Annotated in this window: 32 protein-coding genes; 11 read left to right on the top strand and 21 right to left on the bottom strand. The window is 70.2% G+C overall.

Features of this window, described 5'->3' with window-relative positions; translation table 11 throughout:
• Positions 1 to 55 precede the first annotated feature (55 nt).
• A complete protein-coding gene (locus ACFQ7F_RS28145; RefSeq protein ID WP_365862628.1) occupies positions 56 to 409 on the bottom strand; it encodes a hypothetical protein in 354 nt (117 codons plus the stop codon).
• A gap of 318 nt (positions 410 to 727) precedes the next feature.
• Here ACFQ7F_RS28145 and ACFQ7F_RS28140 point away from each other — a divergent pair, with 318 nt between their 5' ends.
• Positions 728 to 1,774 carry an NlpC/P60 family protein gene (locus ACFQ7F_RS28140; RefSeq protein ID WP_383275838.1) on the top strand — a complete coding sequence of 349 codons (1,047 nt, stop codon included), beginning with the start codon at positions 728 to 730 and terminating at the stop codon, positions 1,772 to 1,774.
• Between the two features lie 76 nt (positions 1,775 to 1,850).
• Entirely contained in the window at positions 1,851 to 2,489 is a 639-nt protein-coding gene (locus ACFQ7F_RS28135) for a hypothetical protein (protein ID WP_383275835.1), read from the top strand.
• Between the two features lie 42 nt (positions 2,490 to 2,531).
• On the opposite strand, the gene ACFQ7F_RS28130 is transcribed toward ACFQ7F_RS28135, so the two are convergent.
• Positions 2,532 to 3,314, bottom strand: a complete 783-nt coding sequence (locus ACFQ7F_RS28130; RefSeq protein ID WP_383275832.1) for a LuxR C-terminal-related transcriptional regulator — start codon at positions 3,312 to 3,314, stop codon at positions 2,532 to 2,534.
• Complete coding sequence (locus ACFQ7F_RS28125) at positions 3,311 to 4,600, bottom strand: PspC domain-containing protein (RefSeq protein ID WP_383275829.1); 1,290 nt, start codon at positions 4,598 to 4,600, stop codon at positions 3,311 to 3,313. Before ACFQ7F_RS28125 ends, ACFQ7F_RS28130 begins: the two co-directional genes overlap by 4 nt.
• A gap of 184 nt (positions 4,601 to 4,784) precedes the next feature.
• Between ACFQ7F_RS28125 and ACFQ7F_RS28120 the strand changes: the two genes are divergently transcribed.
• Together ACFQ7F_RS28120 and ACFQ7F_RS28115 are read left to right on the top strand one after the other, a co-directional pair.
• Positions 4,785 to 6,122, top strand: coding sequence for a PspC domain-containing protein (locus ACFQ7F_RS28120; RefSeq protein ID WP_383275826.1), 1,338 nt, complete (start codon positions 4,785 to 4,787; stop codon positions 6,120 to 6,122).
• Entirely contained in the window at positions 6,109 to 6,396 is a 288-nt protein-coding gene (locus tag ACFQ7F_RS28115; protein WP_383275823.1) for a hypothetical protein, read from the top strand. The genes ACFQ7F_RS28120 and ACFQ7F_RS28115 overlap by 14 nt, the downstream gene beginning before the upstream one ends.
• A 59-nt stretch (positions 6,397 to 6,455) precedes the next feature.
• Here the strand turns inward: ACFQ7F_RS28115 and ACFQ7F_RS28110 are convergent, their stop codons facing one another.
• The 3 genes from ACFQ7F_RS28110 to ACFQ7F_RS28100 form a co-directional block, all read right to left on the bottom strand.
• Positions 6,456 to 6,980, bottom strand: a complete 525-nt coding sequence (locus tag ACFQ7F_RS28110) for a DoxX family protein (RefSeq protein WP_383275820.1) — start codon at positions 6,978 to 6,980, stop codon at positions 6,456 to 6,458.
• Between the two features lie 132 nt (positions 6,981 to 7,112).
• Positions 7,113 to 8,378 (bottom strand): hypothetical protein, encoded by a 1,266-nt coding sequence (locus ACFQ7F_RS28105; protein WP_383275844.1) that lies wholly within the window; start codon positions 8,376 to 8,378, stop codon positions 7,113 to 7,115.
• Between the two features lie 190 nt (positions 8,379 to 8,568).
• Entirely contained in the window at positions 8,569 to 9,354 is a 786-nt protein-coding gene (locus tag ACFQ7F_RS28100; RefSeq protein WP_383275817.1) for a class II aldolase/adducin family protein, read from the bottom strand.
• A gap of 172 nt (positions 9,355 to 9,526) precedes the next feature.
• Between ACFQ7F_RS28100 and ACFQ7F_RS28095 the strand changes: the two genes are divergently transcribed.
• On the top strand, positions 9,527 to 10,006 hold the full coding sequence (locus tag ACFQ7F_RS28095; protein WP_383275814.1) for a pyridoxamine 5'-phosphate oxidase family protein: 480 nt from the start codon (positions 9,527 to 9,529) through the stop codon (positions 10,004 to 10,006).
• Positions 10,007 to 10,080: 74 nt separating this feature from the next.
• On the opposite strand, the gene guaA is transcribed toward ACFQ7F_RS28095, so the two are convergent.
• Positions 10,081 to 11,667 carry a glutamine-hydrolyzing GMP synthase gene (gene guaA, locus ACFQ7F_RS28090; RefSeq protein WP_383275811.1) on the bottom strand — a complete coding sequence of 529 codons (1,587 nt, stop codon included), beginning with the start codon at positions 11,665 to 11,667 and terminating at the stop codon, positions 10,081 to 10,083.
• Between the two features lie 497 nt (positions 11,668 to 12,164).
• On the opposite strand from guaA, the gene ACFQ7F_RS28085 reads away from it, so the two are divergent.
• Entirely contained in the window at positions 12,165 to 12,452 is a 288-nt protein-coding gene (locus ACFQ7F_RS28085; RefSeq protein ID WP_383275808.1) for a chorismate mutase, read from the top strand.
• A gap of 943 nt (positions 12,453 to 13,395) precedes the next feature.
• Here the strand turns inward: ACFQ7F_RS28085 and ACFQ7F_RS28080 are convergent.
• The gene (locus tag ACFQ7F_RS28080) at positions 13,396 to 13,869 is read right to left on the bottom strand and encodes a hypothetical protein (RefSeq protein WP_383275805.1); all 474 of its coding nucleotides are present in this window, start codon (positions 13,867 to 13,869) and stop codon (positions 13,396 to 13,398) included.
• 156 nt (positions 13,870 to 14,025) lie between these two features.
• Between ACFQ7F_RS28080 and ACFQ7F_RS28075 the strand changes: the two genes are divergently transcribed.
• Positions 14,026 to 15,132 (top strand): LAETG motif-containing sortase-dependent surface protein, encoded by a 1,107-nt coding sequence (locus ACFQ7F_RS28075; RefSeq protein WP_383275802.1) that lies wholly within the window; start codon positions 14,026 to 14,028, stop codon positions 15,130 to 15,132.
• 103 nt (positions 15,133 to 15,235) lie between these two features.
• Here ACFQ7F_RS28075 and ACFQ7F_RS28070 read toward each other — a convergent pair whose 3' ends face one another.
• The 7 genes from ACFQ7F_RS28070 to ACFQ7F_RS28040 form a co-directional block, all read right to left on the bottom strand.
• Positions 15,236 to 17,074 (bottom strand): GMC family oxidoreductase N-terminal domain-containing protein, encoded by a 1,839-nt coding sequence (locus ACFQ7F_RS28070; RefSeq protein ID WP_383275799.1) that lies wholly within the window; start codon positions 17,072 to 17,074, stop codon positions 15,236 to 15,238.
• 39 nt (positions 17,075 to 17,113) lie between these two features.
• Complete coding sequence (locus ACFQ7F_RS28065; RefSeq protein WP_383275796.1) at positions 17,114 to 18,730, bottom strand: succinic semialdehyde dehydrogenase; 1,617 nt, start codon at positions 18,728 to 18,730, stop codon at positions 17,114 to 17,116.
• Between the two features lie 152 nt (positions 18,731 to 18,882).
• Positions 18,883 to 20,586: a serine/threonine-protein kinase gene (locus ACFQ7F_RS28060; protein WP_383275793.1), complete on the bottom strand. Its 1,704-nt coding sequence runs from the start codon at positions 20,584 to 20,586 to the stop codon at positions 18,883 to 18,885.
• Between the two features lie 166 nt (positions 20,587 to 20,752).
• On the bottom strand, positions 20,753 to 22,396 hold the full coding sequence (locus ACFQ7F_RS28055) for a protein kinase (RefSeq protein ID WP_383275790.1): 1,644 nt from the start codon (positions 22,394 to 22,396) through the stop codon (positions 20,753 to 20,755).
• A gap of 103 nt (positions 22,397 to 22,499) precedes the next feature.
• Entirely contained in the window at positions 22,500 to 24,290 is a 1,791-nt protein-coding gene (locus tag ACFQ7F_RS28050) for a serine/threonine-protein kinase (RefSeq protein ID WP_383275841.1), read from the bottom strand.
• A 268-nt stretch (positions 24,291 to 24,558) separates the two neighbouring features.
• Positions 24,559 to 27,354 carry a protein kinase gene (locus ACFQ7F_RS28045; protein WP_383275787.1) on the bottom strand — a complete coding sequence of 932 codons (2,796 nt, stop codon included), beginning with the start codon at positions 27,352 to 27,354 and terminating at the stop codon, positions 24,559 to 24,561.
• A gap of 288 nt (positions 27,355 to 27,642) precedes the next feature.
• Positions 27,643 to 29,781, bottom strand: a complete 2,139-nt coding sequence (locus ACFQ7F_RS28040; protein WP_383275784.1) for a serine/threonine-protein kinase — start codon at positions 29,779 to 29,781, stop codon at positions 27,643 to 27,645.
• A 136-nt stretch (positions 29,782 to 29,917) separates the two neighbouring features.
• Here ACFQ7F_RS28040 and ACFQ7F_RS28035 point away from each other — a divergent pair, with 136 nt between their 5' ends.
• Positions 29,918 to 30,043 (top strand): hypothetical protein, encoded by a 126-nt coding sequence (locus tag ACFQ7F_RS28035; RefSeq protein WP_383275781.1) that lies wholly within the window; start codon positions 29,918 to 29,920, stop codon positions 30,041 to 30,043.
• Between the two features lie 247 nt (positions 30,044 to 30,290).
• Here the strand turns inward: ACFQ7F_RS28035 and ACFQ7F_RS28030 are convergent, their stop codons facing one another.
• Positions 30,291 to 31,997 carry a glycerol-3-phosphate dehydrogenase/oxidase gene (locus tag ACFQ7F_RS28030; RefSeq protein WP_383275778.1) on the bottom strand — a complete coding sequence of 569 codons (1,707 nt, stop codon included), beginning with the start codon at positions 31,995 to 31,997 and terminating at the stop codon, positions 30,291 to 30,293.
• 228 nt (positions 31,998 to 32,225) lie between these two features.
• On the opposite strand from ACFQ7F_RS28030, the gene ACFQ7F_RS28025 reads away from it, so the two are divergent.
• On the top strand, positions 32,226 to 33,479 hold the full coding sequence (locus ACFQ7F_RS28025; protein ID WP_383275775.1) for a nucleotide sugar dehydrogenase: 1,254 nt from the start codon (positions 32,226 to 32,228) through the stop codon (positions 33,477 to 33,479).
• A gap of 78 nt (positions 33,480 to 33,557) precedes the next feature.
• Here the strand turns inward: ACFQ7F_RS28025 and ACFQ7F_RS28020 are convergent, their stop codons facing one another.
• The 4 genes from ACFQ7F_RS28020 to ACFQ7F_RS28005 all read right to left on the bottom strand — a co-directional run bounded on the left by ACFQ7F_RS28020 (position 33,558) and on the right by ACFQ7F_RS28005 (position 37,954).
• Positions 33,558 to 34,682: a GuaB3 family IMP dehydrogenase-related protein gene (locus tag ACFQ7F_RS28020; RefSeq protein ID WP_383275772.1), complete on the bottom strand. Its 1,125-nt coding sequence runs from the start codon at positions 34,680 to 34,682 to the stop codon at positions 33,558 to 33,560.
• Positions 34,683 to 34,831: 149 nt separating this feature from the next.
• Positions 34,832 to 36,337 carry an IMP dehydrogenase gene (guaB, locus tag ACFQ7F_RS28015; RefSeq protein ID WP_383275769.1) on the bottom strand — a complete coding sequence of 502 codons (1,506 nt, stop codon included), beginning with the start codon at positions 36,335 to 36,337 and terminating at the stop codon, positions 34,832 to 34,834.
• Between the two features lie 163 nt (positions 36,338 to 36,500).
• A complete protein-coding gene (locus ACFQ7F_RS28010; protein ID WP_383275766.1) occupies positions 36,501 to 37,076 on the bottom strand; it encodes a sigma-70 family RNA polymerase sigma factor in 576 nt (191 codons plus the stop codon).
• Positions 37,077 to 37,342: 266 nt separating this feature from the next.
• Entirely contained in the window at positions 37,343 to 37,954 is a 612-nt protein-coding gene (locus tag ACFQ7F_RS28005) for a response regulator transcription factor (protein ID WP_003948568.1), read from the bottom strand.
• Positions 37,955 to 38,334: 380 nt separating this feature from the next.
• On the opposite strand from ACFQ7F_RS28005, the gene ACFQ7F_RS28000 reads away from it, so the two are divergent.
• Positions 38,335 to 38,652, top strand: a complete 318-nt coding sequence (locus ACFQ7F_RS28000; protein WP_383275763.1) for a WhiB family transcriptional regulator — start codon at positions 38,335 to 38,337, stop codon at positions 38,650 to 38,652.
• 58 nt (positions 38,653 to 38,710) lie between these two features.
• Here ACFQ7F_RS28000 and ACFQ7F_RS27995 read toward each other — a convergent pair whose 3' ends face one another.
• On the bottom strand, positions 38,711 to 39,607 hold the full coding sequence (locus ACFQ7F_RS27995; RefSeq protein ID WP_383275760.1) for a LysR family transcriptional regulator: 897 nt from the start codon (positions 39,605 to 39,607) through the stop codon (positions 38,711 to 38,713).
• A 139-nt stretch (positions 39,608 to 39,746) separates the two neighbouring features.
• On the opposite strand from ACFQ7F_RS27995, the gene ACFQ7F_RS27990 reads away from it, so the two are divergent.
• Entirely contained in the window at positions 39,747 to 40,520 is a 774-nt protein-coding gene (locus ACFQ7F_RS27990; protein ID WP_383275757.1) for an SDR family NAD(P)-dependent oxidoreductase, read from the top strand.
• Positions 40,521 to 40,540: the final 20 nt, after the last annotated feature.

Raw genomic sequence — 40,540 nt, 5'->3', positions numbered from 1 at the left:
CGCGTGTGGAGGGCCGTTCTCATGTGCCCGTAATCTGCGGTCAGGTCAGGTCAGGTCAGGTCCACAGCACCGCGATGAAGATGTTCGCGACGGTCAGAAGACCGACGGCGCCGAACATCCCCTTGTCCACCTTCTCCTCGTCACGCTTCACGTAGACCAGCGCGAGGATCACGATCAGCACGGCCATCTTGATGCCGATCTTGAGGTTGTTGACCGGGTTGTCGTCCGCCTGGTTGAGACCCACCAGGACGACGCCCGTGACGAGCATCGTCAGCGCGCCGTGCAGCATCGCCGGGTTGAAGCGGGCCGTGCCCTGGCCCATCTGCTTCATCTGAGTGAGGAAGCCGCCCAGGAGAGAAGCGATGCCGATGATGTGCAGGCCGACGAAGAGATGGGTGAGAACGTCCATGAGTCCGGAGCCTAGCCGGGGCCTTATCACCACTCAGTAGCCAGGTGGGCCACAAGCGCCGCATCGGTCACACACCTACGGGAAGGGCGCCCGCCCCGGCAGATCGCACAGTCACATTCGGTCACCGGCGGCGCACTTCAGCCAGTTGCGCACAATCCGTCACCAAGCCGTGACGGTCAGGTTTAGCGTCCTTCGTCAGGTGACCGGCTCCCCACCGCCGCCCGGATCGGGGGCGGCAGTCGGACACCACCGCCGAGAATCCGGCGGCGGTCCGCTCCCCCTGTGCGGGCCGCCGCCGGAACCTTAAGGAGCCTCTACGTGGCAGCGCACCGCAAGCCCAAAAAGCGCTCGCTCAGTGGCCATACGGCCCGCACCGCCGCCACCATCGCCCTCGCCGGGGCCGCCACGGTCACCGCCTTCGACGGCACAGGACACGCGGATCCGCGGCTCACCCCGGCCGCAGTGAAGTCCAAGGTCGACGCGCTCTACCGCGAGGCGGAGATCGCCACCGAGAAGTACAACGGCGCCAAGGAGAAGGCCGAGAGCGCCGAGAAGTCCCTGGATGAGCTGCGTGACGAAGCGGCCCGCAAGACGGAGAAGCTCAACTCGGCGCGCGCGGGTCTCGGTTCGATCGCCGCAGCGCAGTACCGCACCGGTGGCATCGACCCGGCCGTCCAGCTCGCGCTCTCCTCCGACCCCGACCAGTACCTCGAGCGTGCCGCGCTCGCCGACCGCGCGGACAGCCGCCAGGCCGCGGCCGTCACCGGCGTGCAGAAGCAGCTCCAGGAGATAGACCAGCTGCGCACCGAGGCCGACGACACACTCGTGGACCTCAGGTCCCGCCAAGCGGAGCTGAAGAAGAACAAGAAGACCGTCACCGGAAAGCTCGACGCGGCCAAGCGGCTCCTGTCGCAGCTCACCGCCGAGCAGCGCGCGAAGCTCACGGGCGACGGCGACAGGGCCTCCCGCGCAGCGGGCCGTGACGGCTCCCTGAACGGCTCGGCCAAGGCCCCCAACTCCCGCGCCTCAGCGGCTGTCTCGTACGCCTACAAGGCGCTCGGCAGCCCGTACGTATGGGGCGCCACCGGCCCCAACGCCTTCGACTGCTCGGGTCTCACCCAGGCCGCCTACCGGTCTGCGGGGGTCGCCCTGCCGCGCACGACGTACGCGCAGATCAACGAGGGCCAACGGATCCCGCGCTCTCAACTCCGGCCCGGAGACCTGGTCTTCTTCTACCAGGGCATCAGCCATGTCGGGATCTACGTGGGCAACGGCCAGATGATCCACGCCCCGAATCCGAGCGCACCGGTGCGCCTGGCGCCGATCAGCCAGATGCCGTTCGCGGGGGCCGCTCGGGTGGCGTGAGGGGCCATGTGGGCGGGGGCGAGGACCGCGCGGGTGGCCTGTAGGGCCTCGCGGACCCGCAGGTACTGTCAGGGCCATGCCCCGCCGTACGCTGCCGCCGCCTCCGCCACCCGCCTATCTGCGCACCTGGCCGGACCGCAACGCGCTGCTGCACGACCGCGGCACGGCGCTCGAAGAGCTGCGCAGGCGGAGCCTTGGGATACACCGGATCCTGCTGCTCTGGCTGTTCGCGCTCGGCTGCGTCATCGGCTGGGCGCTCCTGACGGTGCCGCTGGAGATGATCGAGGACCACGATCCGACGGCCTTCGTCCTGGGCCCGCTCTGCGCGGTCCTGGGCCTCGGGGCTCTCACTCCCTCGGTGATCGGCGTCGTCGTCGGTATACGCAGCGACCGCAAGGCCCGCGAACTCACCGAAAGCTGGCTGGCGCTGGACAGCCACCCGCCATCCGACGCCGCTCTCCGCTCCCCCGGCCTCAGCCTCTGCTGGCTCCTCTCGTCCTTCCTCGTCTGCGCGGTCGGCCTGTGGGCGTCCTTCGCGGCCGCCGCCTACGCCGAACCCGGACGAGACTCGTACAGCGACGTCGTGCTCGGCATGGGCACGGGCCTCATCCTGTGGCTGACGGGTCTCATCGGCATCACCAAGGCAGTGGGCCACTACCGCTGGGCGATACGGAAGTTGGGCCCCGCCTCCGCCACGAACGGCGCGCACCACTGAACCAAGGCCTGACCGTCCACGAAGGCAGGACCGGCCCGACCGTCAGACCAGCCGCCGCGCGGTGGCCCACCGCGTCAGCTCGTGCCGGTTGGACAGCTGGAGCTTCCGCAGCACCGCCGACACATGCGACTCCACCGTCTTCACGGAGATGAAGAGCTGCTTGGCGATCTCCTTGTACGCGTACCCGCGCGCGATGAGCCGCAGCACCTCGCGCTCGCGCTGGGTGAGGCGGTCCAGGTCCTCGTCCACCGGCGGCGCGTCGGTCGACGCGAAGGCGTCGAGGACGAAACCGGCGAGACGCGGCGAGAAGACCGCGTCGCCGTCCTGCACACGGAAGATGGAGTCGACCAGGTCGGTGCCGGTGATCGTCTTGGTGACATAGCCGCGGGCACCGCCGCGGATGACCCCGATGACGTCCTCCGCGGCGTCCGAGACGGAGAGCGCGAGGAACCGCACAGGGCTCTCGGCATCGGACATCAACGGAGCGCAGCGGCGCAGCACTTCGACACCGCCGCCGCCCGGAAGGTGCACGTCGAGGAGCACGACCTCGGGGCGCGTCGTCGTGATGACCGTGACCGCCTGGTCGACGTCCGCGGCCTCGCCGACGACCTCGACACCGGTGGTCGCGGTCCTGCCGATCTCCGCCTGGACGCCCGTGCGGAACATCCGGTGGTCGTCGACGAGGACGACGCGCGCTCGGCGCCCCTCCTGGTCACCACCGACGGCGGCACCGGCAGCACCGGCAGCACCGACCGCATCGGCCGACGGCTCGGCCGCACCCTCTGATCCGCCCCTGGGCCCCACGGGCTCACTCGCGTCGCTCATGTCGTCGCCGTCCTCTCCATCTCCAGCTCGACTTCCGTGCCGCCCCCCGGCACCGCGCGCAGCCGCGCCGTGCCGCCGTTGCGCTGCATACGGCCGATGATCGATTCTCGTACGCCCATGCGGTCGTCCGGCACGGAATCCAGATCGAAGCCGGGGCCACGGTCCCGGACGGACACGAACACCGTCTGCCCCTCGACTTCGGCGAAGACCTGCACCGCACCGCCATCGCCACCGTACTTGGCGGCGTTCACCATTGCTTCCCGCGCGGCCTGCGTCTGCGCCGTCAGCCGGTCGTCGAGCGGGCAGTCACCGACTATGACGACCTCGATGGGGACGCCGTGCTTGTCCTCCACCTCCGCGGCGTCGCGCCGGACCGCTTCGGCGAGGGTGTCGGGCTCATCCGCCTCGTCCTTGCCCGTGCCCTCGGGCTTGTAGAGCCATTGGCGCAGGTCACGCTCCTGGGCGCGGGCCAGGCGGCGCACCTCTGAGGCGTTCTCGGCGTTGCGCTGGATCAGGGTCAGGGTGTGCAGGACCGAGTCGTGCACATGGGCGGCGACCTCCGCCCGCTCCTGGGCACGGATACGCATCAACCGCTCCTCGGAGAGGTCCTGCATCATGCGCACGAGATAGGGGCCGGCGAGCAGCGCGACGCCGACGAGCACGGCGAGCGCGGCCTGCAGCACGGAGCTGAGGTGCGAGGTGGAGCCCTGCAGCACCACGATGCCGGTGACACCGGCGCCCACGAGCAGCACTCCGGCACCCGCGCGGGCGATGGTCAGGGTGCGCCTGCGGCGGCCGACGGCCATCCAGCGGGCCCGGCGTGCGTTGTCGGCCTGCCGCCAGACCAGGGCGACACCGGCGCCGACGAGCAGGGTCGGCCAGAGATAGGCCTTGGTCGAGCTGCCCAGATCCACGTTGCCGACGAAGACCATGGCGACGACGACCATCGCGAGCAGCGCGACGAGCTGGCCCTTGTCCGGCTTGCGGGCCACGAGTCTGCGGCGCCCGTCGGGGGCCGTCTCGCTGGTGACAGCGGACGGCGGGCGCTGGGCGTCGACCCCGCCGACGCCCAGCGGCACGAAGAACCAGAACGCCGCATACAGCAGTGCGCCGAGCCCGTCCGCCATGAACAGGCCGGCGAAGATCAGCCGCACCCAGACGACGGGCAGCCCGAGATGACCGGCGAGGCCGCGTGCGACACCGCCGAGCCAACGGCCGTCACCGCTGCGATAGAGCTTTCGCAGCGGCCGCTCGTCTTCGATGGATACTGCTGCGGCTTCCGGCATGCCTCCGATATTCACACGCGTACGCGGGCGCGGGCATCAGGGTCGACCCCCGAGACGCCCCTGATCTCCACCCCGGACGGCGGGGGCGCGGCGGTCGGGGCAGGGACGTGTCAGGGGCGATCTCAGGGTTCGTCCAGGGTTGTCCCGGCTGCCGCGGCGGCCTCCGGCCCGTCACCATGGACACATGACAGACGAGCAGCCCGCCGGGACGGGCCCGCAGGCCGCGCCGCGCGATCCCCTCACCGCCACGGCGCAGGAGCCGGGTGGGCCGCTGTTCGTGCGGGCCTTCCGCCGCGACCGGCGGCACAAAAGGCTGGGCGGCGTGTGCGCGGGGCTCGGTCAGCACTGCGACATGGACCCGGTGATCTTCCGGATCGGGCTCGCGCTCCTCTCGATCACCAGCGGCCTCGGCCTGGTCTTCTACGGCTTCGCGTGGCTGTTCGTTCCCTACGAGGACGAGGAGGAGAACGAGGCACGCAGGCTTCTCTCCGGCCGGGTGGACGGCCAGGCACTGACGGCCGTGCTCTTCGCGCTCGTCGGCTGCGGCGTCTTCCTCTCCCTTCTGAACAACGGCGGGGCGCTCACCTTCGCCGCCGTCCTCGCGCTGCTCCTCGCAGGCGCGGGGTACTGGTCGCAGCAGCGCGGCACGACCACTCCCGACCCGGTGGCGGCCCAGGCCGTGGCGGACGCCCCGCCCGAGGCGAAGGCACCGCCGGTGGCGGGTGCCCCTTCGTGGTGGCGGGACCCGATCATCAAAGACGGCACGCACGACGGGATCTCGGGCTATTTCTGGGGGCCTGAGGGAGTGGCCGTCCAGTACCAGCCCGATCCCCCGCACGGGCCGATACGGCGGCGGGAGCCCGAGGCGGCCCCCCGGCCAAAGCCGCGCGGTCCGCGCTGGATCGGCGGCTTCGTCTTCCTGGGAGCGCTGCTCGCCGGCGGTCTCGGCACCGCCCTCACCTGGGAGGAGCAGTCGCTCAGCATCAGCCTGCAGACCGGCCTCGCCCTCGCGCTCGCCGTGTTCGGCATCGGCATCGCGCTCAGCGCCTTCCTCGGGCGCACCGGCGTGGGTTCGATCGTGCTCTCGGTGATCACGGCCGCGCTGCTCGCGGGCGCGGCCGTGCTGCCCAAGGACATCAGCACCAGTTGGGCGGAGACGGAGTGGCGACCGACCGCGGTGGAACAGGTCAAGCCCCAGTACGAACTGGGGACAGGCCTCGGCACACTCGACCTGACCCGCGCCGGCCCCGCCAAGGGCCGGACGGTGAGCACCAGTGCCGAATTGGGAGCGGGGCAGCTGAAGGTGATCCTGCCGAAGGACAGCACGGTGAAGCTGGACATCGAAGTGGGCGTCGGTGACATCCAGTTGCCGGACGACCCCAAGAGAGACGTGGACATCGCTCCGGGCAAGGGGAAGTCGGTGACGCTGACCCCGCCCGCGGGCAGCAAGGACGGCGGCACACTCGAGCTGCGCGTCGAGGTAGGCATCGGACAGGTGGAGGTGGCCCGTGCTACGTCATGAGTTCCATCCCGGCAAGCTGGTCCTTGGCCTGTTCCTGCTGATAGCGGCCATCGCCTACGCGGGCGACGCGGGCGGCATCTGGGACACACCGTGGTTCATGGCGTTCCCGCTCCTCCTTGCGGGTCTGCTGCTCGGAGGCGCGGCGGCAGCCGTGTCCTACGGCATACGCGGCCGGTCCACCGCCCGCACGGCGAACCGCGTCCCGGACCGCTCGCCCGACCGCATAGCAGACCGCACGACGGACCGCTCGGCCGACGACTCCACGGACGCCTAGCCGACCCGCCCCCGGCGCCCCCAGTCCCGCCTCAGCCCGGCCAGGCCCGCCTTTGGGCCTCAGTCGAGCCCCGATGCGTACCTGCGCCGGTCCGTGATCATCGCGTCGATCGAGAAGACGGACGCCCCGGCGAGGATCAGCGGGAGCCAGGCCATCAGGTAGGCCAGGTCGTTGCCGTAGTAGTAGGGCTCGGTGGACCAGCTCACGGTCAGCCAGAGGCTGAGCGAGATCAGCGCACCGCCGAGCGCGGCGATCCGGGCGAACAGACCGACGAGGGTGCCGATGCCGACGGCCAGCTCACCGAAGGCGATGGCGTAGCCGAAGCCGACGGGGCTCTTGAGGGAGAGGTCGACGAGGGCCGGGACGGCGGAGATGTCGCGGACGCCTTCCATCATCTCGCCGATGGACCCCGAGCCACTGGCCGACATGAAGGCACTGTCGGTGAGCTTGTCCAGACCCGCATAGATGAAGGTGACGCCGAGGAAGATCCGAAGCGGTAGCAGGGCGTATCGGGAAGCGCTCTCCCGCCAGCCGCTGCTTCTGACGTAGCTGGTGTGGCTGTCGGTACGCATGCCGTGAGCCATCGCTCTCGCCGCCTCTCCCGTTGACCCGCTTCGCCCATGGACCCGTCATCTGACGATACGTACGAACAGGGGGGCCTGCTCAGTGGCTTGCACCGAATTCGCCAGGACCGGCCCGGCGCCGGGACGGGGGCTTCAGTCCGTGACGTCGATCGTGCAGCGGTTCGTCTCCACGCCCGCAGCCGTGATCACCTGGACGTCGACGCGCCCCGGCTCCACGTCGACCGGGACGGGCACGGTCAGGACCGCGTCGGTCGGGTTGGTGAAACCGCCCGGCACGGGGACGAGCGGCACATGGACGTGCACGGTTCCGATGCGAACGACCATACGGGCGAGACGATCGGCGCTCTGCGCACCAGGGGGCACGAATCCGGCACCGCGGATCTCGATGTCGTCGCCCGTGCGGATGGGAGCGTCGAGATCACCGGCCTCGCGGGCGCGCACCACGGAGAGGATCACGGGCCGGCCGCCCTCGGCGTACTTGCCCGCGAGGTATGTCGCCGCCGACACCAGGACGAGGAGTGCGAGACCCCACGGCAGGTCGGGCAGCTGCTCGGGGCGGCGCGCGAGGCGTACGGCGGCGAAGACCATGGCGACGGCGCCGACCAGGACGTACTGCACGTCCGCGAAGCTGCCGCGGCCCGCGTCGTCGGTCAGCAGGTCGGCGGCCCGGGGTCGGTCGGCGGGCACCTTCTGCAGCCGCTGCCCAAGGACGCGCAGGCCCACCACGCGGCGTACGAGCACGGCGACCCCGCAGACCACGGCAAGGACGGTCACGACGCCGGCGGCGCGGGCGAGGTCGAGCCCGGCGATCAGTTCGTCCCGCTCACGGTGGCCCGAAGCCCCGGCGAGCCCACCCACCAGGACGAGCACGGCGAAGACGACGAGGAGGACCCAACAGGCGGCCACCGCGCGGGAGGTGGAGAGGCGGTTGTCCTCGCCGATCAATGGCGCGAAGATGCCGCCGCGCGCCCGGTGCGCGTATCCGGCGCCGGTCAGCAGGAGACCGACGACCGTGGCCGCGAGCACTCCGGCGGTCCGGGCAAGGGTCCATCCGGTGCCGATCGCGGTGAGCGCCTGGACCAGGAGCAGGACGCCCACGGCCACCCAGACGACGCCGACGGTGCGCCGCCACAGCCGGCCGAGCCAGGCATCGCCCTCGGCCCGGCCGCGTTCGGCGACGGCGCGTGCGGACTGGGTCAGCTCGTCCGACACCCACTGCCGGGAAGCTCCCGCCGAGTGGGCGACCGCCGCGGGCAGCCCCTGTCCCGTCGCCAGCTCGTCCCGCTTGGCGAGGAATGCGGCCACGGCACGCCGATGCCCCTCACGCGCACCGTGCGGGCAGTCGCCACATGTGCAGCCGCCCCCGTGTGCGCCCTGCCGCGCCTCCTGCACCGCCACCACCGCGTACGCCGCCTTCCCCGCCCTCATTCGAGCACCGAAACGTGAACTTCCTTGCGATGAAAGGGGATTGTGCCGTACTGGGAGGCGATCAGGTTCCTCGGGTCAACTCAGCGAGGGTGTTTTCCGCCCACCCGTGTTGACGTCGAGGGTCACGGGCTCGGGATCGGGCTCGGGATCGGGATCGGGCTCAGGCCAGCAGATCCGGTTCGCTGCGGCTGATGTCCTGCCACAGGGACTGGTAGTTGATCCACGCTACGAGGTCGCTGCCGAGTTGCTCGCGCGTCGCCACCGCCTGCTTGTGGCCGATGAGGATCGGGCGGCCCGCGGCCCGCGCGCTCAGCTGGACCTGGCAGGAGCGCTCCATCGTGAGGAACCACCAGGCGGCGGCGTCGACGGAGTCGCCGACGGTGAGCAGCCCGTGGTTGCGCAGGATGACGGCCTTGTGGTCGCCGAGCGCGGTGGCGATCCGGCGGCCCTCGTCCGAGTCCACGACGACGCCCGTGTAGCCGTCGTACAGCGCGTGGCTCTCGTAGAAGGCGCAGGCCTCCTGCGTGATCGGGTCGAGGAGTTCGCCGAGCGTGGACAGGGCGCGGCCGTGCAGCGAGTGGCAGTGCGCGACGGCGACGACGTCGGGCCGCGCCAGGTGCGCCTGCGCGTGGACGGTGAAGGCGGCCTGATTGACGTGGTGGCGGCCCTCGACGACCTGCCCCTGCGCGTTGACGAGGACCAGATCGCCCACGGTGACGTGCTTGAAGGGCATCCCGAAGGGGTTCACCCAGAAACAGTCCTCGAGCTCCGGGTCCCGCGCCGTGATGTGCCCGGACACCCCGTCCTCGTATCCGAGCCGCCCGAAGATCCGCAACGCCCCGGCGAGCCGTTCCTTGCGGTACCGCCGTTCGTCCGCCAACGAGTCGTGCACCGGCGGCATCGCGAACTGCAACCGCTCGACGGGTATCGGTGTGGGCGCCTGCATGTGTCCTCCATCCCTGACTGTACGGAGCGGAAGTTACCGCCGGTCAGCGCAGGAAGACAGGGGTCCCCTGTGAAGAGAGTGCGCATGCGGGGCGAGTCGCCGGGCGAGCCGGACGCAGATCGGTGCGCCAAACCGGACAGCAGGTGTCGGGTATCGGCGGGAGACTCGCCGTATGACGACCAACTGGGCAGCCTTCAGCGCAGCGGAACCCACCTTCGCGCGGACCGCCGAGGAGCGGTTCGGCCAGTTCACGCACCACATCCTCGCCACACTCCGCAAGGACGGATCACCACGCACGACCGGCCTCGAAGTCCGTTTCCTGTACGGGGAATTGTGGCTCGGCATGATGCCGGACTCGATGAAGGCGCTCGACCTGCGCCGCGATCCGCGCTTCTCGATCCAGGCGAATCCGGGACCGGGCACGGAGATGGCCGGCGGCGACATCCGGATCTCCGGGCGAGCGATCGAGGTCGAGGATCCCGAGGTCATCGCGCGGTACGTGGGCGATGTGAACCCGCCGGACCCGTCCGCCTTCCACCTCTTCCGCACGGAGCTGACGGAGGTGGTCCGGACGTACATCGAGGACGAGAAGTATCTGGCGGTGCAGCTGTGGAAGCCGGGTACGCCGGCGCGGACGACCAGGCGGACCTGACGTACGCGAACGGCGCCGCCCACCTCGGTGGACGGCGCCGTGTCAGCTCTGCGGGAACGCCCCCGCGGGGAGGACTACTCCCACTCGATGGTGCCCGGCGGCTTGCTCGTCACGTCGAGGACGACGCGGTTCACGTCGGCGACCTCGTTCGTGATGCGCGTGGAGATCTTCGCGAGGACGTCGTACGGGAGGCGCGACCAGTCGGCGGTCATGGCGTCCTCGGACGAGACGGGCCGCAGCACGATCGGGTGGCCGTACGTCCGGCCGTCGCCCTGCACGCCCACGCTGCGCACGTCCGCGAGCAGCACGACCGGGCACTGCCAGATCTCGCGGTCGAGACCGGCCGCCGTCAGCTCCTCGCGGGCGATCGCGTCGGCCTCGCGGAGCAGGTCCAGGCGCTCCTTGGTGACGTCGCCGACGATGCGGATGCCGAGGCCTGGGCCCGGGAAGGGCTGGCGCTGGACGATCTCGTCCGGCAGGCCGAGCTCCTGCCCGACCATCCGCACCTCGTCCTTGAAGAGCTGGCGCAGCGGCTCGATCAGCTGGAACTCGAGGTCCTCGGGGAGGCCGCCCACGTTGTGGTGGGACTTGATGTTCGCGGTGCCGGTGCCGCCGCCGGACTCGACGACGTCGGGGTACAGCGTGCCCTGGACGAGGAACTCGACGGGCTGGTCACCGGGCGCCTCGGCGACGATTTCCGCCTGGGCCTGCTCGAAGACGCGGATGAACTCGCGGCCGATGATCTTCCGCTTCTGCTCGGGGTCGGAGACCCCGGCAAGCGCGCTCAGGAAGCGCTCCTGCGCGTCGACGACCTTGAGCTTCACGCCCGTGGCCGCGACGAAGTCCTTCTCGACCTGCTCTGTCTCACCCTTGCGCATCAGACCGTGGTCGACATACACGCAGGTCAACTGCGAACCGATGGCCTTCTGTACGAGGGCTGCGGCCACGGCGGAGTCGACGCCGCCGGACAGGCCGCAGATCGCACGCTTGGTGCCGACCTGCTCGCGGATCGCGGCGACCTGCTCCTCGACGATGTTGCCGGTGGTCCAGTCGGGCTTCAGGCCCGCGCCCCGGTAGAGGAAGTGCTCGAGCACCTGCTGGCCGTGCGTGGAGTGCATGACCTCGGGGTGGTACTGCACGCCGTACAGCTTCTTCTCGTCGTCCTCGAAGGCCGCGACGGGCACGACGTCCGTGGACGCGGTGACGGCGAAGCCCTCGGGCGCCGCGCTGCAGGCGTCGCCGTGCGACATCCACACGGACTGCTCGTCCGGGGTGCCCTCGAAGAGGGTCGATCCGGACTTGGAGACGTGCAGGGGCGTTCGGCCGTACTCACGGGCGCCCGTGTTGTCGACGGTGCCGCCGAGGGTGGTCGCCATCAGCTGGAAGCCGTAGCACATGCCGAAGACGGGAACACCTGCCTCGAACAGCGCGCGGTCCACGGAGGGCGCTTCTTCCGCGTACACCGACGAAGGGCCGCCGGAGAGGATGATCGCGGCGGGGTTCTTCGCGAGCATCTCGGAGACCGGCATGCTGCTCGGCACGATCTCGCTGTAGATCCGGGCCTCACGGACACGTCGGGCGATGAGCTGGGCGTACTGCGCTCCGAAGTCGACGACCAGAACGGTGTCGGGGGCGGCGGCAGCGGGGGACGCTGATGGCACGGCGGCGGCCTTCCGGCGTTGAGCGTGAGCTTTCGCGTGAGCTGTGGCTCGTGCGTGAGCAGGGGTCTGTTTTGTCGATTCTAACGGCCCCGCGGACACCCCCTTCGTCACATCCGACGGAGCCCCGCCCCTTGTACCCGGCACCCGGGCACCCCGGGTGCCCCGGGTGCCCCGGGTGCCCCGGCGCCAGACGGAGTCCCGCGGCGTCTCAGCATCCGAGCCGTGGCGGAACCCGTGTTGACCGGGCATGCGCGCGTGGGGGCATACTGGCCTCGTGACCAAGCACCTGAGCTTCCTCTTTACCTATGGCAACCGGCCCGCCGGCTGCCATGGTCGAGCTGCTTGATCCACTGACAAGCGACTTCCCAGGCGCCCCGGGCCGACAAGGCCCGGGGCGTTCTGTCATTTCCGGACCTTGTCACTCCGGGGCACTCACCCGAATCACGTGATCCACGTCCACCTGATCCACGTGATCCACATCCGATGAGGAGCCCCGCATGACCATCGCCACGACCGACAAGACCGGCGCCCGCACCCCCGAGGCCGCCGATGTGATCGAGGGCGCGCGCGACCGTATCGACGCACTCGACGACCGCATCATCGGTCTCGTACAGGAACGGATGGCCGTGTCGGCCGTCATCCAGGAGGCCCGGATCGGTTCGGGCGGCCGTCGCGTCAATCTCTCGCGCGAGATGGAGGTCCTCGGCCACTACAGGGACGCGCTCGGCAAGCCCGGTACGTCGCTCGCGATGACGCTCCTGGAGCTGTGCAGGGGCCAGGTCTGAGCGCCTCCCGGCTCACCTCCGGAAGAGCTTCGGAATCCACCCTTGTGTCATCCCTTGCGCCACCCCTTGTGCCACCGGATCTGAGTTCGGGCCCGGTCTCACCCGTACGGCGCGTGACCGGGCCCTCGGGCTCTTCGTTGGTCCCGATGTCCGTGCCAGCCAGGGGCGGGCACGGAAAACCACGCGTGGCTCCGCTGGAGCGATGAGGCGCACACCTGGTGTGCGCCGTGGGACCTCGCTCCAGAGACGTGACCGGACGGCAGGGGACAGCAGCCCGGTCACCCAGGGAACGGTCGGCTTCGGGGACGCCCGAAGCCGACCGGCCTCCGTCCCCCCAAGCGTCCCCCGAAGCGGTCCCCCCACGGCGCCGCCGCACGGGCCCCCCCGCGGCCCCCGGCCGCCCCCGCCCGGCCCCGGGGCCCCCCGGCCCGCCCCGGCCGGGGGGGGTGGGGGGCCCCCCCTCCCCCCCCCGGCCTCCGTCCCCCAAAGCGTCCCCCGAAGCGGTCCCCCAAGGCATCCCCAGAACGTCCCCCAAAGCGCCCCTCAGCCGCCCCCCACCGTCTCCAGGCCCCCCGGCCCCTCAGCTCTGCAGCTTCTGTGTCCCCGCAGAAAGCCCCAGCTGTCCCTGTTCGTCAGGATCACGTCGAACCGGTTGCGCGGGTCACGGCGCATCCAGCACGATGCCTAGCAGGACAAGCCGCGAGCGCGGCAGTGCACAACTCAATTGCCATTGGTCGAGACCACTTGTGCGCCCCCCGTGCGCCGGGGCGGCCACCGGTGTCCTCCCGACCTGCGGCGCACTCCCCCGGCGCCGCTCCGCGGCACCGACGCTGCCCTGACGTCGGTGCTGACAGCCAAGGGCCCCGCGGATCCGTCCCGCGGGGCCCTTCGGTCTTCCATCACTTCAGTACTCCAGCACCCCAGCCGCCCCATGCGGAGTCGCCTACCGCCAGATCCAGAACCGGAACGGGCTGAGGAGCACGATCGCCAGCGCCATGCCGCCCACCACGATCACCACGCTCCACACCCGGCGGCTGCGCTCCGAACGCCCGTCGCGCCGCGGTCCGGTCGGCGCCGCCCGCCACTCGTCGGGCCGCCACGCCCCGGCGGCACCCTCTCCCCGCGCCGCCTTGCGCTTCCTGCGCCTGCGGCCCAAGGCCCGGGAGTCCGCCGCCCGTTGGCGCGCCGCCTCCTCGTCGAGGCGCCGCAGCCGCTCGGCCACCATGCGCGCCCGCGCGGACGGCTCCTTCGGCGCCGATGAACGGATGTCGCGCAGGCTGTCGCGCTCGAACCGCTCCCACACGTCGTCCGGCATCTGATCGGGCATCTGATCCGACAGCCGATCCGGCCTCGGCTCCGACTTCCGCTCCGACTTCCGCTCCGACCTCTGCTCCGGTATCTCATCCGGATCCGCCACGCCGCCCCCTCGCTGCTGCACTTGCTCCCGGCGAATCACCGTAGAGCGGAGGAATTTCTACGGCACCCGGCGATGGACGCACAAGCTGTGTGATCCAAGCCACATAAGAATTATGTGAAGTAAAGGACAACCATTCACAGCGGACACAGGTCATGCATGCGTAACAACGGCCACACCCGCGTCCCCACCGCGGAGGCCTCCACCTCCGTATCGCCCACCAGGTGGTACGCCGGACTGACTGAGGTCTTCATGAAGCTCCGCCGTGTCATGGCCGCTGCGGCCGCGACCGCTGCCATAGCTCCGATCGCGCTCCTTTCGGCCCCTGCCGCCTTCGCGGACGGGGACACCACCCCGCCTCCGAGCTCTACGGCCCCCGCGTCCGAGACGCCGCCGTCCACGCCCGCCGAGACCCCGCCCAGCACGCCCGCCGAGACCCCGCCCAGCACGCCGGCCGAGACGCCGCCGACCACGCCGCCCGGGGCGACTCCGCCGATCGAGATCGGGACGGCCACGCCCGCGACCGAGCCCCCCGAGACCGAGGAGCCCACCGAGGAGCCCTCGCAGTGCCCGGTCGACGAGGACGGCGTGGATGTCGACTCGGAGCTGGAGATGGAGCTCTCGGGCCTGCCCGGCAAGATCGTCGCCGGTAGCGGCTGGCACCAGTTCAAGCTGACCGCCACCAACCCGACCGACGAAGACCTCGGCGAGGTCCAGTGGCTCGCCTCCGCGGACAGCTGGACGGCGAGCAAGGACAAGGAGGACTGGCTCTCCGACTACGCGCAGATCCAGTACTTCAACCCCGAGTCCAAGGCCTGGGAGTCCATCGCGGACGAGGTCTCGAGCGGCCTCTACTTCGGCACCACCGAGCTGGGCGCCAAGGGCAAGGTCGACATCAAGCTGCGCCTCAACATCAGCGCCAAGGCCCCGGCCGGTGACGGCTACGCGCTCGGCCTCGGCGGCTACCTCGACTCCGAGCAGAACTGCGTGCACGAGTCGTTCTCGTACTTCGGGTTCATCATCCTGAAGCCCGGCAGCGACAACGAGAACCCGGGCAAGGCCGAGGAGAACAAGGGCGGCAAGACGCCCACCGGTGGCAAGACGCCCCAGGGCGGCGCCAAGGTGATCCCGACCACCGGCAGCCTCGCCGAGACCGGCTCCAGCTCCATGCTGCCGACCATCGGCCTCGTCGGCGGTGTCGCCGTCGTCGCCGGTGCGGGCGCGGTCTTCGCCGTCCGCCGCAAGAAGGCCGACGCCGGCGCATGACGCCACGGCGCGTCACAGCGCCTGAGGCCACGCTCGCGAAAGGACCTGCGCTCGGAGGGGGGTGCAGGTCCTTTCGCGTACGCGGCTCCGGTAGCCGCCGCGGCTACTTCTTGGCGGGCACGGAAGGCATCCCCAGGAAGGGAAGCTTCAGCGCGCCGAACGCGTCCGCCGGTACCGCCGGGGTCTTCGGCTCGACGGCGGCGAGACGTACGTACTGCGCGCCCTGCGCGGGACGCGTGTCCTCGCCGCCCTTGTTGGGCCAGAACGACATCGCGCGCTCGGCCTGCGCGGTGATCGTCAGGGAGGGGTTCACGCCCAGGTTCGCGGAGACCGCGGCGCCGTCGACGACCGAGACGCCGGGGTGGCCGTAGAGGCGGTGGTAGGGGTCGATGACCCCGGTCTCGGCGGAGTCGCCGATCGGGCAGCCGCCCAGGAAGTGCGCGGTCAGCGGGGTGCCCATCAGCTCGCCGACGTTCGACCCCGCGAAGCCGTTGATCTCCTTGGCGAGCAGCGTCGCGGCCTCGGTGGCCTCGGGGATCTGCGTCGGGTTGGGCGCGCCATGGCCCTGCCGTGCGGTCAGCAGGCCCTTGCCGATGCCCTTCTCCTTGCGGTACGTGGTCAGGGAGTTGTCCAGCGTCTGCATGACGAGGCCGATGATGGTCCGCTCCGACCAGCGCCGGTTGGAGAGCGAACGGACCATCAGCCAGGGGTGCTTGGCCACGTTGCCGAGCCATCCCGTGACGCGCGCCTTGCCGCCGCCCTTGATGCTGTACGGCACCTGCAGGATCGTCATGCCGCCCATCGCGTTGGACTTCTTGCCGTAGCGGACCGGCTCGATGTGCGTGGTGGCGTTCGGGTGTATCGACGAGGTGATCGCGACGCCCTTGGTGAAGTCCGCCTTCTCGATGCCGTGCTGCTTGCGGTAGCGGCGGTCGGTGGTCTGCGAGCCGACAAGGGCCTCGGAGTTGGTGCGGGTCAGCGCGCCGAGCCGTCCCGAGATCTGCGGGAGCAGGCCGGTGTCCTTCATGCGGTGCAGGAGCGTCTGCGTGCCGTAGGTGCCCGCGGCGACGACGACCTTGCGCGCCGTGAACGTACGGCCCTTGCCCTTGCGCTTGCTGTCGGTGGGCAGCGTGGCGACGGCGTATCCGCCCCGCGAGTCCTCGGTGACGGTGACGACGGACGTCATCGGGTGGATGACGGCGCCCGCCTTCTCCGCCAGGTAGAGGTAGTTCTCGTTGAGGGTGTTCTTCGCGCCGTGCCGGCAGCCCGTCATGCACTCGCCGCACTCGCTGCAGGCCTTGCGCGAGGGACCCGCGCCCCCGAAGTAGGGATCGGGAACTTCCTGGCCGGGCTTGGCCGTTGAAGTACCTGAGGCGTCCTGCTCGTCGCCGAAGAAGACGCCGACCGGCGCCATGTGGAAGCTGTCGCCCACCCCCATGGCCTGGGCGGTCGCCTTCAGGTGGACGTCGGACGGAGTCGTGGTCGGGTTCAGCCGCACCCCGAGCATGCGCTTGGCCTGCTCGTAGTAGGGGCTGAGTTCGTCCTGCCAGTCCGTGATGTCCTTCCACTGCGCGTCCTCGAAGAACGGCGCGGGGGGTACGTAGAGCGTGTTCGCGTAGTTCAGCGAACCTCCGCCGACTCCCGCCCCCGCGAGCACCATCACGTTGCCGAGCAGATGGATGCGCTGGATGCCGTAGAGGCCGAGGGCCGGGGCCCAGAGGTAGTTCTTGAGGTCCCAGGAGTTCTTCGGGAGCGACTCACGGGTGAAGCGGCGCCCCGCTTCGAGTACGCCGACGCGGTAGCCCTTCTCCGTCAGACGCAGGGCGGAGACGGAGCCGCCGAAGCCCGAACCGACAACGATGACGTCGTAGTCGTACGACGCGTCGTCGTACCCACCCGCCTCACTGTCCGGCTGTTTCTGGACAGAGCTCTCCTGTGACATTGACTCTCCTCGTTGAGAACTGACCCCTAGAGAACGGCTCTAGCGCAGGCGCAGGGACTTCATGACCTTCAGGCTCAGGCTCATGAACGCCGCGTACTTCTCGTCGTCCATGCCGAAGGACGGCGCGAGCGGCATAAGACGCTGGTGCGCGACGGTCTGCGCCTCGGTGTACTTCAGGATGCCCTCGGAGCCGTGCCGGCGGCCCAGGCCCGAGTCCTTCATGCCGCCCATCGGCGACTGCACGCTGCCGTAGGCGGGCGCGAAGCCCTCGTTCACGTTGACCGTGCCGGTGCGCAGGCGGGCCGCGATCTTGCGTCCACGGCTGCCGTCCTTCGTCCAGACCGAGGAATTCAGGCCGTACGACGTGGAGTTGGCGAGGTCCACCGCTTCGTTCTCGTCGGTGAAGCGGTAGACGGAGACGACAGGACCGAAGGTCTCCTCGCCGCACACCGCCATCGGGGACTCGACGCCGTCCAGGATGGTCGGCTCGAAGAAGTACGGGCCGATGTCGGGCCGGGCGACGCCGCCCGCGATCAGCGTGGCGCCCTTGGCGACCGCCTCGTCGACGTGCCGCTTGGTGGTCTCCAGCTGTCGCTCGCCGACCAGCGAGCCCATCTCGGCGCCGTACGCGAGGGAACGGCCGAGCCGCATCGCCTTCGTCCGCGCCGCGAAGCGCTCCACGAACTCGTCCGCGATCGACTCGTGGACGTACAACCGCTCGATGGAGATGCACAGCTGGCCCGCGGACGAGAAGCAGGCGCGCACCGCGCCCGCCGCGGCCTTGTCGATGTCGGCGTCGTGGAGCACCAGCATGGCGTTCTTGCCGCCGAGTTCGAGCGAGACGCCGACGAGCCGGCCCGCCGCGCCCTGCGCGACCTCGCGGCCGACGCGGGTGGAGCCGGTGAAGGATACGTAGTCGGCGTGCTTGACGATCTCGGGGCCGATGACAGGGCCCTCGCCCAGGACCACCTGGAAGACCTCGGCGGGCAGACCGGCCTCGATGATGAGGTCGCGGGCCCACAGGGCGGTCAGGCAGGTCTCCGTGTCGGGCTTCATCACAAGGGCGTTGCCCGCCACAAGTGCTGGCAGCGCGTCACCGATGGAGAGCTCGAGGGGGTAGTTCCAGGGCGCGATCTGGCCGACCACACCGCGCGGCTGACGGTTCTCGGTGACCTTCGTGAGGGTCGGTACGACGCCGGTGTGCCGCTTGGGGTTCAGATACGCGGGGGCCTTGCGGCCGTAGTGCCGCGCGGCGACGGCGACGGCCTGCAGCTCCTCGTGCGCGTGCAGCCTGGCCTTGCCGGTCTCCAGCTGGATGAGGTCGAGGACCTCGGCCTGGCGCTGCAGGACCAGATCGTGGAAGCGGAGCAGGACCGCGGCGCGGCGGCGGACCGGGGTCCGCTCCCAGGCGACCTGGGCCACGCGGGCGCGCTCGAAGGCGGTGGCCACGTCCTCGGGGGTGGACTCGGGCAGGTCGGCCAGCTTCTCGCCGCTGAACGGCGTGTGGTTGGCGGTCCGTCCCGTGCCGATCACGTCCCGGGTGAGCTGCGCGATCAGCTCGGGAGTCACCACGTCGGCGGTGGTGCGCGCGCCTTCGGGAGCGGCGGCTATCGGGTTCGTTCCGAGGGGCGCTGCGGTGGCCTGCGAGTCCGTCATGGTGGTGAGCGTAGGCCCAGGTCAGGGTTTTGGGTACCCGTCGGTAATCAGCTTTCACCGAGCACACACACGATGCCAGCGATCGCTGGCGGCAAAGCCCCTGATCAGGGGCTTAACCGGTGTCCGCAGCGCCTGGGAGGAGTCCGCAGGGGTCAGAGCTTGTCGATCCCCAGATTCGCGATGGCGGTCTTGGCCACCTCGCGGCCCCGCTCGGTGAAGTCGCCCTTGCCCGGGTAGTCGATCCACAGCCGGTACATGTTCCCGGACTTGGTCCGGTAGTAGAGGATCTTGGCCTCGTGCGGCTGCTCGGTCTCCGAGTCGGTGTACTTGACCGTGTTCTCGGCGGCCTTCCGATCCTTGTACTTGGTGTCGCCCGTCGTGCCGTCCGGAGCGGGATCGCCGGACATGTGGCTGAACGAGGTCTCGCCGCTCGCCTTGAAGTCCTCCATGTCGGCGTACGCCTGCGAGGCGGCGGACCCGAGGATCTCCTCGGAGGTGTCCTTCTTCTCGGCGAGGTCGAGCGTGATGAAGATGGCGCCACTGGGATCGGTGTACCTCACCCAGGTCTTGTCCGTGTCGGTGTCGTCGGGCTTGCTCTCCACGTAGTGCTCCGGAGCGGAGACAGTGGCGGCGACCACCTTCGACTCGTGCTCCTTCCAGCCCTCCGTGTCCGAACCCCCGAAGGGGTTCAGGGCGACCAGCACGCCCGCCGCCACGGCCACGACGGCCACACCGGCGATGACGGCAAGCGCCTTGCGGCTGAGGAAGACGCCCTTGCCTCCGGAGGCACCGCCACCGGTCTGGACGACCTGCGTGGGCGCAGCCTGCGGCGGCTGCCCCGCTTCCTCCAGCAGGGCGCGGACCTGCGCCGCGCGCGGCCGCTGGCTTGGCTCCTTCACCAGGAGGCCGTTGATCGCCTGCGCCAGCGGGCCCGAGGCCGAAGCCGGCGCCGCCGGGGTCGCGTTCAGGACGGACTGCAGCGTCGCCGGGGTGTTGTTGCGGCGGAACGGCGACACGCCCTCCGTCGCGGCGTAGAGCACCACACCGAGCGACCAGAGGTCCGACGCGGGGCCCGGGCGCTGGCCCAACACCCGCTCCGGGGCGATGAACTCGGGCGAACCGACGAAACCGCCCGTGTCCGTCAGGTTCGTCTCGCCCTCGATCTGGGCGATGCCGAAGTCGGTGAGAATGACCCGGTCGTGCTGCCCCAGCATCACGTTGTCCGGCTTGACGTCACGGTGCAGGATGCCCGCCTGGTGGGCGGCGTCCAGGGCACCGAGGACCTCGAGACCGATCCGGGCGGCGTCGCGGGCGCCCAGCGTGCCCTCCTGGAGCGCGGCGCCGAGCGAGCGGCCCTGGACCAGCTCCATGACGATCCACGGCTGGCCGTCCTCCACCGCCACGTCGTGGACGTTGACCACGGCCGGGTGGTCGAGTCGGGCCGCGGCGCGCGCCTCGCGGCGCATCCGCTCGAAGACGTTGGCACGCTCCCGCTCGGGCAGGTGGTCGGGGATCCGGGGTTCCTTGACGGCGACCTCGCGGTCCACCGTCTCGTCCTTCGCGCGCCAGACCGTGCCCATGCCGCCGTGGCCGAGCTTGGACAGCAGGCGGTAGCGGCCGGCGATCAGGCGCCCCGCGCCGGGATCCGGCTCGGACGGCTGATTCGGGACCACCTGGGTGGGCTGGGCGTACGGGGAGGGGGGCGGCGTCGGTGCGGCGGGCTGGTACGGCCCGGCCTGGTGGTGCGCGGTCTGCTGTTGCGATGCCGGTTGTGCTGGCTGTGCTGGCTGTGGTGGCTGCAGTCCGAAACTCGTGGGTTCGTACGCGCCGTTCGAGGCTCCCCCGTCATTGCTCATGCCCACATGAGTACCTTGCCGAAGCCATCAGGTTCCACTCGGGTCACTGACTTGTGACAGGGGTGATGCGCCGGGCCGCACTCCAGCGGCGTATCTCCGAGCCTCATCGACGTACGTCCGAACGTCATCGGCGTACGTCCGAGCCTCATCGGCGTACGAACAAGCCTCAGCGGCGCACGAACGAGTCCACCGCCGTGTCGAAATACCGCCTGCCCTCTTTGGCCCTGCCGACCGGCGCCGAGACCCACACGTCGTACATCCGACCGCCCTCCTCCCAGCACAGGTCGAACGTGTGCCGGTTGCCCTCCGCCTCCGTGAAGCCGTCCCAGCTGAACTGCCAGAGAGCTGCGGGCCGTCCGTTGTGCGAGGTCTCGGTGACCTCGCCGTCCCGGTAACCGGGGTTGTTCTTCGGCCCCTTCTCGTCGGAACGGCGCTGCACGGCGAGCGGGCCGCCCGGCTCCGTGGCCGAACTCTTGATGCCTATGCGGAAGGTGCCGCCCGGCGACTTGTAGAAGACGCGGGGCCCGTCCACCTCGCGCGTGAAGCCGACCGGCACGGCGAGCGTGAAGCCCCTGCGGTCCTTCGTGACGCGGTAGCCCTCGGGGGCTTCGGGCGCCGAAGGCTTCGGGGTGCTGGAACTGCGCGTCACCGTCACCGTCGGGGTCGGCGAAGGCGAGGGGCTCCCCGTCTGCGTCTGCCCGGTCTGCGAACTCTGCGAGGCCGGCGTCGACGGCGTACCGCCGCCCCCTTCGCCGTCCCTGCTCATCAGGAGCGCGGCGGACACCCCGGCCCCGGCCACCGCGGCCACGAGCGCGGCGGCGATCAGCATGGCGCGGCGCCGGCGGCGCGATGGCCCCGCCACTTGCGCGGGCGGACGGGTGGGCAGGTCACGGTAGGTGGGCGTGTAGCCGCCGAGCCGCCCGCCCGGCAGCGCCGACGGCTGCCCACCGGCCCGGCCCGCGGGCGTGGACGGCATCCGTCCCGTCTCGACATACGTCCGCAGCAGCCGCTCGGCATCGTCCACGCCGAGCCGCCGGTCGGGGTCACGTTCGAGGAGACCGAGGATGACGGGCAGCAGCGGCGCGGCGGCGGGCGGCGGGCGGATCTCGTCGAAGACGACAGCGTGCAGCACCTGGCTGATCGAATCCCGGCGGAAAGGCGACTCGCCGGTCACCGCGGCGACGAGGAGCGCGCCGAGCGACCAGAGGTCGGACTCGGGCCCTGTCCGCTCGCCCGACATCCGCTCGGGCGCGGTGTACTCCGGAGATCCCACGAAGGACCCGATCTCCGTGAGCGTCGTCGCCCCGCTGACCTGCGCGATCCCGAAGTCGGTGAGGACGACACGCCCGGTCGTCTCCTCCATGAGGACGTTGGCGGGCTTGATGTCGCGGTGCAGCACCCCGGCGGCGTGCGCGACGCGCAGCGCCCCGAGCAGGGCGATGCCCATCCGGGCCACCGCCCGCGCGTTCATCGGACCCGACCGCGCGATCCGCCCGGCCAGCGAACCGCCTTCGATCAACTCCATGACGATGTACGGGTGGTCGCCCTGTACGACGACATCGTGGACGACGATGATGTGCGGATGCTGGAGCTGCGCCGCAGCCCGCGCCTCGCGCAGGGTGCGTTCGACCTGCTGCATCGCGTCGGATTCGGAGAGCGTGTCGTCGAGGGCGAGTTCCTTGACCGCGACCTGGCGGCCGAGGAACTGATCCGTGGCCTGCCAGACCACGCCCATGCCACCCCTGCCCAGCCGCGCATCCAGGCTGTAACGGCCAGCTATGACCCGGGCGTTGCCCCCCACGCTCCCCATGCGGCCATCATGCCCCACACGTGTGCGGTCGGACCCTGTGAGCCTGCGCGGCGGACTGGTTCCGGCCGCTTGTCCCAGCCATCCCGGGTGCGGACGACCGCGTTCAGCTCTCCCGCCAGCCCCGGAGTATCGCGTCGAACTGCTGCCGCGCCTTGTCCCAGTCGGCGGCGGGGGACGACATGTAAATCACGTACTCGACGCCGTCACGGCTGATATAGCTCTGTGAGATGGCGCGGCGCGGGCCCGCGGTCGTGTCGTTCGCCCCCGCAGTCCAACTGAACTCCCAGAGCGCGCCCTGCAGGTCGCGGAAGGTGTTCTGGTCCAGCTGCAGCCGCTTGTAGCTGGGCTCCAGCTTGGGCTGCAGGTTCTTCTCCAGCTCCAGCTGATGCCTGTAGGGGCTCTCGAACGTCGTGTTGCGGTCCATGCTGATGCGTACGAAGTGCCGTCCGTGGTCCGGGGTGTAGTCGATCTGGCTGCCGTTGGCCTCGCGCTCCCAGCCCTTGGGCAGCATGAGGCTGAAGCCCGCGGCGTCCTTCACCCTGTGCCAGCCGTCGGGGATGCCGCCGACGGCCTTGCCCGGATTTCCGTCACTGGCCTGCGGCGTACTGCCGTTGTCGCTCTCCTGGAGGTACAGGTAGCCGGCGGCTCCGCCGCCGAGCAGCACGAGCACCGTGAGCGCAGCGACGATCGCGGGCCACTTGCGGCGCTTCGGGCTCTTGTACGAGGGCTGGTGGGCACCGTGGACGACGGTGCCGGAGTGGTGAGGTGCGGAGTTGGGGCCGGTGCCGGTGCCGGGCCCCGTTCCGATGCCGGTGTTGCTTCCGGAGCCGTACCCGGTGTTGTTTCCCGAGTCGTACCCGGTGTTGTTTCCGGAGCCGTACCCGGCGTTGTTCCCGGAGTCGTACCCGGTGCTGGTTCCCTGGGCGACGGTGCCGGGCTGCGGTGTCTGCGCATACGGCTGGGGCTGCGGCTGCGGTTGGGACTGCGAGTGCGGTTGGGACTGCGAGTGCGGTTGGGACTGCGACTGCTGGGACGGGGTGTGGACCTGCGTCGGCACGTACGCAGGACCGGCGCTCGGCTGCCGCCCCTCCGCCGCCTCTGCGAGCATCAGCTCGGCCACTTCCGCGGTCGGCCGGGTGTCCGGGTCCTTGCGCAGAAGCGCGCTGATGACCGTGCCGAGCGCCCCCGCGTGCTCGGGCGGCGAGGGCTCCTCCGTGACCACGGCCTGCATCGTGCCGATCGGCGACGTGCGGCGGAACGGGGAGTTGCCCTCGACCGCCGTGTACAGCGTGGCGCCGAGTGCCCACAGGTCCGACGCGGGGCCGGGGTTGGCACCGCTGACCCGCTCGGGGGCCAGATAGTCGACGGAACCGACGACCTCGCCGGTCCGCGTGATCGTCGAGTCGCCCTCGATCGCGGCGATCCCGAAGTCGGTGAGCAGGATGCGCCCGTCGTTCGACAGGAGGACGTTGCCGGGCTTGACGTCGCGGTGCAGGACGCCGGCGGCGTGCGCGGCGCGCAGGGCCTTCAGGGTCCACAGGCCGATACGGGCGGCCTCGACGGGCTCGATGCGGCCACGGTCCTTGACGGCGTCGGCGAGCGAACAGCCCTCGACCAGCTCCATCACGATCCAGGGCCGGGCGTCGTACTCGAGGACGTCGTGGACGGTGACGACCGCGGGGTGGTTGATCCGGGCCGCGGCCCGCGCTTCCGCGTGCGTGCGCGCGAAAAGGACCGCGCGGTCGGCCTCTGCCACGAACTGGGCAGCCGTCAGCTCCTTGACGGCGACGGTCCGGTGCAGCACCTCGTCGTGCGCCCGCCACACTCGTCCCATGCCACCGCGGCCTATGGACTCACCGAGCCGGTAGCGGCCCGCGAGGAGCAGGCCTTGCATCTGATTCACGATCCCCCGCAATGGTTCTGACATGGCCCAGGTTAGGGAGCGGGGGGCGTGCGGGGAACCTCCGGGGGTGCTCAGAGACCTCACTGTGACGCGTGACGCAACTAAACGGGGCGTTCCAGGACACCAACTACCGCTGATCAGAGGGCTAATTCAGCATTCATGAATGTTTACGAACATCCATGACCGCCTAAGAGCACCTGTGAAACTTCATGAACGTCTGTGAACTTTTACGAACTTTAATGACCGCGAAGGGCCGCCCTCAGTCGACTTGATACGTGGCCGAAGCCTGCTCGAAGAGCCGCGACACCTCGTCACGTTCGGCTTCAGGACCCCGGATCTGCACGACGTGGTACTTACCGCCGACGGCCATCGCGAGATTGCGCACGAAGGTCTCACGCCCCTCCGCATCCTGCCAAGTGAACTGCCCCTCGGCCATGGTCCGCCCGCCGACCTCCACCGTCCGCATCCCGCTGGAGGTGGCCCAGGTCGAGTCGCGGAACGGCTGCAACTCGCGCTCGTGCTCGCGCTGGTACTTCATCGGGTCCTTGCCGTACTCGTCCGTGCCGTCCCGCCCCGGCACGACGATCAGCTCGAAGTCCCCGTGCGTGTAAAGGATCTGCCCCCGCCCGTTCTTGGGCTGCCGGTCCCAGCCGCTGGCGACGGCGACCCGGAAGCCCTCAGCGTCCTTGCGGAGCGCGAAGCCCCGCGGCAGATCGGGCCCGCCGGTCTGCGTCTTCTCCGTGTCCGGGCTCTTGTCGGGCTTATCGCTCGGCCGGTCGGACTTGCCGTCCTCGCTCGGCCGGGCGCTGGGGCTGCTGTCGGAGTCCGGCGCCTGGCTGCTGCCGGGGTTCCCCGCGGAGCCGGCACGGTCACTGCCCCCGGTCTCCCCGGACTTGGGCATGAAGGCCACGGCGTACGCGATCGCCGCGACGAGCCCGACCAGGACAAGGATGAGCAGAAGTCGCCCCAGGGAATGCGGCCGCCCCGTCCCGCTCTGCTTGGGAACGCCGCCCCGCTTCGGCGCTTCGCTCCGCTTGGGCCTGGGCTTGGGCACATCGCTGCGCCTGGGCGCGGCCGCGGGTGCGGGTGCGGGCGCCACGGACGCCATCCTGGCTTCCCGTCCCCGCTTGGGCTGCTTGGGCTGCTTGTGCTTGTGACGCCCGTTCTGCCGGTTCGACGTCGGGGTGGCGGCGGGCGCGGAGCCGCGCCGCTTCTCGGGTGTACGCCGCTTCTTGCGACGTACGAGATCACCGCGACGGCGTACGACGGGCAGCCGCCGGGCGTCGAACGGCGGCGCGGGCACGACGTTCACACCGGCTTCCGGCTCGGGCGCCGAGCGGACCAGCGAACGCAGCCAGCCGTTCAGCTCCTCGAAGTCGAGCCGCTCGGTGGGGTCCTGCCGCAGCAACGACTCGACGACGGGCCGCAGCGGCCCGCACTCCTCCGCGTAGGCGGGCGGCTCGGCGCACACCAGCTGGACGAGCTCGAAGGTGCTCTCCTCCGGGTAGGGCGCGTGGCCCTGCACGGCCCGGAACAGCAGGGCGCCAAGCGCCCAGAGGTCGGTCGCGGGCCCGATGGGCGGAGCTAACTGCCAGTTCTCGTGCACGGGCCCGGCCTGCTCGGGCGCCCATCGCTCGGTCACGCCTCCGACCACGGTCATCCGTGCGTGCCGGGCGCGCTCCGCGGCAAGAGCGGTGGCGGGGCCACGCCGGGCGCCGCTCCGCTCGGCGACGAGGGCGTCCCAGTAGCTGTGGCCGGGTGCGGAGGACGTGGGCGCGGGAACAGGGGTGGCGGGGGCTGGAGTGGCGGGGGCGGGAATGGCGCCCGGCGCGCCGCTGCTGACGGCGGAACCCGGCGCGTCGTTACGCGGCGTGGGGCCAGGCCCGCCATTGTGACCGGGCCCTCCGTTATGACCAGGCCCGCCCTTGCGACCAGGCCCTCCGTCGTGAGCAGGCCCTCCGTTGTGGCCGGCTGCGCCGGTCGGCCCCGCGCCCCTCGGCACAGCCCCATGCCACTGCTTCGTGTCCCCGACGCCGTACGGATCCAGGATCCGCCCGGCAGCCTCGGCCTCGGCCTCACCACGGCTGCCGCCACCGCTGCCGCTCTCCTCGTCGTACCCCGGACTCGCCCCGTACGACCCACCGGCCCTGGGCCCCGGCACCTCTCCGCCCCGCGCCGCAGCCCGCGCCCCTGCGCGATACGCGGCTATCGCGCTGGTCCGAGCCGCCCGCGCGTCACTCTCGGGCTCCACGGCAGGGGCAGCCTCGATCGCCGCATTCCCACGCGACCCATCAGCGTCGCCAGTCTCGTAGGCCTCATAGGCCTCGTAGGCCCCGTCAGGCTCGTCCCCATCGTGCTCACCCCCGCCACCACCAGCAGCACCGGCGCGGGCGTCAGGAGCGCTCTCAGAGCCCGCGAAGAGCTCCTCGGGCCGAGGGTCGTACCCGCACAACGCTTCTTCCGCCGCGCCCGCCGCGAGGCCCGTGAGGACCACCCGGCCGTCGTCGCAGACCAGGACCGTGCGAGCGGTGATGTTCCGGTGGACCCAGCCGTGCGCGTGCAGCACCCGCAGCGCCGTCACCACGTCCGACGCGATCTCCGCGGCCCGGTACGGGCTCAGAGGCCGGTCCGCGAGCAGCGCGGCAAGCGGCCTCGCCGCCACCAACTCGCTGACTATCCACAGCGAACCGCCCTCGGCGAACACGTCGAAGACCTGGTCGAGCCGAGGGTGGTCGGGAATCTGCGCGGCGGCCTGTGCCGCCTCTATCGCGCGCCGCACCGCCGGATCCGACGGCCTGCGCGTCGTACGCGCCGACGGCCGCCGCACCGCCCCCGCGCTCACGAACCCCGCAGGAAGCTCCCCCTCCGGGAGGTCACGCTCATCGAGCTCGAGCACTTCCGCATCGACGACCTCGGGCAATGGCACCTGCCTGACCAGGACTTCCTGCCCGCTGTAGGTATCGAAGGCCCGCGTCTCGGCGAGTTCGTACTCATCCGCGGGAGGCAGCGGCAGGCGATAGCGGTCGGCGAGTACCCGCCCCGCATATTCGTCCACGACGCCTCCCCGCGTCCGCCCGGTGGTCAAATCCGTTCGTGTTACGCCCTGTTGCGGCTGCGTACGGTCCGCAGGCACTCACGATACGTGCCGGAGGCAAACCACATTGAAGGGATTCCAGATCTCACCGGTACCCGTTCCGCGGACTCCCTGATTCCCCGAAGCCCGCGCCCCCGACCTCCCGCATCGCGGCCGAACCGCTGCCGCACCACGACAGCCCCACGACCGCACCGCTGTCGCTTGGCTTGTTCTGTGCCACTTCTGCGCTACTTCTTCGCTACTTCTTCGCTACTTCTTCGGCTTGAACGACTTCGTGAAGGTCTGCCAGGCGTCCTTGCGCTCGGCGCTGTCCCACTTGTCGGCCTTGGCCGTGTACATCATTCCGTAGCCCAGACTGCCGTTGACGACGAACCCGCGGTCTATCGAGCGGTACTTCGTGCCGCCGTCGACGTACGTGAACTCCCAGTCGGCCGTGTTCCAGCCGCGGTAGTCGGCCTTCTCTATCCGGATCCGCTTGTACTGCGAGCGGACCATGTACGACTCCTGCTTCTTCCAGTCGCTCACGGGGTCGGACTTGGGGGTGGACGTCCAGCCGATCAGCAGCTTCTGCCCGTCCGGACCGGTGAAACGCGCGCCCGCGGCAGCCGTGGACTCGTACTTCCAGCCCTTGGGCAGGCCCACCGAGAACCCTTGGGAGTGCTTGTACGTCGACTCGGCGCCGTCATCCGGCTTCTTGCCGGAGTCGTCCCCGCTGTCGTCGCCGCTCTCGCTCTGGTCCTTGCCGTCATCCGAACCGGAGCTCTCGTCCGAACCCGCGCCCTTGTCCGCCTCGCCCTTGCCCTTGTCGGCACCGCCGTCCTGCCCGGCGCCCTTGTCCTTCTCCTTGTCCTTCTCGCCGCCGCCCGCGGTCGCCCCGCTGGACGTGGTCTTGTCGCCGCCGCTCTTGCTGTCCCCGGCGCCGCTCTCGTCCCCGCCGCTCAGCGAGAAGGCAAGAACAGTTCCGAGCACCGCGATCGCGAGGGCCACCGAGAAGATCACGAGCGTGCGCCGCGGCACCACATCGGTGAGCGAGGCCTTGGGAGGCGTCGCACGCGGCGGCGCCGCGGGAACCGGCGGAGTACTGGAACCAGCATCAGCCCCAGACCCTGATCCAGACGCAGACCCAGAAACCGCAGCAGTCCCGGAATCAGCCGCTCCCGCGCCCGTGCCCCGCGCGGTGGCCGCAGCCGCGGCCGCACGTACCGACCGGAGCGCACCCTTCAGCCGGTCAGCCGTCTCCTCGCCCTTGCCGCCCCCGGAGTTCACGCCGGAGTCCACGGAGGAGTTCGCAGTGGTTCCAGCGGTCTCGGAGGCCCCTGCGGCCCCAGCAGCCCCGGCGGACTCAGACGCAGCCGCCGAGCCGGCGGCACCCGCGGCCACGCCACCCGCCGCGCCCGCCCCGGCCGCACGACCGGCGCCCGACTTCCCCTTGCTCTTGCTCTTGTTCTTACCGAAGCGCTTGCCCAAGGACGGCGGCACCGGAGGCAACGGCACGACCTTCGTCGCGTCGACCGGCTCCGGCTCGTCCTTGACCTCGGGCGCGTGGATCACGTCGAGCAGGAATGCCCGTGCCCCCGCGTCGTCGAGCCGCTGGTCGGGGTCCTTGGCGAGCAGGCCGTAGATGACCTTCTCCAACGGCCCGGCGTTCGTCGGCTGTTCGACGTCCTCGGTCATGACCGCGGTCAGGGTGGCGATCGCCGACCCCTTGTCGTACGGAGGCACGCCCTCCACCGCCGCGTACAGCAGCCCGCCCAGCGACCACAGGTCGGCCGCCGGACCCGGCTTGTGCCCACGCGCCCGCTCCGGGGAGATGTACGAGGGAGCGCCGACGAGCATGCCGGTGGACGTGATCGACGGGTCGCCCTCGACCTGCGCGATACCGAAGTCCGTGAGGACGACCCGCCCGTCCTCGGCGATCAGCACGTTGGACGGCTTCACGTCGCGGTGCAGAATCCCCTCGCGGTGCGCGGAACGCAGCACGTCGAGCACCGCGAGGCCGACCTCGGCCGCGCGCCTGGGCGTGAGCAGCCCGTCCTCGCGAAGGGCCTCGGCGAGCGACTTGCCCTCGACCAGCTCCATCACGATCCACGGCCGGTCGTCCTCGTCGACCACGTCGTACACGGTCACCGCGCTGGTGTTGCGGATCCGTGCGATCGCCTTGGCCTCACGCAACGTACGCGTGATGAGCCGCCGCTTCTCGTCCTCGTCGATGCTCGAGGGGAAGCGCAGTTCCTTCACCGCGACCGTACGGCCGAGCGTCTCGTCCTTGGCGCGCCAGACGGTTCCCATTCCGCCGCGGCCGAGCACCTCGCCCAGCCGGTAGCGCCCGGAGAGGAGACGTTCGCTCTTGTCCTGACGGGACTGACCCGCCTTCTCCGCGTCCGACATGCGTCCCCTCTGCTGCTACCGCTGCTACCCGCGCAACCCGCCCTGACAGAGCCTTCATTGTCCCTTACTTCGGGACTGGTCTACGCCCAGGGTCCAACGTCCCTCATGACGGGCTCCGCACAAGGAGGGGACCACCATGCCCGTTCCACGGACACTGTCGGCCCTACCCCTTGCGGTGGCCCTCATCGGCCTGGCCTCCGCCAGTGCGCCGCCGGCCGCGAAACCGGCCGTGGGCGCCACTCTTCCGTTGCTCGTCACCTGAAGCAAGGCCCCGCCGCGGCACTGTTGGCCCGCGAAGCCCCATGGTCCACGGCATATACCTCTACCCGCAGAAGCTGTGCCGCGGCACCTCGGGCCGGGGCCACACCGATGAGTCAGCGGGCCCGGCCCTTGAACGGAAGCTCCTGAAGGCTGAGTTCTGCCCGTAGGGCTTCGCGTCGACCGGGCCCCGCAGGGGTGCTCCAGAGCGGGACGATATCCGTGCTCCAGAGCAGGACGATGCCCGTGCTCTAGAGCGGGACGATGTCCGGTGCCCCCAGCCTCGCCGCGTCCGCCGTCAGGTCGTCCGGCTGCCGCTGCGACTCGCGCTCCGCCTCCACCCGCTTCTCGTAGTGCTGTACCTCCCGCTCCACCTGGTCCTTGTCCCAGCCTAGGACCGACGCCATCAGCTCCGCGCACACCCGCGCACTGCGCGTGCCCCGGTCGAACGTCTCGATCGAGATGCGCGTGCGCCGCGTCAGCACGTCGTCCAGATGCCGTGCGCCCTCGTGCGACGCGGCATAGACGATCTCGGCGCGCAGATAGTCGTCCGCGGCCGGTAGCGGCTCGCCCAGCGTGGGGTCGGCCGTGATGAGTGCCAGGACTTCCTCCGCCAGCGATCCGTACCGGTTCAACAGGTGCTCCACGCGCACCACATGAAGGCCTGTGCGTGCCGCGATCCTGGCGCGCGCGTTCCACAGCGCCTTGTACCCCTCGGCGCCGACCAGCGGAATGTCCTCGGTGACACATTCGGCGACCCGCTGGTCGAGGCCGTGCACCGCCTCGTCCACGGCGTCCTTCGCCATCACCCGATACGTCGTGTACTTGCCGCCCGCGATGACCACGAGGCCCGGCGCCGGATGCGCCACCGTGTGCTCGCGCGACAGCTTGCTCGTGGCGTCCGACTCACCGGCGAGCAACGGCCGGAGCCCCGCGTACACCCCTTGCACGTCGTCCCGTGAGAGGGGCACCCCGAGCACCGAGTTCACATGCTCGAGCAGATAGTCGATATCGGCGCTGGACGCCGCCGGATGCGCCTTGTCCAGGTCCCATTCGGTGTCGGTCGTCCCCACGATCCAGTGCCGGCCCCACGGAATGACGAAGAGGACGCTCTTCTCCGTCCGCAGGATCAGACCGGTCGTCGAGTTGATCCGGTCCTTCGGTACGACCAGATGGATGCCCTTGGACGCCCTGACGTGGAACTGGCCCCGCTCCCCGACCATCGCCTGCGTGTCGTCCGTCCACACACCGGTGGCGTTGACCACCTGCTTGGCCCTGACCTCGTACTCCCCGCCGCCCTCGACGTCCTGCACCGTGGCGCCGACGACGCGTTCGCCCTCGCGCAGGAAGCCCGTCACGCGGGCCCGGTTGGCGACCTTGGCGCCGTACGCCGCCGCTGTGCGCACCAGTGTTGCCACATAGCGCGCGTCGTCCATCTGCGCGTCGTAGTACTGCATGGCCCCCACCAGCGCGTCCTTCTTCAGACACGGGGCGACGCGCAGGGCGTGACGCCGGGTCAGGTGGCGGTGCATGGGAAGGCCGCGGCCGTGTCCCCGCGACATCGACATGGCGTCGTACAACGCGACGCCCGACCCGGCATAGATCCGCTCCCAGCCCTTGTGCTGCAAGGGGTAGAGAAACGGCACCGGCTTCACGAGGTGCGGGGCGAGCCGCTCCAGGAGCAGGCCGCGCTCCTTCAGCGCCTCCCGCACAAGCGCGAAGTCGAGCATCTCCAGATAGCGCAGGCCGCCGTGGATCAGCTTGCTCGACCGGCTCGATGTGCCCGACGCCCAGTCCCGTGCCTCGACGAGGCCGGTCGACAGACCGCGGGTCACGGCGTCCAGTGCGGTGCCCGCACCGACCACTCCCGCGCCCACGACCAGGACATCCAGCTCCCGCTCGGCCATTCCCGCAAGTGACTCGGCGCGCTCCGCCGGTCCCAAGGTCGCTGTCCTCACCGCTGCCTCCCGTTAGCTGTCGGGTGTGGTCGCGCTCACATCATGCCCAGATTCTGGTCGTGTCCGCTGAGTTCGGCCGCCGCCTGTGGACAACACTCCGACACCTGGCACAGGGCAATGCCGCATAACGGTCATATTTACTCCTAGTCTGACATTGCGCTGGTCCGGCTTGTCCACAGGGCTTGCGCGCTCGTCCCGCTCCGGCTATTGGGAGGACGGCCCCCCGCCATGCCCGCAGATCTCGCCGTCATCGGTCTCGGCCGCCTCGGCCTGCCCCTCGCCCAGGCCGCCGTCTCCGGCGGCATCGCCACCATCGGCTACGACCCGGCCCGCGCCGTCGACCTGGCGAGCGGCCGCCTGCCCTGCGACGGCGCCGAGGGAACCCTCACCGCCGCCGATGTCCGCCGGATGCTCTCGGGGGGTTTCCGGCCCACCACCGACCCGGTCGAGCTCGGCCGGGTCCGCACCGCGGTCATCTGCGCTCCTACTCCTCCGGCAGCCGACCGCACCCTCGACCTGAGCCAGGTGGCCGACGCCGCCCGCGCCCTGGCCGCGCGCCTGCGCCCGCACACCACGGTCATCCTCGAGTCACCCGCGTACCCCGGAACCACGGAGGAATTCCTCCGCCCCATCCTCGAAGAGGGCTCGGGCCTGCGCGCGGGCCGCGACTTCCACCTGGCGCACTCGCCCGGCCGCCTCGACCCGGGCAACCGCACCCACGGCTACGCCGGCACCCCCAAGGTCATCGGCGGCCTCACCCCGGCCTGCACCGAGTCGGCAGCCGCCTTCTACGGCCGCCTCACCGACAAGGTCGTACGCGCGCGTGGCCCGCGAGAAGCCGAGACCGTGCACCTCCTGGAGACCAACTACCGGCACGTGAACATGGCCCTGGTCAATGAGATGGCCGTGCTCTGCCACGACCTGAGCATCGACCTGTGGGACGTCATCCGCTGCGCCGAGACCAAGCCCTTCGGCTTCCAGGCCTTCCGCCCCGGCCCCGGCGTAGGCGGCCACGGCGTCCCCCTGGACATCCCGGGACCCGGCCGCGGCGCACGCGGCCTGCGCATGGTCGAACTGGCCCAGCAGGTCAACGACCGCATGCCCCGGTACGTGATCCAGCGCTCGGCGACCCTGCTCAACGAACACGGCAAGTCCGCCCGCGGCGCCCGCGTCCTGCTCCTCGGTGTCACCTACAAGCCCGACCTCGCCGACCAGCAGGGCTCCCCCGCCCAGGAGGTCGCGACCCGCCTGATGGAGATGGGCGCCGCCGTCAGCTACCACGACCCCTACGTGCCCAGCTGGAGCGTGCTCGGCCACCCCGTCCCCCGCGCGGACTCCCTCTACGAAGCCGCGGCCGACGCCGACCTCACGATCCTGCTCCAGCACCACCGCACGTACGACCTGCAGGGTCTTGCCGTGAAGGCCCAGCTGCTCCTCGACACCCGCGGCGCGACCCCGGCGGGCGCGGCCCACCGTCTCTGACGCACACAAGAAGGGCCCCGGTACGAGTACCGGGGCCCTTCTTAAAGAAGAGGTCGATCAGCTCTGAGAAGCAGGCGATCAGCGCTTGTGCTGCGAGTCCCCGACCGTCACCTCGACGCGCTGGAACTCCTTGAGCTCGCTGTAGCCCGTCGTCGCCATCGCCCGGCGCAGCGCCCCGAAGAAGTTCATCGAGCCGTCCGGGATGTGCGAGGGACCGGTGAGGATCTCCTCCGTCGTGCCGACCACACCGAGGTCGACGCGCTTGCCGCGCGGCACGTCCTCGTGGACGGCCTCCATGCCCCAGTGGTGCCCCTTGCCGGGCGCGTCCGTGGCGCGCGCGAGCGGGGAGCCCATCATCACCGAGTCGGCGCCGCAGGCGATGGCCTTGGGCAGGTCGCCGGACCAGCCCACGCCACCGTCCGCGATGACGTGCACGTACCGGCCGCCGGACTCGTCCATGTAGTCACGGCGGGCGGCCGCGACATCCGCGACGGCGGTGGCCATCGGCACCTGGATGCCCAGGACGTTGCGCGTGGTGTGCGCGGCGCCACCGCCGAAGCCGACGAGGACACCGGCCGCGCCCGTACGCATCAGGTGCAGCGCGGCGGTGTACGTGGCGCAGCCGCCGACGATCACCGGCACGTCGAGCTCGTAGATGAACTGCTTGAGGTTGAGCGGCTCGGCGGCACCGGAGACGTGCTCGGCGGAGACGGTGGTCCCGCGGATGACGAAGATGTCGACACCGGCGTCCACGACGGCCTTGGAGAACTCGGCGGTGCGCTGCGGGGAGAGCGCGGCGGCGGTGACCACGCCCGAGTCGCGCACCTCCTTGATGCGCTGCCCGATCAGGTCGGCCTGGATCGGAGCCGCGTAGATCTCCTGGAGGCGCCGCGTCGCGTTGTCGGTGTCCAGCTCCGCGATCTCGTCGAGCAGCGGCTGCGGGTCCTCGTACCGCGTCCACAGGCCTTCGAGGTTCAGGACGCCGAGACCACCCAGCTCACCGATGCGGATCGCGGTCTGCGGGGAGACGACCGAGTCCATCGGGGCCGCCAGGAAGGGCAGCTCGAAGCGGTAGGCGTCGATCTGCCAGGCGATCGAGACCTCCTTCGGGTCGCGGGTACGACGGCTCGGCACGACGGCGATGTCGTCGAAGGCGTACGCCCGGCGGCCGCGCTTGCCGCGCCCGATCTCGATCTCAGTCACGTGGGTGGCCCTTCAGCTTTCTTCGGTACTTCGCACTTCTTAGGCACTTCGGCACTCGGTCTGCCGTTCCAGTATCCCCGACGCGCGCAAAGGGGGCGGCCCCGGGAATCCGGACCGCCCCCACGCGCGCGTGCGCGGCGAAATTCGGGTCAGCGCTTGTTCGTGTAGTTCGGCGCCTCGACCGTCATCTGGATGTCGTGCGGGTGGCTCTCCTTGAGGCCCGCGGACGTGATGCGCACGAAGCGGCCCTTGGACTCCATCTCGTCGACGGAGGCGGCGCCCACGTAACCCATCGTCTGGCGCAGGCCGCCGACGAGCTGGTGCAGCACGTTGCCCAGCGGGCCGCGGTAGGGCACCTGCCCCTCGATGCCCTCGGGGACGAGCTTGTCGTCCGAGGAGACCTCCGCCTGGAAGTAGCGGTCCTTCGAGTACGAACGTCCCTGGCCACGGCCCTGCATGGCACCGAGCGAACCCATGCCGCGGTAGGACTTGAACTGCTTGCCGTTGATGAACATCAGCTCACCCGGCGACTCCTCGCAGCCCGCGAGCAGCGAGCCGAGCATCACGGTGTCGGCGCCGGCGGCCAGCGCCTTGCCGATGTCACCGGAGTACTGGAGGCCACCGTCGCCGATGACCGGGACACCGGCCGCACGCGCGGCGACAGCCGCCTCGTAGATGGCGGTGACCTGCGGGACGCCGATTCCGGCGACCACGCGCGTGGTGCAGATGGAACCCGGCCCGACACCGACCTTGACGCCGTCGACACCGGCGTCGATGAGCGCCTGCGCTCCGTCGCGCGTCGCGACGTTGCCGCCGATGACGTCGACGTTCACGCCCGACTTGATCTTCGACATCCAGCTCAGGGCGTTGCTGTTGTGACCGTGCGAGGTGTCGACGATCAGGAAGTCGACCCCGGCGCCGGCAAGGGCCTGCGCCCGCTCAAGTGCCTCGGGGCTCGCACCGACGGCGGCACCGACGAGGAGACGTCCCTCGGCGTCCTTGGCGGCGTTCGGGTACTGCTCGGCCTTCTTGAAGTCCTTGACGGTGATGAGGCCCTTGAGGATCCCCGCGTCGTCGACGAGCGGCAGCTTCTCGATCTTGTGGCGGCGGAGGAGCTCCATGGCGTCCACACCGCTGATCCCGACCTTGCCGGTCACGAGCGGCATGGGGGTCATGACCTCGCGCACCTGACGGCTGCGGTCGTTCTCGAAGGCCATGTCGCGGTTGGTGACGATGCCGAGCAGCTTGCCCGCCGGGTCGGTCACCGGAACGCCGCTGATGCGGAACTTGGCACACAGCGCGTCGGCCTCAGCCAGCGTCGCGTCCGGATTCACGGTGATCGGGTCGGTCACCATGCCGGACTCGGAGCGCTTCACGAGGTCGACCTGGTTGACCTGGTCCTCGATCGACAGATTGCGGTGCAGCACACCGACGCCACCCTGCCGCGCCATGGCGATGGCCATGCGGGCCTCGGTGACCTTGTCCATCGCCGCCGAGAGCAGCGGGATGTTCACGTGGACGTTGCGAGAGATGCGGGACGAGGTGTCGACCGCGTTCGGGAGGACCTCCGACGCACCGGGCAGCAACAGCACGTCGTCGTAGGTCAGCCCGAGCGTCGCGAATTTCTCGGGCACTCCGTCGACGTTTGCAGTCATGACACCTTCCCCAAATGGCCTTGATCGGTGCGGATGTCCATGCTAACGGGAACCGAGGGTGTCTCATTCCACGATCAAGATCATCGACCAGGTTTGTACGTTCATACGGCACGAACCGACGCCGAAAGCGATCGCTGGGCAACCGCCGGGCGACCGATGACCGCTACTGCTCGGCCAGTGCCCGCAGCCGGCTCAACGCGCGATGCTGCGCGACCCGCACAGCTCCCGGGGACATCCCCAGCATCTGCCCGGTCTCCTCGGCCGTGAGCCCGACCGCGATCCTCAGAAGCAGCAGCTCGCGCTGGTTCTCCGAGAGGTTGGTCATGAGCTTCTTGGCCCATTCGGCATCGCTGCTGAGCAGCGCGCGCTCCTCGGGACCGAGGGAGTCGTCGGGCCGTTCCGGCATCTCGTCCGACGGAACCGCCGTGGAGCCGGGATGGCGCATCGCCGCGCGCTGCAGGTCGGCGACCTTGTGCGCGGCGATCGCGAAGACGAACGCTTCGAAGGGGCGCCCCGTGTCCTTGTACCGCGGCAGGGCGAGAAGGACCGCGACGCACACTTCCTGCGCCAGGTCCTCGACGAAGTGCCGTGCGTCACCGGGCAGTCGAGAGAGCCGCGTGCGGCAGTACCGCAGCGCCAGGGGGTGCACATGAGCCAGGAGATCGTGCGTGGCCTGGTCATCGCCCTCGACCGCGCGAAGGACGAGGGCACCAATCACCGTCGTCTTGTCATCGCGCATCGGTCCATGGTGCCTTGGCGCTGATTGATCCGTGGCACCACGTCCATAGTTGTGCACCGAAGCGTTATGAGCAGGTGCGCCGGAACTCATCTCGTGCGCCCTCCCCTCCCGCTCGACCGACCTGTCCCCGAGGAACTCCACACCTCAAGGATGCGGCATCGGCGGCGAAGCAACGGCAACCGCTCCCGAGAAAGGGAGCGACGGGCGTCCGTCACCCCGCCCACCACACAGCGGGCGGGGATCGCCGTGCCCGCACGGCGACACACCTATCGGACCAGGCCCCAGCGGAAACCGAGCGCCACGGCGTGCGCGCGGTCCGAGGCGCCGAGCTTCTTGAACAACCGCCTGGCGTGGGTCTTGACCGTGTCCTCGGAGAGAAAAAGCTCACGTCCGATCTCGGCGTTGGACCGGCCGTGGCTCATGCCCTCGAGCACCTGGATCTCACGCGCGGTGAGGGTGGGCGCAGCGCCCATCTCGGCCGAACGCAGTCTGCGCGGAGCCAGTCGCCACGTCGGGTCGGCGAGCGCCTGTGTGACGGTCGCGCGCAGTTCGGCGCGCGATGCGTCCTTGTGCAGATAGCCGCGGGCACCGGCGGCGACCGCGAGTGCGACACCGTCCAGATCCTCGGCCACGGTGAGCATGATGATGCGCGCACCGGGGTCGGCGGACAGCAGCCGCCGGACTGTCTCGACGCCGCCCAGACCGGGCATGCGTACGTCCATCAAAATCAAGTCCGAGCGGTCGGCGCCCCAGCGGCGGAGGACTTCCTCGCCGTTGGCCGCTGTCGTCACGCGCTCGACACCGGGCACGGTCGCGACCGCGCGGCGGAGCGCCTCTCGGGCAAGCGGGGAGTCGTCGCAGACGAGGACGGATGTCATGACCGCCCTCCGCAGCTGATGCGCGTCACCTTGAGCCTCCAGGCTGGTACATATTCGTCACCTGTGCGGTTGACGCTCTCGGACACTTGCCCGAGCGCTTGTTCTTTCAACCGCCTCGCACTCTCAACGACGGTCACCCGAAAGAGTTACGGGGCGGTCGGCCTCGTTCGGCACTCTACGTGAGGGCGCGGACACAGAGCAGACGGCGCAAGAGACCCTCAACCTTTCATCACAACCCATGCCCCATTTAGCCGCTTTCCTTCCCTTTTACTGGTGTCTGTGGCTAGATTTTCCAATGAGTCATATTTTCATCTCCTTAGACAGTAGATGTACGGTCATGGGCACCGTATCCGCGCATAACGGCTACCAGGAGACAAGCAATGGCAGATTTCTCCCGCCTTCCCGGACCGAACGCAGATCTCTGGGACTGGCAGCTCCTCGCGGCCTGCCGCGGGGTCGACAGCTCGCTCTTCTTCCATCCCGAGGGCGAGCGGGGCGCGGCACGCAGCGCGCGTGAGAACTCGGCCAAGGAGGTCTGCATGAGGTGCCCGGTGCGGGCGGAGTGCGCCGCTCACGCCCTCGCGGTACGAGAGCCGTACGGCGTGTGGGGCGGGCTTACCGAGGACGAGCGCGAGGAGCTCATGGGCCGCGCCCGCAACCGCCTCGTCACGACGTCCGCACCGTCGGCATCAGCCTGAAGGAACGTTTCTGCACACGCACGCCCAGCAGAGGCGCACTCAGCCGGCAAAAGCGCACTCAGCGCTCAGCGGCCCTCGCGAGGTGGTCGAGCGTGGCCGCCACCGCGGGTACCTGCGCCAGATCGGGCAGGGTGAGCGCGACGATCTCGCGCTGGACGGCAGGCTCCACCGTCACTGTGCGTGCACCTTTGGGGCGTACGGACTCGATGGCGAGCTCGGGCAGCACGGCGACTCCCAGGCCCGCGCCCACCAGGCCGATCACCGCCGGATAGTCGTCGGTGGCGAAGTCGATGCGGGGCACGAAACCCGCCCCTTCGCAGACCTCGACCAGCTGCCTGCGACAGCGCGGACAGCCCGCGATCCACGGCTCGTCGGCCAGTTCCCCGATGGCGACCGAATCCGCCTTGGCGAGCCGGTGCCCCTCGGGCACGAGACCGACGAGCCGGTCGGCGAGCAGCGGGCGCACGACCAGGTCGTCCCACTCCTCTGCGGCGGACGCGCCCTCATAGCGGAAGGCGAGCGCCACATCGCAGTCGCCCTCGCGCAGCATCTCGACCGAGCGCGGCGGTTCGGCCTCCTCGAGCGAGACCCGCGTTCCGGGGTGCGCGGCGCGCAGGGCGGCGAGCGCGCTCGGCACCAGCGTCGAGCTGCCGCTGGGGAAGGAGACGAGGCGGACCCGGCCCGCCCGCAGGCCCGCGATGGCGGCGACCTCCTCCTCGGCGGCGGTCAGACCGGACAGGATCCCGGCGGCGTGCCGGACCAGGGCCTCGCCCGCCTGGGTGAGGCGCATCTCGCGGCCCGTGCGGATCAGCAGCGGCGTACCCACGGAGGCTTCGAGTGCCTTCATCTGCTGGCTGACGGCGGGCTGGGTGCAGCCGAGGTCGCGCGCCGCGGCCGAGAAGGATCCGGTGGCGGCGACCGCACGCAGGACGCGGAGATGGCGGGCCTCAATCATGAATCAAGCATAAGTGACGCTTGGATAAGACGCCCAATAATGCGTCGACGCTTTGAGCAGGCGGGCCTGGCCTCGGGCCGTCGGGCCGTCAGGCCGTCCGGGCGACACAGCGGTCGGCGGATCTCACTAGCCTTGGTCCATGACTACGGCTCTGATTACGGGATCGACCGCCGGTATCGGCGCGGCCTTCGCCCGGAGGCTCGCCGGTGACGGCCACAACCTGATCCTGGTGGCACGGAACACCGAGCGGCTGCGGGAGCAGGCGACCGAACTGCACGACCGGCACGGCATCGAGGCGGAGGTCCTCACCGCGGACCTCGCGACGGACGACGGGATCGCCGCCGTCGAGAAGCGGCTCGCGGACCGCAGGAGTCCGGTCGACCTCCTTGTGAACAACGCCGGGTTCGGCAACAAGGGCCAGTACCTGGAGGTGTCGATCGAGGACGAGCTGACGATGCTCAAGGTGCACTGCGAGGCGGTGCTGCGCCTGACGTCGGCGGCGACGGAGTCGATGCGCGAGCGGGGTCGCGGAGGTGTCGTCAACGTCGCGTCGGTGGCGGCGTTCGTGCCGCGCGGGACGTACGGCGCGTCGAAGGCGTGGGTCGTGCAGTTCACCCAGGGTGCGGCGAAGGATCTGGCCGGTTCCGGGGTGCGTCTTATGGCCCTGTGCCCCGGATTCGTACGGACCGAGTTCCACGAGCGCGCCGGGATGGGCACGTCCAACATCCCCAAGTGGATGTGGCTCGACGCGGACAAGCTGGTCGCGGCCGCGATCGCCGACCTGGCACGCGGCAAGACCCTGTCCATCCCGGACCCGCGGTACAAGGCGCTGATGGGCGTGGTGAAGGTGACCCCGAGGGCGCTGCTCGGCGGAGTGACTTCACGAACGGGCCGCAAGTACGGCCCGCAGTAAGAAGAGCGCCCCGTAAGGGG

This window comes from Streptomyces sp. NPDC056486 (assembly GCF_042795295.1).
Classification (GTDB): Bacteria; Actinomycetota; Actinomycetes; order Streptomycetales; family Streptomycetaceae; genus Streptomyces.
The sequence above is the reverse complement of the archived record's forward strand: the minus strand, read 5'-3'. Positions and strand labels throughout refer to the sequence as shown.

Bases quoted from the DNA above. Each gene is read 5' to 3' on its own strand.
- ACFQ7F_RS28145 (WP_365862628.1), bottom strand. From the start codon at position 409: ATGGACGTTCTCACCCATCTCTTCGTCGGCCTGCACATCATCGGCATC.
- ACFQ7F_RS28135 (WP_383275835.1), top strand. From the start codon at position 1,851: ATGCCCCGCCGTACGCTGCCGCCGCCTCCGCCACCCGCCTATCTGCGC.
- ACFQ7F_RS28130 (WP_383275832.1), bottom strand. From the start codon at position 3,314: ATGAGCGACGCGAGTGAGCCCGTGGGGCCCAGGGGCGGATCAGAGGGT.
- ACFQ7F_RS28125 (WP_383275829.1), bottom strand. From the start codon at position 4,600: ATGCCGGAAGCCGCAGCAGTATCCATCGAAGACGAGCGGCCGCTGCGA.
- ACFQ7F_RS28120 (WP_383275826.1), top strand. From the start codon at position 4,785: ATGACAGACGAGCAGCCCGCCGGGACGGGCCCGCAGGCCGCGCCGCGC.
- ACFQ7F_RS28110 (WP_383275820.1), bottom strand. From the start codon at position 6,980: ATGGCTCACGGCATGCGTACCGACAGCCACACCAGCTACGTCAGAAGC.
- ACFQ7F_RS28100 (WP_383275817.1), bottom strand. From the start codon at position 9,354: ATGCAGGCGCCCACACCGATACCCGTCGAGCGGTTGCAGTTCGCGATG.
- ACFQ7F_RS28095 (WP_383275814.1), top strand. From the start codon at position 9,527: ATGACGACCAACTGGGCAGCCTTCAGCGCAGCGGAACCCACCTTCGCG.
- ACFQ7F_RS28085 (WP_383275808.1), top strand. From the start codon at position 12,165: ATGACCATCGCCACGACCGACAAGACCGGCGCCCGCACCCCCGAGGCC.
- ACFQ7F_RS28075 (WP_383275802.1), top strand. From the start codon at position 14,026: ATGCGTAACAACGGCCACACCCGCGTCCCCACCGCGGAGGCCTCCACC.
- ACFQ7F_RS28070 (WP_383275799.1), bottom strand. From the start codon at position 17,074: ATGTCACAGGAGAGCTCTGTCCAGAAACAGCCGGACAGTGAGGCGGGT.
- ACFQ7F_RS28065 (WP_383275796.1), bottom strand. From the start codon at position 18,730: ATGACGGACTCGCAGGCCACCGCAGCGCCCCTCGGAACGAACCCGATA.
- ACFQ7F_RS28060 (WP_383275793.1), bottom strand. From the start codon at position 20,586: ATGAGCAATGACGGGGGAGCCTCGAACGGCGCGTACGAACCCACGAGT.
- ACFQ7F_RS28055 (WP_383275790.1), bottom strand. From the start codon at position 22,396: ATGGGGAGCGTGGGGGGCAACGCCCGGGTCATAGCTGGCCGTTACAGC.
- ACFQ7F_RS28050 (WP_383275841.1), bottom strand. From the start codon at position 24,290: ATGCAAGGCCTGCTCCTCGCGGGCCGCTACCGGCTCGGTGAGTCCATA.
- ACFQ7F_RS28040 (WP_383275784.1), bottom strand. From the start codon at position 29,781: ATGTCGGACGCGGAGAAGGCGGGTCAGTCCCGTCAGGACAAGAGCGAA.
- ACFQ7F_RS28035 (WP_383275781.1), top strand. From the start codon at position 29,918: ATGCCCGTTCCACGGACACTGTCGGCCCTACCCCTTGCGGTGGCCCTC.
- ACFQ7F_RS28025 (WP_383275775.1), top strand. From the start codon at position 32,226: ATGCCCGCAGATCTCGCCGTCATCGGTCTCGGCCGCCTCGGCCTGCCC.
- guaB (WP_383275769.1), bottom strand. From the start codon at position 36,337: ATGACTGCAAACGTCGACGGAGTGCCCGAGAAATTCGCGACGCTCGGG.
- ACFQ7F_RS28010 (WP_383275766.1), bottom strand. From the start codon at position 37,076: ATGCGCGATGACAAGACGACGGTGATTGGTGCCCTCGTCCTTCGCGCG.
- ACFQ7F_RS28005 (WP_003948568.1), bottom strand. From the start codon at position 37,954: ATGACATCCGTCCTCGTCTGCGACGACTCCCCGCTTGCCCGAGAGGCG.
- ACFQ7F_RS28000 (WP_383275763.1), top strand. From the start codon at position 38,335: ATGGCAGATTTCTCCCGCCTTCCCGGACCGAACGCAGATCTCTGGGAC.
- ACFQ7F_RS27995 (WP_383275760.1), bottom strand. From the start codon at position 39,607: ATGATTGAGGCCCGCCATCTCCGCGTCCTGCGTGCGGTCGCCGCCACC.
- ACFQ7F_RS27990 (WP_383275757.1), top strand. From the start codon at position 39,747: ATGACTACGGCTCTGATTACGGGATCGACCGCCGGTATCGGCGCGGCC.